50 protein-coding genes (2 of these 50 cut by a window edge) are annotated in these 57,671 nt (G+C 56.5%); 15 read left to right on the top strand and 35 right to left on the bottom strand.

All coding sequences use genetic code 11. The annotated features are described in order from the left end of the window. A protein-coding gene (locus JW885_04710) for an MMPL family transporter (protein MBN1881455.1) crosses the window boundary here: on the top strand, nucleotides 1-2,189 show its 3' portion. It extends 97 nt beyond the left edge of the window; 2,189 of the gene's 2,286 nt are visible here — the last part of the coding sequence; its start codon lies beyond the left edge, outside the window; the stop codon is at nucleotides 2,187-2,189. A 39-nt stretch (nucleotides 2,190-2,228) separates the two neighbouring features. On the opposite strand, the gene JW885_04705 is transcribed toward JW885_04710, so the two are convergent. Then, nucleotides 2,229-2,972, bottom strand: coding sequence for a class I SAM-dependent methyltransferase (locus JW885_04705; GenBank protein ID MBN1881454.1), 744 nt, complete (start codon nucleotides 2,970-2,972; stop codon nucleotides 2,229-2,231). Nucleotides 2,973-3,085: 113 nt separating this feature from the next. On the opposite strand from JW885_04705, the gene JW885_04700 reads away from it, so the two are divergent. Further along, entirely contained in the window at nucleotides 3,086-3,412 is a 327-nt protein-coding gene (locus JW885_04700) for a tRNA-binding protein (protein ID MBN1881453.1), read from the top strand. A gap of 148 nt (nucleotides 3,413-3,560) precedes the next feature. Here the strand turns inward: JW885_04700 and JW885_04695 are convergent, their stop codons facing one another. From JW885_04695 to JW885_04680, 4 genes are all read right to left on the bottom strand, one after another. After that, complete coding sequence (locus tag JW885_04695; GenBank protein MBN1881452.1) at nucleotides 3,561-4,592, bottom strand: (Fe-S)-binding protein; 1,032 nt, start codon at nucleotides 4,590-4,592, stop codon at nucleotides 3,561-3,563. Nucleotides 4,593-4,662: 70 nt separating this feature from the next. Then, nucleotides 4,663-6,024, bottom strand: a complete 1,362-nt coding sequence (locus JW885_04690) for a PqqD family peptide modification chaperone (GenBank protein ID MBN1881451.1) — start codon at nucleotides 6,022-6,024, stop codon at nucleotides 4,663-4,665. A 3-nt stretch (nucleotides 6,025-6,027) separates the two neighbouring features. After that, the gene (locus tag JW885_04685) at nucleotides 6,028-7,719 is read right to left on the bottom strand and encodes a hypothetical protein (GenBank protein MBN1881450.1); all 1,692 of its coding nucleotides are present in this window, start codon (nucleotides 7,717-7,719) and stop codon (nucleotides 6,028-6,030) included. 297 nt (nucleotides 7,720-8,016) lie between these two features. Next, nucleotides 8,017-8,415 (bottom strand): hypothetical protein, encoded by a 399-nt coding sequence (locus JW885_04680; protein MBN1881449.1) that lies wholly within the window; start codon nucleotides 8,413-8,415, stop codon nucleotides 8,017-8,019. A gap of 205 nt (nucleotides 8,416-8,620) precedes the next feature. Between JW885_04680 and JW885_04675 the strand changes: the two genes are divergently transcribed. After that, entirely contained in the window at nucleotides 8,621-9,298 is a 678-nt protein-coding gene (locus tag JW885_04675; protein ID MBN1881448.1) for a TIGR00730 family Rossman fold protein, read from the top strand. Between the two features lie 58 nt (nucleotides 9,299-9,356). Here the strand turns inward: JW885_04675 and JW885_04670 are convergent, their stop codons facing one another. Both JW885_04670 and JW885_04665 read right to left on the bottom strand, forming a co-directional pair. Then, entirely contained in the window at nucleotides 9,357-10,181 is an 825-nt protein-coding gene (locus tag JW885_04670) for a histidinol-phosphatase (GenBank protein MBN1881447.1), read from the bottom strand. A gap of 165 nt (nucleotides 10,182-10,346) precedes the next feature. Next, entirely contained in the window at nucleotides 10,347-12,221 is a 1,875-nt protein-coding gene (locus tag JW885_04665) for an acyl-CoA dehydrogenase (protein ID MBN1881446.1), read from the bottom strand. A 772-nt stretch (nucleotides 12,222-12,993) separates the two neighbouring features. On the opposite strand from JW885_04665, the gene dnaK reads away from it, so the two are divergent. The 4 genes from dnaK to JW885_04645 all read left to right on the top strand — a co-directional run bounded on the left by dnaK (nucleotide 12,994) and on the right by JW885_04645 (nucleotide 17,330). Next, nucleotides 12,994-14,913, top strand: a complete 1,920-nt coding sequence (dnaK, locus tag JW885_04660) for a molecular chaperone DnaK (protein MBN1881445.1) — start codon at nucleotides 12,994-12,996, stop codon at nucleotides 14,911-14,913. A 204-nt stretch (nucleotides 14,914-15,117) separates the two neighbouring features. Further along, nucleotides 15,118-15,783 (top strand): endonuclease III, encoded by a 666-nt coding sequence (nth, locus tag JW885_04655; protein ID MBN1881444.1) that lies wholly within the window; start codon nucleotides 15,118-15,120, stop codon nucleotides 15,781-15,783. A 73-nt stretch (nucleotides 15,784-15,856) separates the two neighbouring features. Continuing rightward, nucleotides 15,857-16,681 carry an amidinotransferase gene (locus JW885_04650; protein ID MBN1881443.1) on the top strand — a complete coding sequence of 275 codons (825 nt, stop codon included), beginning with the start codon at nucleotides 15,857-15,859 and terminating at the stop codon, nucleotides 16,679-16,681. A gap of 379 nt (nucleotides 16,682-17,060) precedes the next feature. Further along, on the top strand, nucleotides 17,061-17,330 hold the full coding sequence (locus tag JW885_04645; GenBank protein ID MBN1881442.1) for a hypothetical protein: 270 nt from the start codon (nucleotides 17,061-17,063) through the stop codon (nucleotides 17,328-17,330). A 170-nt stretch (nucleotides 17,331-17,500) separates the two neighbouring features. Here the strand turns inward: JW885_04645 and JW885_04640 are convergent, their stop codons facing one another. The 12 genes from JW885_04640 to JW885_04585 form a co-directional block, all read right to left on the bottom strand. Beyond that, nucleotides 17,501-18,910: a CoA-binding protein gene (locus tag JW885_04640; protein ID MBN1881441.1), complete on the bottom strand. Its 1,410-nt coding sequence runs from the start codon at nucleotides 18,908-18,910 to the stop codon at nucleotides 17,501-17,503. Between the two features lie 70 nt (nucleotides 18,911-18,980). After that, nucleotides 18,981-20,270 carry a lysine 2,3-aminomutase gene (gene ablA / locus JW885_04635; GenBank protein MBN1881440.1) on the bottom strand — a complete coding sequence of 430 codons (1,290 nt, stop codon included), beginning with the start codon at nucleotides 20,268-20,270 and terminating at the stop codon, nucleotides 18,981-18,983. 31 nt (nucleotides 20,271-20,301) lie between these two features. Then, nucleotides 20,302-21,675, bottom strand: coding sequence for an aspartate aminotransferase family protein (locus JW885_04630; GenBank protein ID MBN1881439.1), 1,374 nt, complete (start codon nucleotides 21,673-21,675; stop codon nucleotides 20,302-20,304). A gap of 34 nt (nucleotides 21,676-21,709) precedes the next feature. Beyond that, nucleotides 21,710-22,114, bottom strand: coding sequence for a 3-aminobutyryl-CoA ammonia lyase (locus tag JW885_04625; protein MBN1881438.1), 405 nt, complete (start codon nucleotides 22,112-22,114; stop codon nucleotides 21,710-21,712). A gap of 48 nt (nucleotides 22,115-22,162) precedes the next feature. Next, nucleotides 22,163-22,930 carry an amino acid ABC transporter ATP-binding protein gene (locus JW885_04620; GenBank protein ID MBN1881437.1) on the bottom strand — a complete coding sequence of 256 codons (768 nt, stop codon included), beginning with the start codon at nucleotides 22,928-22,930 and terminating at the stop codon, nucleotides 22,163-22,165. Between the two features lie 112 nt (nucleotides 22,931-23,042). After that, nucleotides 23,043-23,792, bottom strand: coding sequence for a transporter substrate-binding domain-containing protein (locus tag JW885_04615; GenBank protein MBN1881436.1), 750 nt, complete (start codon nucleotides 23,790-23,792; stop codon nucleotides 23,043-23,045). A gap of 68 nt (nucleotides 23,793-23,860) precedes the next feature. Beyond that, nucleotides 23,861-24,538, bottom strand: a complete 678-nt coding sequence (locus tag JW885_04610; protein MBN1881435.1) for an amino acid ABC transporter permease — start codon at nucleotides 24,536-24,538, stop codon at nucleotides 23,861-23,863. 57 nt (nucleotides 24,539-24,595) lie between these two features. Then, nucleotides 24,596-25,720, bottom strand: coding sequence for an aminotransferase class I/II-fold pyridoxal phosphate-dependent enzyme (locus tag JW885_04605; GenBank protein MBN1881434.1), 1,125 nt, complete (start codon nucleotides 25,718-25,720; stop codon nucleotides 24,596-24,598). Continuing rightward, the gene (locus JW885_04600) at nucleotides 25,717-26,484 is read right to left on the bottom strand and encodes a cobalamin-dependent protein (protein MBN1881433.1); all 768 of its coding nucleotides are present in this window, start codon (nucleotides 26,482-26,484) and stop codon (nucleotides 25,717-25,719) included. Before JW885_04600 ends, JW885_04605 begins: the two co-directional genes overlap by 4 nt. Nucleotides 26,485-26,486: 2 nt before the next feature. Then, nucleotides 26,487-28,037, bottom strand: coding sequence for a lysine 5,6-aminomutase subunit alpha (locus JW885_04595; GenBank protein ID MBN1881432.1), 1,551 nt, complete (start codon nucleotides 28,035-28,037; stop codon nucleotides 26,487-26,489). Then, nucleotides 28,034-29,077: a hypothetical protein gene (locus JW885_04590; GenBank protein ID MBN1881431.1), complete on the bottom strand. Its 1,044-nt coding sequence runs from the start codon at nucleotides 29,075-29,077 to the stop codon at nucleotides 28,034-28,036. Before JW885_04590 ends, JW885_04595 begins: the two co-directional genes overlap by 4 nt. Beyond that, nucleotides 29,070-30,107 (bottom strand): L-erythro-3,5-diaminohexanoate dehydrogenase, encoded by a 1,038-nt coding sequence (locus JW885_04585; protein MBN1881430.1) that lies wholly within the window; start codon nucleotides 30,105-30,107, stop codon nucleotides 29,070-29,072. Before JW885_04585 ends, JW885_04590 begins: the two co-directional genes overlap by 8 nt. Before the next feature lie 262 nt (nucleotides 30,108-30,369). Here JW885_04585 and JW885_04580 point away from each other — a divergent pair, with 262 nt between their 5' ends. Further along, complete coding sequence (locus JW885_04580) at nucleotides 30,370-32,625, top strand: Na-K-Cl cotransporter (GenBank protein MBN1881429.1); 2,256 nt, start codon at nucleotides 30,370-30,372, stop codon at nucleotides 32,623-32,625. 111 nt (nucleotides 32,626-32,736) lie between these two features. Here the strand turns inward: JW885_04580 and JW885_04575 are convergent, their stop codons facing one another. The 4 genes from JW885_04575 to JW885_04560 all read right to left on the bottom strand — a co-directional run bounded on the left by JW885_04575 (nucleotide 32,737) and on the right by JW885_04560 (nucleotide 37,111). Further along, nucleotides 32,737-33,042 (bottom strand): hypothetical protein, encoded by a 306-nt coding sequence (locus JW885_04575; GenBank protein ID MBN1881428.1) that lies wholly within the window; start codon nucleotides 33,040-33,042, stop codon nucleotides 32,737-32,739. A gap of 132 nt (nucleotides 33,043-33,174) precedes the next feature. Further along, on the bottom strand, nucleotides 33,175-35,214 hold the full coding sequence (locus JW885_04570) for an enoyl-CoA hydratase/isomerase family protein (protein ID MBN1881427.1): 2,040 nt from the start codon (nucleotides 35,212-35,214) through the stop codon (nucleotides 33,175-33,177). 37 nt (nucleotides 35,215-35,251) lie between these two features. Beyond that, a complete protein-coding gene (locus tag JW885_04565; protein MBN1881426.1) occupies nucleotides 35,252-36,445 on the bottom strand; it encodes a thiolase family protein in 1,194 nt (397 codons plus the stop codon). 357 nt (nucleotides 36,446-36,802) lie between these two features. After that, a complete protein-coding gene (locus tag JW885_04560) occupies nucleotides 36,803-37,111 on the bottom strand; it encodes a zinc ribbon domain-containing protein (GenBank protein ID MBN1881425.1) in 309 nt (102 codons plus the stop codon). A 423-nt stretch (nucleotides 37,112-37,534) separates the two neighbouring features. Between JW885_04560 and JW885_04555 the strand changes: the two genes are divergently transcribed. Then, nucleotides 37,535-38,002, top strand: coding sequence for a hypothetical protein (locus JW885_04555; GenBank protein MBN1881424.1), 468 nt, complete (start codon nucleotides 37,535-37,537; stop codon nucleotides 38,000-38,002). A gap of 296 nt (nucleotides 38,003-38,298) precedes the next feature. Here JW885_04555 and JW885_04550 read toward each other — a convergent pair whose 3' ends face one another. From JW885_04550 to JW885_04530, 5 genes are all read right to left on the bottom strand, one after another. Next, on the bottom strand, nucleotides 38,299-39,675 hold the full coding sequence (locus JW885_04550; protein MBN1881423.1) for a hypothetical protein: 1,377 nt from the start codon (nucleotides 39,673-39,675) through the stop codon (nucleotides 38,299-38,301). After that, the gene (locus JW885_04545; GenBank protein MBN1881422.1) at nucleotides 39,676-41,115 is read right to left on the bottom strand and encodes an amidophosphoribosyltransferase; all 1,440 of its coding nucleotides are present in this window, start codon (nucleotides 41,113-41,115) and stop codon (nucleotides 39,676-39,678) included. 79 nt (nucleotides 41,116-41,194) lie between these two features. Next, on the bottom strand, nucleotides 41,195-42,496 hold the full coding sequence (locus tag JW885_04540) for an adenylosuccinate lyase (GenBank protein ID MBN1881421.1): 1,302 nt from the start codon (nucleotides 42,494-42,496) through the stop codon (nucleotides 41,195-41,197). 269 nt (nucleotides 42,497-42,765) lie between these two features. Continuing rightward, on the bottom strand, nucleotides 42,766-43,161 hold the full coding sequence (locus JW885_04535) for a hypothetical protein (protein MBN1881420.1): 396 nt from the start codon (nucleotides 43,159-43,161) through the stop codon (nucleotides 42,766-42,768). A gap of 180 nt (nucleotides 43,162-43,341) precedes the next feature. Continuing rightward, on the bottom strand, nucleotides 43,342-43,740 hold the full coding sequence (locus tag JW885_04530) for a hypothetical protein (GenBank protein MBN1881419.1): 399 nt from the start codon (nucleotides 43,738-43,740) through the stop codon (nucleotides 43,342-43,344). A 555-nt stretch (nucleotides 43,741-44,295) separates the two neighbouring features. Here JW885_04530 and tilS point away from each other — a divergent pair. Further along, nucleotides 44,296-45,723 (top strand): tRNA lysidine(34) synthetase TilS, encoded by a 1,428-nt coding sequence (gene tilS / locus JW885_04525; protein MBN1881418.1) that lies wholly within the window; start codon nucleotides 44,296-44,298, stop codon nucleotides 45,721-45,723. Nucleotides 45,724-45,852: 129 nt separating this feature from the next. Here tilS and JW885_04520 read toward each other — a convergent pair whose 3' ends face one another. From JW885_04520 to hisI, 3 genes are all read right to left on the bottom strand, one after another. Continuing rightward, nucleotides 45,853-47,085, bottom strand: coding sequence for a DUF2088 domain-containing protein (locus JW885_04520; GenBank protein ID MBN1881417.1), 1,233 nt, complete (start codon nucleotides 47,083-47,085; stop codon nucleotides 45,853-45,855). A 110-nt stretch (nucleotides 47,086-47,195) separates the two neighbouring features. Further along, the gene (locus JW885_04515) at nucleotides 47,196-47,783 is read right to left on the bottom strand and encodes a 4-vinyl reductase (protein MBN1881416.1); all 588 of its coding nucleotides are present in this window, start codon (nucleotides 47,781-47,783) and stop codon (nucleotides 47,196-47,198) included. Nucleotides 47,784-48,100: 317 nt separating this feature from the next. Beyond that, complete coding sequence (gene hisI, locus JW885_04510; GenBank protein MBN1881415.1) at nucleotides 48,101-48,481, bottom strand: phosphoribosyl-AMP cyclohydrolase; 381 nt, start codon at nucleotides 48,479-48,481, stop codon at nucleotides 48,101-48,103. A 161-nt stretch (nucleotides 48,482-48,642) separates the two neighbouring features. On the opposite strand from hisI, the gene JW885_04505 reads away from it, so the two are divergent. Beyond that, complete coding sequence (locus JW885_04505) at nucleotides 48,643-49,398, top strand: tetratricopeptide repeat protein (GenBank protein MBN1881414.1); 756 nt, start codon at nucleotides 48,643-48,645, stop codon at nucleotides 49,396-49,398. 26 nt (nucleotides 49,399-49,424) lie between these two features. Here the strand turns inward: JW885_04505 and recJ are convergent, their stop codons facing one another. Then, nucleotides 49,425-51,158 (bottom strand): single-stranded-DNA-specific exonuclease RecJ, encoded by a 1,734-nt coding sequence (gene recJ / locus JW885_04500; GenBank protein MBN1881413.1) that lies wholly within the window; start codon nucleotides 51,156-51,158, stop codon nucleotides 49,425-49,427. A 272-nt stretch (nucleotides 51,159-51,430) separates the two neighbouring features. Here recJ and ssb point away from each other — a divergent pair, with 272 nt between their 5' ends. The 4 genes from ssb (at nucleotide 51,431) to JW885_04480 (ending at nucleotide 55,926) form a co-directional block, all read left to right on the top strand. Next, on the top strand, nucleotides 51,431-51,886 hold the full coding sequence (gene ssb, locus JW885_04495; GenBank protein MBN1881412.1) for a single-stranded DNA-binding protein: 456 nt from the start codon (nucleotides 51,431-51,433) through the stop codon (nucleotides 51,884-51,886). Between the two features lie 9 nt (nucleotides 51,887-51,895). Further along, on the top strand, nucleotides 51,896-52,864 hold the full coding sequence (locus JW885_04490; GenBank protein MBN1881411.1) for a polyprenyl synthetase family protein: 969 nt from the start codon (nucleotides 51,896-51,898) through the stop codon (nucleotides 52,862-52,864). 94 nt (nucleotides 52,865-52,958) lie between these two features. Continuing rightward, entirely contained in the window at nucleotides 52,959-54,572 is a 1,614-nt protein-coding gene (locus JW885_04485; GenBank protein MBN1881410.1) for a HEAT repeat domain-containing protein, read from the top strand. Continuing rightward, nucleotides 54,553-55,926 (top strand): HD domain-containing protein, encoded by a 1,374-nt coding sequence (locus JW885_04480; protein MBN1881409.1) that lies wholly within the window; start codon nucleotides 54,553-54,555, stop codon nucleotides 55,924-55,926. The genes JW885_04485 and JW885_04480 overlap by 20 nt, the downstream gene beginning before the upstream one ends. 98 nt (nucleotides 55,927-56,024) lie before the next feature. Here the strand turns inward: JW885_04480 and JW885_04475 are convergent, their stop codons facing one another. The 3 genes in view from JW885_04475 to JW885_04465 are tightly spaced (at most 57 nt apart) and all read right to left on the bottom strand, a layout consistent with a single transcriptional unit that may run on beyond the window. Beyond that, on the bottom strand, nucleotides 56,025-56,591 hold the full coding sequence (locus JW885_04475; GenBank protein MBN1881408.1) for a HEAT repeat domain-containing protein: 567 nt from the start codon (nucleotides 56,589-56,591) through the stop codon (nucleotides 56,025-56,027). A 2-nt stretch (nucleotides 56,592-56,593) separates the two neighbouring features. Continuing rightward, nucleotides 56,594-57,601: a P1 family peptidase gene (locus JW885_04470; protein ID MBN1881407.1), complete on the bottom strand. Its 1,008-nt coding sequence runs from the start codon at nucleotides 57,599-57,601 to the stop codon at nucleotides 56,594-56,596. 57 nt (nucleotides 57,602-57,658) lie between these two features. Then, nucleotides 57,659-57,671: the final stretch of a prepilin peptidase gene (locus tag JW885_04465; GenBank protein MBN1881406.1), read on the bottom strand. Its footprint extends 767 nt past the window's final position; 13 of the gene's 780 nt are visible here — the last part of the coding sequence; its start codon lies beyond the right edge, outside the window — the gene reads right to left on this strand; it ends in the stop codon at nucleotides 57,659-57,661.

The raw sequence follows: 57,671 nt of genomic DNA, 5'->3' as shown, positions 1-57,671 counted from the left end.
TCAAGGTCAACAACTCGATCAGGATATGGTTCGTGGAGGACGACCCGAACCTGGTCGCCTTCGATCAATTTCAGGAGACCTTCGGCGGCGAGGAATTCATCGTTCTGGGGCTGGCCGCGGATGACACGGTATTCACACCGGAACACCTTTCGATCATCAAAGACATCGGCGATGATCTCAACAATATCGACGGTGTCCGCCGGGTGGTCAGCATCACCCATTCGGTGGATGTATGGGGCGCTCCGGGGGAAATCCTCATCTCCCCCCTGATGGAGACCGTCCCCCGGACCGCCGAAGAGATAGAGGCGCTCAGATCGAGAATCTATTCAAACCCGCTGTATGCCGGCACCATCATCTCCGAAGACGGAACCACCGCCCTCATCATCGCGCACCTTGCGGATATGGCCGCCGTCGACACCAAACGGGACGTGATCGTGGCCCGGTCCAGGGAAATCGCCCGAAGGTATGAATCCGCATGGAACGATACCATCCATGTGGCCGGCATCCCGGTCCTCCAGATGGACCTGAACGAGCTCACCTTCAACGACCTGAAAACCTTCATACCGATAACGTCGTTTCTGACGATCTTCACCATATTCCTGACCATGCGCCGTTGGTCGGCGGCGGTTCTCTCGCTTTTGTCGGTGGGGCTGAGCGTCGGCATCGTGATGGGGACCTACAGCCTATTGGGCGTGGAGATAAACATGGTCACCACGATGGTCCCCACACTGGTGATGGTCATCGGGGTGGCCGATTCAATCCACATCATCAACCACTACTTCGAGCGGTGTGAGACAAACGGTGAGCCGAAAAAGTCGAAACGGTCGATACTGACGGAAACCATCACCCACATCGGCGTCCCCTGTCTGATGACCACCGTCACCACCGCCGTGGGGTTTTCCGCCCTGGCCACAAGCCAGATGGTCCCGGTGCGGGAGACGGGGCTCTTCACCGCCCTGGGGATTTTCATCGCCTTTTTGATCACCATTACCGTCATCCCCATCGGGTACAGCCTCCTCCCGATGCCTCGAAGTAAAGGCTCCACCGGGCGGAACGTCGCCATTACCCGACTGCTCGATCTCTCCTGGCGGGCGGCGTCCTCTCGGCCCCGAACGGTCATCGCCCTGGGTATGGGCTTCTTCTGTGTGTCCGTCTTTTTCATCACGAAGATAACGGTGGAAACCCAGAATATCGAATTCATCCGGGAGCGTCACCCCCTCAGACAGGCCTATGACTTCATCGAAGAGCGGGTCGGATATATTTCTCCCTTAGAGGTGGTCATCGAAGGACCTCCCGGGACGGCCCACGACCCGGAAACGATGAAGGCGGTCGAGGATTTCCAGCGATTTCTGGAGAGCCGCCCGAGTCTATCGGCAAGCCTCGCCGCGCCGGATTTGCTCAAGAGGCTCAGCATGGCCTACTTCGAAAACGACCCGGCACACTACACACTCCCGGAGAGCCGGGAAGCCGTCGCTCAGCTTTTGCTCCTCTATGAATCTTCACCGGACGGGGAGCTTGACTATTTCATCAATTTCGACGGCTCGATGCTCAGGGTCAGCGGGAGAGCGGGAATGCTGACATCGAAGGAGTGTCGTGTCCTGATGGACGCCGTCGGCGATTACCTGGCAGAAGAGCTCCCCCCCCATCTCTCCGGCCGGATGACGGGGGTGGTGCCGCTCTTTGTGGACATGGTGGACTACCTGATCAGAAGCCAGATATTTTCCTTTTCCCTGGCGTTCGTGCTGATATTCACTCTGCTGACGCTGCAGCTTCGATCGATCAAGCTGGGGCTCATCTCCATCATCCCCAACTCCATCCCCATCGCAATAACGATGGGGGCCATGGGGCTCTTCCACATCAAGCTGGACACCGCGACGGTCATGATCTCCACCGTCGCCATCGGCATTGCAGTGGACGATACCATCCACTTGCTCAACCGCTACAAGCGGGAATACCACATATCAAACGATCACACCGATGCCGTGAAAACCGCCCTCTTCACCTCCGGGCGGGCCATCGTCTCCACGTCGTTCATTCTTTTTCTGGGATTCTGGACGCTGCTGTTCGGCAGCTTCAGACCGACCAGCTACTTCGGATTTCTCTCGGGGCTGACCATGATCACAGCCCTTCTGGGAGACCTCCTGGTGCTGCCGGCGCTTTTGCTTTTAATCAGGCCGAGGATAGAGTAAACGGGGACACCCCAAAACGGGAGGATGCACGGCGCAGCGTCACCTCTTTTTCGCCACGGCCCAGAAGATGGGAAGAAAGACGAGCCGCTCGCCTTCATCCTGGGCCCGGCGCTCATCGACTATGAGCCCCTCGATGTCGGGCACATGATCGGAAAGCTGAAGCCTCAGATCGTCGAGGTAGGTCTCCCTCCCCTCACCCTCCTCCCCGCCCCACAGGGACGACAACACCCCCACATCGACCACATCGAGGCCCGAGACGGAAATCAAAGACGCCATTTTTCTCCCGAAAAACGGGTCCGCCCCCTGACGGGAGAGGGCGTCGATCCAGGGTTGTTTCACATCGCACTGTTTCGGCCAGTCGATACGCCCGCCGTGGTCAGGCTCCCCGGTGGCCAAAAACAGACCCCCCGACTCCAGCACCCGCCGCACCTCCCTCAAGACCCTGGAGGGATCCGCGATCCACATCAGGGTGAAGCTCGTAATAACGGCGTCGAATTCCCCCTTTTTGAAGGGGAGCCCGCACGCGTCCTCTGCCCTGAGATCCAGTTCCGGGAAGCGGGCCCTCCCCCGAAAAACGGCGTCGGCGTCGATGTCTATGCCGGTAACCGGGCCGTCGGCCTTTCGGGCTATCTCTTCGGTAATGAATCCGTCGGCGCACCCGATATCCAGTACCCGACGCCGCCCTGAGAGGTTGATACGCCGGTACAGGGCGTTTCGATGGGGCCGGGTCCATCCCGCCTGGAGGCGGTAGTAGCGGTCGTCGGGGGTCAGTGTATCATCCATGGCGGCGGTGTGTGGAAAAATATTTAAACATGTTTCGATAGGTGTTGACAGACGCGGCCCGATAGGTTAGATAGAACGATGGGGCGAGACGGGATACACATAAGGAGATCCTCATGATACGCTACGATGATTTCGAAAAAGTCGATATGCGCATCGGCACCATACTGAAGGCCGAACAAAATCCCAGGGCGAAGAAACCGGCCTATTCCTTGACCATAGACTTCGGTCCCCTGGGAAAGAAAACATCCAGCGCACAGATTACCGATCTCTACACACCCGAGGATCTGACGGGGCGGCAGGTGGTTGCCGTAATCAACTTCCCCCCCAAGGTCATCGCAGGGGTCTCTTCCGAGGTGCTCATACTGGGGGTGGATGGAGAGGGCGGTGTGGCGCTTCTGGGTCCCGAGCGGAAGGTAACGAACGGAAAGCGTATCTACTGACCGACCGGGGGAGGAGGGGGCGATCCCCGCCTCTCTCAGGCGCCCCGGGCCGTCGTGCCGCCCTGTCACTCATCGCTTTGTACCGACGTCTATCCGCCGTTCCATGAGATCATTACCCGATCCCCTCCGGCGTCCCGTGCCGCCCGTGTCATACAGGCGCCTGACCCACACCCCCCAGGGGAAGCTCCTCCCCTAGCGCCTTTCGGACGAGGTTCCCGATCATGTAGGATTCCAGCCCCGCCTCGTTGGCGGTATACCGAAGGGCCAGGGCGCACAGGGGGCAAAGATAGATCATCGCCTCGGCCCCGTGATCTTTCGCGTCATCCACGTTCTTGTTCCGCCAGGCGAATACCTCCTCGTCCGACACATTCTCCATCGCCCTCATGGGACCGCTGCAACACAGCGCCCGATCCCGATCGTACTCCCGCTCCACCCGCTCCACCCCGATGTATCCGAACAGCTCGTCCAGGATCGGGTCTTTCTCCATGGAGTAGCGCGACGCGCAGGGCTGCTGGTAGGCGACCTTCATGTTCAGGGGCGTCACATCGTTCAGGTTATCTTTCACATAGTCCCTGAGATACTCGATGAAGTGAATCGGCCTGAAGGGAACGTCTATGCCCATCTCCGGTGCCTTGTTCGCCAGGAGCGCATAGCAGTCGTCGTGATAACAGACGATCTCCGCAGCACCCGTGGCGGCCAGGTTTCGAACCGTCTTTTCCGCGTGTTCCCGGACCATTGAGGGTTTGCCCAGATGAATCCACCCGATGTAACAGAAATAATCCCCGCCTGTGAGGATGGTCAGTCCCTCAAAGAGGCGTCCCTCGATGGCGCCGGGTATCAGCCCCCCAACGCTGCAGAGGCTCAACGTCGGCTTATCTGTATCCCCCTCGATCACCTGGGTGGGCATCATCGGCGCGCCGGACATCATTGCAATGGAACGCTCCCCCACCTTGAAATCGCCGGTTTCCTCCTGTCGGTCGTTGATCAGATCGAAGGGATTCGCCCCCTCGGGGCAAAAGGTGTTGCAGGCCGCACACGTGATACACTCGGCGGTGACCGGCGTCGGCTTTTTGTCGATCAGTTTTTTGATTTCCTCTTTCGCCTTATCCACGGGATATGACAGGGTGGGACATTGGCTCAGGCAGGTTCCGCATTGTACGCATAGATCTGGATGAAACATGGCTCCAATTCGCTCCTTTCGGTGTTCATAGTAACATATAACATACCATACAGTGAAAGAGAGTCTCCCGTTAGGGGCTGCTCATGCTCTCGGCGCAGAGATACGTGTCGTGATCCCGCTCCAGGGGACATCCCCCTCCGCACAGGGAGAAGAGGTCGCAGTCCGCACATTTATCCATCACGAACGAGCGACGTCGCATTCCAACCAGCAGCGGGTGGTTCCAGATATCCTCCCACCGATCCCTGAGAATATTGCCCACCGGCTCGAAGTAGCTCTGACAGGGGAGTGCGTCTCCGTTGGGCTCGATGCACATGTTGAACCTCCCGGCGGTGCACTGTTTCATCCCCAGATCCAGATCCATCGGGTTGAATCGGCAGTACTGGGTGGGGGTGTACCAGATAAATCGGAGATCATGCTCCCGGGCGGCGTCGCTGACGCGAACGAGGATATCATGCAGGTCGTCTTCGGATACGGCCGTCTCGCCCTCCGCCGCCTCGCCGGTGTAGATGATGCCGTTCATAGCGAACGCGTCCACCCCAAGGGATTTGACGAAGGCAACGGTCTCCTCCAGGGTATGGGCGTTGATACTGGTGATGGTGGTGTTGGTGATGGTGTGGATGGGGCTCGCCGCCGCGTTTTTAATGCCGGCCACGGTCTCATCGAAGGCTTCGGCACAGACCATCTCGTTGTGGACCTTTTTATCCGACGACTCCAGGGTGATCTGGAAATAATCGATGCCCTCGTCGATCAGACGCTGGAGATACTTCGCGTCCGACAGCCGCCGTCCGTTGGTCAAGAGCCCCGAAACCATGCCCAAATCTTCGGCGACCCCCACCAGCTCCGGCAGGTCGTCCCTCAGGGTGGACTCCCCGCCGGTAAACGCCACGTGGAAGATGCCGATGTCCCATAGTTTTCTAAGGATATTCCTCCACGCCTCGGTATCCAGCTCATCGGCCTTCCGATCCAGCCCCACATAGCAGTGGCCGCACTTATTGTTGCAGCGATACGTCAACGCCAGGTCCATGCGATAAGGGGCGAGAATCGGCGTGGCGAAGGGCTCAATGCGGTCCACATCCAGGTACGACACCGGGCAGATATCGTCGGTATGCACCAGGGAATCGATGATCTCCAGCAGCCTGTCATAGTCCTTTTCAGCCGTCTTCCCATCGACCCGGTATCTCTTCCTGACGGTTTTTATCGCCTCGTCCCGGGATTTTCCCTCGATGATGAGCTTCGCGTATTCGGTGGCGGTTCGGTTCAGGTGCAGTATCCGGGAGGCGTCGATGGAGAGGATGGAGTTCCCCCCCTCCTCCACCCGCAGGTGAAGCCGGTAATGCCCTCCCTGGTCGAATTCTCCCCGCTGGTGATAGACCCCGGGGGACAGCGGCTTTTCCTTTTTGAAGAAATCGACAAATGATCTCACGATGCTCATGGTCTATCTCCCTCCTCCCGCACAGGCACAGGCGCACCCGGCACAGGCGCAGGCACAGGCGCACCCGCCGCCCCCGCCGCCTCTGTATCCGCCGCCGGAGCTTTTCGGCGCCGGATTTGTCGTTTCGGTGACGGAGCTGACGAAGGTCTCCACGTTGGAGACGAGCTTGCCGGAGAAGCTCTCCACGCCGGTGATGAAGTTATTGGCGAGATCCGCGCCGGAGACCTTCGGCAGCCCGGAGCCGCCGGCCCTGGACGCCGCGCTTCGGGGCGTGGAACTATGAGATCCCCAGTAAGTATCATACCAGCGGGGGATGATGATATCCCTGCCGGTGAATGTCTCCTCCATACGCTCTCCATACTTCTTGTCCATCAGGATCCACTCGAGCTTGTCGCTCCACTCCTCGCCCAACAGCTCCGGGGTTTTAGCGGAGGTCACGTGCCGCCACGCCAGATCGACGATGTTTGCGTAATAATCCTTCGTCTCTCTTCTGGAAAAGCCCTTGATCTTCTTGTTGGTGGCCTTGATCATGGCGATCATCGCCTTTTTCAGCTTGGCCGTATCCAGCGTCCCGTCCTCTTTGAGGCACGCCAGAAATTCCTTCTCATAATCCCTGAGATCCGGTTTCTCAATGTTTTTGATCTCGAAAATCTTCGGCGTCCCGTTCCCCTCGGTCCTGACGTATCCCTTCTTCATCAGGCCGAAGAGCATCATCGTGATCACCTTGTTGAGCGGCTGCTCCAGCACCATCGCCGCCTCCGGGGCGGTCAGGCCCCGCTTGATGCCCACCCCCTCCACGGCCGCCGACGGCGGGAAATATTTCAGTTTCCTCCTCTTGGACTGGATGACGCTGATGATCGGCAGACCGATCATAAAGAACAGGAATAACGTAAAGGGGTTGACGATGAGAAAAAAGACGGCGGCGACAAAGCTCCCGATCACCTTGAGAAAGGCTACCAGTATCGGCTCGTGGTAGGGTTCGTATACGACACCGACGTACTCCAGAGGGAACGAGACCCCGAACATGTACTGCTTGGAGGGCTTCGCCTCGGTATCACGCCAGTTGAAGGCGATGCGTCCCTGATCGTCGTAGTACCAGTTGTCGAACTCCCGGTAGTGATAGATGGTCTCGTCCGGCCCCACCCCCTCGGGAAAGTGGATGCTGACGCTCAGGTCTGTGACCCCGGAGGTGAAGGCGGAGCCGTACCAGGTGGGGGAGAACTCCACCGAGGCGTGGGTGTCCGGCTGGTCGTCGTCGTACCAGACCATCTTGTCGTTCTGTATCTCAAAATAGAGGGTGCCGGTCTGGCCCGGATAGATGGCGGCGGATCCCAGGTGGACCTCGACGCCGATGTCGATGTACTCCGAGGGGTAGATGGACGTGATCTCTCCCGTGTCGGTCCAGGCCCGGGCGGTGGAGATAACGTAGTTCTCGTTAGGAAGCCCGATATCCACGATATCTATGGCGTGAGCGCCCGGTTCGCAATAAAAAGTCAATTGATAGCGGATGGTGACGGAGCCGTCGGTATTGATATAGACGTCCGAATAATTCTGGGGCACCGTGAATGCGTAATCCTGAGCCCGGGCCGTTGTCGCCGCTCCCGGCATGAGGACCGCACCAAATAACACCGCCGACAGGATAAAAAGGGCTTTTCGGGCCGATCTGTACCCTCTCGTGTCGATCCACCTGTGCATCTTGTCTCCCCCCTTTGCAGTCGATATTCGAATATATGTTTTATATCTTGTTATATTATACTTTTTCAGCCCGACGTGTAAATCTGTTTTTCTCAATCTGCGTCACATATCGGCGCACTCCTGTTTTCCATCGATCGTGTGTCGCATTCTATTTTATATTAATTCGTTTTGTTTGACCATCCAAAGCCACGGCCGAACAGCCGTTTGATGCCGATACGGCATTACTGCGGATCTCCGGGGGTCCGCCCGCGGTCTCTGGGATTTCACGTGGATATGTTATGGTCTGAAATGGGATCGCTACCACTTCGGGTCTTCGGTGAGTTGATAGGAGCTGTGGCAATAGGGACAGGAGATGAACACCGCGCCCGCCTGGACCGACACGCTCTTGTCATCCAGGATCGCCCCGCAGCTTTTGCAGGTCAACTCCTTGGCCGCCACGTCGCCGGTGAGATCGATCTTCTGAATGACCTCCATCTTCTCCGGCTTCGCGAAGGCCCGCTTGATGACTGCGAAGATGATGCCTCCGCCGATGGCGAAGCAGATGAGGGCGACGATAATACGCCCCACGGTGTTGGTGGCGCTGGGAGAGGCCAGGGAATAAAGATTGAGAAATCCGAATAACACGAGGAAAATGGCGAATATCATGCCGATAATCGCCAGGGGGGAGAATTTCGTTGCTTGCGGTTCTCCGTACATACTACCATCCTAAAACAGTCGGGGGCGTTTGTCAACAATCAACGGCATACATCCATCAAGCGATTTATTGACAGCCGATCGCCCCTTTTGTTACAATGCCCCGGTTCACGCACATTTTTTAAGCACCGGGGCCGGGACGGACGATCCGCCCCTCGGTTACCGGATAATATCGGTCATTCATTAAAACACACAGGCGAAAACGCTCATGACGAATCACGTGGAAAAACAATATATCATCGATGCCATTACGGCGAAGGACTCCTGGCGGATGTTTCGCATCATGTCGGAGTTCGTCGATGGATTCGAAACTCTCCCTGACGTGATGCCCGCGGTCTCCATTTTCGGCTCCGCCCGGGTGAAGCCGGAGGATCCCCGCTACGAGACGGCCCGGACCATCGCCAGGAAACTGACGGACGCCGGCTTTTCCATCATCACCGGCGGAGGACCGGGCATCATGGAGGCGGCCAACAGGGGCGCCGCCGAGGGCGGGGGGTATTCAGTGGGTTTAAACATCCAGCTTCCCATGGAGCAGGACCCCAACGAATACTCCAACATCAAGCTCGATTTCCGCTATTTCTTCTGCCGCAAGGTCATGTTCATCAAATACTCCATGGCCTATGTGGTGCTCCCCGGAGGATTCGGCACCCTGGACGAGCTCTTCGAGGCAATTACCCTCATCCAGACCCACAAGATCAAGCCCTTCCCGGTCATCCTGGTGGGGAGCGACTACTGGGAGGGACTTGCCCGGTGGATTCACGAGCGGCTCCTGGAATCGGACATGATTATGGAAAGGGATCTGGAGATCATCAAAGTGGAGGACGACCTGGACAACATCGTCCGAATCATCAAGGAATTCCACGAATCCATGCAGGAGTTGGACTGATTGACGGGTATTGGTTCATCGGAATCGGGGATGAGAGGGCCGCATCATCTGGGGGATTCTATCCGGGAAGCGGCACGACGAACGGCTCGCGATCGACGTAATATATCGTCTCACGCACGCCCAGCTCCCGAAGCATCCGATACACCCCATCAAAACCATAGGCGATGTCATCGGTCCGATGGGCGTCGGAGGTAACCGTCAGGGGAATGGCAAGCTCCACCGCCTCCCGGATAAGCTCCGGCGAGGGGGACAGCTCTCCCACGGGTTTTCTGAGGGCGCCGGTGTTTATCTCCACCGTCATATCCAGTTTTTTAATAGAGCGGAGGAGGATCCTGGCCCTTTGTGTGTGATCCCGCTTCGGCGGATGAAAGGGTGAAAACACCTTGACCAGGTCCAGGTGCCCCACGATATCGAAAAGCCGTGTGGCGACCATCTCCTCCATGATGTCATAATAGGTCTCATATATGGCGTCCACATCCTTCCCCTCCCATTCGGACTTGTTATAATCGAACCCCCAGGTGTCTATCATGTGAACGCTGCCGATGAGATAATCGAAGCGATAGGCCGAAAGCTCCGCCTCGATGCGCGGACGCTCGGCAGGGAGGTAGTCCACCTCCGTCCCGAAGAGGAGTGTCATCCTCCCCTCCCAGGCCCTTTTTGCCCGGGCCACCGATGACACGTAATCGAACCACCCAGACGCCAGGGCCTCGTGGTTGAACCCCTCGGTGGGGTAGTCGTAGGATTCGGGGCGGGGAAAATGCTCGGAGCAGCCGAAGACGGTCACGCCCTTATCGAAGGCGGCGGCGGCCATTTCCTCGGGCGTGTCCTTGCCGTCGCCGAAAATTGTGTGGGTATGGATATCGATCATGTCTACACTCTGCATGTATGTCCGGGTAAGTCTGCTGATTGTACCATCATTGCGGTGAGTCCGGGGAGAAAAACGTCGTGAACCCGCTCTCTTTGCACCATCAAAACAGAGGCCCCCTTCCCGGGAAGAGGGCCTCTATTCTCAGCATCGCTTTTCAAGCAAGCGGTGTGCGTCCGGCGGTTATTGGATGGAGGCGAAGGCCGTTTCGGCGATTTCCATGATGCTCGCGTCTTCCTTCTTGATGGCCTTGGCGGTGGCCTCCACGTGGGGCAACACGTAGGCGGCGTAGTACTTCGCCGACGCCACTTTGCCCTGGTAGTATGCCGCGTCCTTGCTGTCCTTGTAGAGCGCCGCAAGGCCGGCCCAGTCATCGTCGGTCACTCCCTTGTCCTTCTTGACTGCCTCGAGCTTCTCCTGGGAGATCCCCGCCTGCCAGAGCAGCAGCCACCCCAGGGTGACGTTGCTCATCAGCTCCAGGAAGGGCATGGCGTTTCCGATAGGCACCAGGAATTTGCCCTCGGCGCCGCACTGGGCGAAGAATCCTCCGATTTCCGCCAGTGTGTTCTTTGCCCTTTCCAACTCAAGGGCGGAGTCTTTCAGGACGGCGATGCCCTTACATTTCTCCACCGTCTCGCCGATGAGGGTGAGGAGATTCATGAAGTTCGCGCCCTTGCTCTGACCCAGTTTCCGGGCCACCAGGTCCATGGCCTGGATGCCGTTGGTTCCTTCATAGATGGACGCAATCTTGCAATCCCGCATGAACTGCTCCACCGGATACTCGTTGATATAGCCGTAGCCGCCGTACACCTGGATGGCGTACTCGGTGACTCGAAAGCCCATATCGCTTCCCCAGGACTTGCAGATGGGGGTCATCAGCTCCACGAAGCCGTGGTACTTCTCTTTTTCCGCCTCATCCTCCGCGGCCTTGGCCATGTCGTCACAGAAGGCGATCCAGTACATTAGCGCCCTGAGGCCTTCCACGTGGCCCTTCATCCACAGGAGCATGCGCCTGACGTCGGGATGATTGATGATCGGGACCCGGGGCGCTTCGGGATTCCTGAAATTGGCGAGGTCCGCGCCCTGGAGCCGCTCCCTGGCGTAGTTAACGGCGTGGATGTAGGCGGCGGTGGCGTGACCCAGCCCCTGGATGCCCACACCCAGCCTGGCCTCGTTCATCATGTTGAACATGACGCGCATACCCTTGTTTTCCTCGCCCAGAAGCTCGCCGATGCAGTCGTCGTTGTCGCCGAAGTTCAGGGTACAGGTGGGGCTCAGCTTGATACCCATCTTGTGCTCGATGTTGCCCACGCTGATGTCGTTCAACTTGCCCAGGCTTCCGTCGTCATTCACGCGATATTTGGGCACCAGGAAGATGGAGATTCCCTTGGTTCCCACGGGAGCCCCCTCGATGCGGGCGAGAACCGGGTGAATGATATTGTCGGTGATATCCTGATCGCCGGCGGAGATGAATATCTTGGTGCCGGTAATCTTGTATGTCCCGTCTCCGATGGGCTTCGCGATGGTGGTGAGCGCCCCCACGTCGGAACCCGCGCCCGGCTCGGTCAGGCACATCGTACCGCCCCATTCGCCGGTGTACATCCGGTCCATGTACTTTCGCTTCTGCTCCTCGGTGCCGTATATTTCAATCAGCTTGGCGGCGCCGTGTCCCAATCCGGGGAACATCATGAACGCAAAGTTCGCCGCGCAGAAGAGCTCCTTGGCGGCGGCGTTGACTATCTCCGGGAAACCCTGACCGCCCACCTCAATGTCGTCGGCAACCGTCAGCCAGCCTCCCTCGGTGTACTTTTTATAGACGGCGTGCACTTCCTTGGGGACCTTGACCACACCGTCAACGAATTCAGACGGGTTCTTGTCTCCCAGTTCGTTTGTGGGAAACACATCGTTGACAGCCATCTTCTCCGCCTCGTTTAAAACCATGTCAAACATATCTTTTGAATAATCGGCGAAGCGGGGATATGTAACAAGTCGTTCAATATCAAGCATCTCATAGAGAGTAAAGGCCTGATCCCTCATATCAACCAGCAGATTGGCCATAGGAACAACCTCCTTTATATATTGGAATTATTATTGGAAACGGATTTTTTGCCGCTTTGAAATGAATGAGCGTTCACTCAAAGTATTAAAATACCACTTCTGAAATGTTTGTCAATAAAAATCGTAACACCGTCCCACGGTGTCCCGACGGCAAAGATGAGGCTCACACCGGGGAGATCTCTCGGGATGTTGTCCTCTCGACAGAGCCGTATGACGACCGCCCTGTTTCCTTGTCGAGGATTTCTATACCAATACGTCGTATAGACTCACGCCGTGATACATCGCCGCCGAAATATTCTTAAACGATCGCGGGCGATCCCGTCAGTAGGTTCGTTCCCGTGATGAGATATCCGAAAGAGATACACCACATCACAGGAGGAAAGGATCGGGGGCGCCTTTTTTTACACGGAGTTATTCACGTTCTGTCCCGACAATCCCTCCTGTAAGCCGCCGATCTTCGGGCGGTGGGATCCACATGAAATTCGGGGGATTCTCTCACCCGCATTCGGTCCCGATGGGTCCACGACGAACCTTTTTTCTCCTTAAAACGCCCTTCCGCACGCTATTTTCCAGAAAAACGGCGCCTATGATCGACCGTCATCCCACTTTTTGACTATTTTCGCCCCCTTTCAGTACGCACCGTTCCACTTTTTTCGTCGACACCCGGAAACGTCTCCCTCCCTTACCCACCTCCCCTCCCCCCTTGATTTTTCCCGATCCATGATTATCTTAAGCTCAGTAAGAAAAAAACAAGAAAGAGAGGTACAAACATATGGCAAAGACAATAGGAATCGATTTGGGCACCACCAATTCAGTAGTGTCCGTCATTGAGGGAGGCGAGCCGAAGGTCATCATCAATGAAGAGGGAAACCGTACGACTCCGTCGGTGGTGGCGTTTACCGACGACAACTCCCAGCTTGTAGGACAGGCCGCCAAACGACAGGCGGTCACGAACCCAGAACGAACCATATATTCCGTCAAGCGGTTTATGGGTCGTCGATTTGATGAGGTGGCCGAGGAAATCTCCATGGTCCCCTATGCCGTTGAAAAGGCCGCAAACGGAGACGTACGCATCGGTGTCAACGACAAGAAGTACGCCCCGCCGGAAATCTCCGCACTCATCCTCAAGAAGCTCAAGAAGGCGGCTGAGGATTATCTGGGCGAGAAGGTGACCGACGCGGTCATCACCGTTCCCGCATATTTCAACGACAGCCAGCGACAGGCCACCAAGGACGCCGGGAAGATCGCGGGCTTGAATGTCGGCCGGATCATCAACGAGCCCACGGCGGCGGCCCTGGCCTACGGCATGGAGAGAAAGAGCGACGAAAAAATCGCCGTGTTCGACTTCGGCGGCGGCACCTTCGACATCTCCATCCTGGAGGTGGGCGATGACGTGGTGGAGGTGCTCTCCACCAACGGCGACACCCACCTGGGCGGCGACAACATCGACCAGGCCCTGATCTCGTACATGACCGCAGAGTTCAAAAAGGACCAAGGCATCGACCTGTCCGGCGACAAGATGGCCCTTCAGCGGCTCCGGGAAGCGGCGGAAAAGGCCAAGATAGAGCTGTCCTCGGCCATGGAGACGGAGATGAACCTCCCCTTCATTACCGCCGACGCATCGGGCCCCAAACACCTGACCATGAAGCTGACCCGGGCCAAGTTCGAGGCCCTGGCGGCTCCCATCATCGAGCGGACGGTCGGGCCGGTAAAGCAGGCCATCAAGGACGCGGGATTGTCGGCTTCCGATATCGACGAGGTGCTCCTGGTGGGCGGCTCCACCCGCATCCCCCGGGTTCAGGAAGAGGTGAAAAGACTCTTCGGCAAGGACCCCCACAAGGGCGTCAACCCGGACGAGGTGGTGGCGTTGGGCGCCGCCATACAGGGGGGCGTGCTCTCGGGAGACGTAAAAGACGTGCTGCTTCTGGACGTGACGCCGCTTTCCTTGGGCATCGAAACCCTGGGAAGCGTCATGACGAAGCTCATCGAGCGAAACACCACCATCCCCACCAAGAAGAGCCAGGTTTTCTCCACCGCCGAGGACAACCAGCCCGCGGTGGACATCCATGTGCTTCAGGGTGAGCGGGAAATGGCAGGGGACAACAGGACCCTGGGCAAATTCCAGCTTTCCGGCATCACTCCGGCACCTCGGGGCATACCGCAGATCGAGGTGACGTTCGATATCGACGCCAACGGCATCGTCAACGTATCGGCGAAGGATATGGCAACCGGCAAATCCCAGGCGATCACCATCACCGCATCTTCAGGTCTCGCGGAAGATGAAGTGAACCGGATGGTCAAAGAGGCCGAATCCCACAGCGAGGAAGACAGAAAGCGGCGCCGGGAGGTGGAGGTCCGAAACGAGGCGGACATGCTGATCTACCAGACCGAGAAGAGTGTCAACGAAAACCGTTCCGCCCTCACCGATGCCGATGTTACCGAGGTGGAGAAGGCGATCGCCGAGGCGAAAGAAGCCCTCAAGGCCCAGGATATTTCAAGAATCGAGGCGGCGGTGGAGGCGTTGAAGGGAGCGGGACACGCCCTGGCCGAGCGGCTCTACCAGAAAAGCTCCCAGGAAGCGTCCTCAAGCGGCGGCCCACAGGGATCTGACCACAACGACTTCGCCACATACGGATCGGACGGTTCATCCGACGACGACGTCATTGACGCGGAATTCTCCGAAGCGGGATAATCCGAGAAACACACACATGAAACAGGCGGAAGGCTTTTTTAAGCCTTCCGCTTTTTCACAGCCCCGTTTTTTTTCCGCCGGGACCGTAACCCCAAAGAATCGCACCACCCTTCCTTCACGGGATGAAAACACGCCCGCTAAATTGTCCGTATAAAACTTGCAAAGCACCATCCAGAGTGCTACAATGACATGGAATTGAACGTCATGTCTGCACAAAATACCGCACAGAATCTCGAAAAGAAAGTCCAGGATATATACGGTTTCCTGGACATTGCTCACCCGGAAGCGGGCTGCGCTCTGAACTTCTCCACCCCCCTGGAGCTGCTCATTGCATCTATCCTTTCGGCACAGTGCACCGATGAACGTGTCAACACGGTGACCGAGAAACTGTTTCAAAAATACACCCTCGCCTCCGACTATGCCCAGGCCGACATTGAGACCCTGGAGGAGGAGGTGCATCCCACCGGTTTTTATCGTAACAAGGCGAAGGCCATCAAGGACTGTACCATTGCCCTGGTCGAGCGGTTCGACGGAAGTATACCGGACACCATGGAGGACCTGGTGAGCCTCCCCGGCATCGGCAGAAAAACCGCAAACCTGGTGCGGTCGTGCGCATTTAAAATGCCGGGGATTATTGTGGATACCCACGTGCTTCGCCTGTCGGGAAGACTGGGGCTTTCCGATAAAAAGAATGCGGATAGGGTAGAGATGGACCTGAGGGCCATCACCCCGGAGGACCGGTGGTCTCAGCTTTCATATCTCCTGATCTTCCACGGGCGAAAGATATGCAAGGCGAAAAAACCGCTGTGTGAGAAGTGCCCCGTGACTGATCTCTGCGTCTACTTCGGAGAGCGAAACGCCCCGGTGTAATGAGCCGGAGGAAATCGATTATCATGTAATCGGCGACATGCGCCGTTTTTTTACGCCTATTTTGGAAAACGACATGAGCGATATGAGACCTTCCAATACAAAATATCACCCCCTTCTCTCATACCACTACACCCGGGCGCTGGTCCGCAGGCCGGGGCCGGAGCTGACCCGGGCTCTCAGCATGAACGACACCGCCGGGGGAATAGATCCGGAAGAGGCCCTCGCCCAGCACGAGGCGTACATATCGGCCCTCTCCTCCCTGGGCGTTGACGTCCACATCCTCCCCCCCGAGCCGGACTATCCGGACGGCGTGTTTATCGAGGACACGGCGGTGGTGCTCCCCGGCGCCGTCGCCATCACCCGCCCCGGGGCCTCCTCACGCCGGGGGGAGACGGACAGCGTCGCCCGGGCGTTTGCGGAGCTCGCCCCGGAGCTTACGATCATTCCCATGCCCGAGGGACCGGGAACGGTGGACGGGGGGGACATACTGCGGCTGGGTGAATGCTACTACATCGGGTTATCCGGCCGAACGAACGAGGCTGGCGGCGAGTGGCTGGCGGCCCGGGCCGAAGAGCGGGGGTGCCGTGCCCGGTTTATTCCTGTGGCCGGCTCGCTTCACCTCACCACCGTCGTCACCCCCGTCTCTTTCGATACCATCATCGGCACGGAAGACATCCTGCCTCACTTTTCCGGAGATTCCGTCAGAACAATCACGGTGCCCCCGGGTGAATCCGCCGCCGGCAACGTCCTGGTCGTCAACGGAACCGTCATTGTTCCCGCCGGGTGCCCCGATACCCTTACGATGCTCGATCGGGCGGGATTCGCCGCCGTAGAGGTGGATGTTTCCCAATACGCCCGAGCCGACGGCGCCCTGACCTGCCTCTCGGTGCTCTGGTAGCACACACACCATACAAATAGACACACCCGCCGGGGAGCAGGCCGTTTCCAAACACGGCCGTGCATACCCCGTCCACTTTTTTCTATCCAGCCGAAAACGGCATGCAAACTGCTTTTGCACCTGCAAGAATCCCGTGCGGCCGAGATTTCCGTATAAGAACGTATCGTGCAACAGTACTCCTTAAATCATTACATAATGAGTACACTATCAACAAGGAATACTCACAAGTGCCAAATCGTAGAATACTCATATGTCTGAATAGTCGTATTTTTCAATAAGATTATGTATATATAAACTGGCACACTGATTGCTAATTAAGCATATAGAAAGAGATTGTAGCCATTGGCACATCACTTTTCTCACTCTGAAAGGAATAGATATGAAGAAGGTAAATTGCTGGGAATTCGAAAAATGTGGCCGGGAGCCGGGAGGTGAACACGCGGGTGATATGGGCGTGTGCCCGGCGGCGACCAATGGCAGCGGCAGTAACGGCGGCCTCCACGCGGGACGATCCTGCTGGATCGTCGCCGGCACCTACTGCAGGGGGAAGGTTCAGGGCAGATTCGCCCAGAAGCTCCCCGAATGCATGCAGTGCGATTTTTATCAACTGGTCAAGAAGGAGGAGGCGGCGGATTTCAGCTTGCGATAACGTATCCTTTTAGGAACCGCCTCCAGGCCGGATGCGTCACATCGACGTATCCTGCTTTTTTTGTTGGCGGGGTATTCCAATAGAATATGCACATTTTGGGTGCATGAAAAATATCTACGGAAAATAACCGAATCCCTTGAGCTTTATCATAATAGCAAAAATCTGCGTTATCACCTCCCGCTCATCCCCTCCCTCATCCGCCAGAGATGTATCAGGTTGGCGGCGGTGCGTCCCGCCTTGTGGGGGGAGTTGAACGTCGGCGCACCGGCGTCGTCCGCCGCCGCCCGCTCGTCCTTGTGCGCATACGGGGCCATCAGGCAGAGCAGCGCCGGCTTCCCGTGCTTTTTCGCGATCCGGGCGTATTCGCCCGCGGGAAAACTGATGCCCATCTCCGACCCGCCGCTGTAGCAGGCAATGGCGCCATGGATATCAGGCTGGGAGAGGGCCATATCCAGGGCCTTCGTGTACATGTCCGTTCGAAACCAGGCCTCGGCGAACATATCCAGGGGATTGGTCGGGACGGTCAGGGGCGGTGCGAAGGTTTTGATGATCTCCTTGTGATCACCGGTGAAATCCGGCAGCACACCCCCCGCCCCCTCGATATGCTGGGCGCAGATTAGGGCGGGTCCGGCGGTGTGGGTGAAGATGGCGAAGCCGGGACCGGCAAGTGAGGGGAGGCTCTCTAACGCCTTGGCGGTGTCCACCAGCTCCTCGTAATCCCCCACGAAGAGGATACCTGCCTGTCGGTAGGCGGCCCGGTAGATATCCTCGGAGGCGCTCATGGAGCCGGTGTGAGACGCCGCCAGCCGCCGGGTGGTCTCAGTGAACCCGGCCTGATAAACCAGCACCGGCTTTTTGGGGGTCACTCTTCTGGCGGCCTCCAGGAATGCCCGACCGTCGTCCATCCCCTCCACGAACAGGCAGATGACGTCGGTATCGTCGTCGTCTCCCAGGTAGGTGACCAGCCGGGGGAAGTCGAGATTGACCCGGTTTCCCACGCTGATGAACTTGGCCACGCCCACGTTGTTGTCCATCATGGCGGTGAGGATGGCCGAACCGGTGCCGCCGCTCTGGCTCGCCACCGAGATGCGCCCCTTCTTTGTCGCCGACAGGGGCGCCGCGAACGTGGCGTTGAGGCCGTGGACGGTGTTGAGGCACCCCACGCAGTTGGGGCCCACAATGACGATCCCGAGGCGGTCGGCCGTCTCCCTGAGCTCGGCCTGGAGTCGGGCTCCGTCATCGCCGATTTCCTTAAAGCCACCGGCGAAGATGACCGCGGCCCTGGCGCCCTTCTTCGCCGCATTGGTGAGGGCGTCGGGGATTTTTTTGTGGGGAATGGAAAAGACGAATACCTGGACGTCCTCGGGAAGGTCAGAGACGGAGCCAAAGCCGGTCACACCCATCACCTCCCGGCCCGCAAGGCTCGGGGAAACGGCGAATACCTTACCCGCAAGCCCACCGGACACCGCCGCCGCCAGGGCGTGGAACCCGAGCTTTCCGGGATTATCCGACGCACCCACCACCGCGACGTTTTGGGGATAAAAGAGAGCGTCGAGGCTCTCGTCATGAGATGATGTCATAGACCGTATCGTGAAAATTTAAACCGATCCGGGGGCGGGTCCGGCCGTCCCCGGTGTATGTCGCTTTGTATTACGCGTGGAACTCCCGCTTCATCCGCTCTTTTCTCTTCTCCCGCACCGAGTCCACCGGCTTGAGGGTGGCGGCCTCTCCGGTGAAGAGCTTTTCGATACCGATGCTCATCGCCCCCTTCTTCTTCATCTCCTCGCAGATTTTGCACGGCTCCTGGACGATGTCCGGCTCCGTATAGGCGCTGACAAATCCCTCGTAGTTTCTCAGGATGATCTTGTGATCGCTCCTGCTGATCATATACTGGGGCATCAGGGGGATCTTTCCTCCGCCGCCGGGGGCGTCCACCACGAAAGTGGGAATGGCCATCCCGCTGGTATGTCCCCGGAGCCGCTCCATGATTTCGATGCCGGCGCCGATGGAGGTGCGAAAATGCTCGATGCCCACCGACAGATCGCACTGGTACAGGTAATAGGGACGCACCCGGATTTTCAACAGCTCATGGAGCAGTTTTTTCATCACGTGGATGCAGTCATTGACGCCCCGAAGCAGCACGGACTGGTTGCCGATGGGGATCCCCCCCCGGCTCAGACGGTCGCAGGCCGCCGAGGATTCCGATGTTACCTCCTTGGGGTGATTGAAGTGGGTGTTGAACCAGATCGGATGATACTTCTCCAGCATGGCCACCAATTCCGGCGTGATACGATGGGGCAGCACCACCGGTGTTCGGGAGCCGATGCGGATGATCTCGACATGGGGGATCTTTCGAAGCTCGGACAGGATCCATTCAAGCTGGTCGTCGGACATGGTCAGGGGATCCCCCCCGGAAAGGAGCACGTCCCGCACCTCCGGTGTCTCGGCGATGTACTTGATATCCGCCGCCAGCTCCTTTTTGGACCGCATCCGGTCGTTGACCCCCACCATCCGCCTCCTGGTGCAGTGACGACAGTACATGGTACACTGGTCGGTCACCTGAAAGAGCACCCGATCGGGATAGCGATGGGTCAGGCCCGCCACCGGGGAATCCTCGTCCTCGCTCAGCGGGTCTTCCATATCCTCGGGCACCTTCACCGTCTCGTGTATATCGGGCACGGCCTGCCTGCGAATCGGGCACTTCGGATCTTCCGCATCCATAAGGGTTGCATAGTAGGGTGAGATCGCCATACGGAAGCGGCTGAGGGTCTTTTCTATTCCCCGCTCTTCCTCTTCGGAAAGAGCTATCACCTTTTTCAAATCGTCGAGGCTTGAAATACGGTTTTTCACCTGCCACCGCCAGTCGTTCCAGTCAGCCTCGCTCACGTTGGAATACAGAGATATATCCCGGTAATCTCTCTGTTCTGAAAAATATTTCATCGCACTACCTCACAGAAAAAATACCGACCCGTCATACATTCATGTCGTTTCGGGCCTGGGCAACCGCCTCGGCCAACACAGAAATCCCCTCCTTGAGCGCCTCTTCCGTGATCATCAGCGGCGGATTCATCTTGACCGTGCCGCCTCCCGGTCCCAGAGGGGCATACATCATCAGGCCCTTTTGCACCGAATGTTCGACGGTCCGAAAGGCCAGCTCGTGAAAAGGCTCCTTCGTGTTCGGCTTCACCATGAGCAGCGCCGCCACCAGGCCCCGGCCATTCACCCTGCCGATTATGTCGGGATGGTCATTTTGCAATCCCCTCAGTTTTTCGTGGAGTATCTCGCCCAGGAGCCGGGAATTTTCCACCAGCCCCTCCTTTTCCAGGATGTCGATGCTGGTGAGCGCCGACCGACAGGTCAGAGGATTGGCGCTGTGGGTGGAGGTCATCTCCCCAGGGCCGTAATAGTCCATGAATCGGGAGCTGCCGATGACCGCGGCGATGGGAAGCCCCCCGCTCATCCCCTTGCCGCAGCAGATGATGTCCGGCACGATTTTGTAATGCTCGATGGAAAAGAACCTGCCGCTGCGCCCGAATCCGGCCTGTACCTCGTCGTCGATCAACAAGGCCCCGGCATCGTCGCACCACGCACGGAGCTTGTGCATGTACTCGTCGGGATAGAACCCGGCGATCCCGCCCTGATACGATTCCATCATCACGCCGCAGACCCGATCCTTTGTAACGCCCTGTTTTTTCAGGGAATCGGTAAAGACCGAAAAATCGGTGTTCTCAAACCGATAGCCGTCGGGAAACGGCACCTGTACGAACGTGGGATCCAGCTTTCCGATCCAGTCCTTGAGCGCCGGAATTCCTCCGGCAAGCTGGGAGCCCAACGTCCTGCCGTGAAAGGCGCCCTCGAAGGTGACAATGATGTTTTTCTCCGGCCCTACGGTCCTCATGCCGTGGGTCCTCACCAGTTTGATGGCGTTTTCGGTGGCTTCGGCCCCGGTGGTCACCAGGAACACCTTGTCAAGCCCCGGAGGAGCGAGCTCCACCAGGCGCCGGACCAGCTTCGCCCTCGGTTCGTTGGGAAAGCAGTAGGAGTGAATCATCCCGCTTTCTATCTGGTCGATGAGGGCCGCCTTCATCTCCGGGCGAAGGTGTCCGCAATTCGCCACCAGGACGCCCGAGGAAAAATCAATCCACTTGTTGCCGTAGGCGTCGGAGACGGTGAATCCCTCCGCCCGATCCCAGACCACCAGGGGCTGGCCACTCATGGAAAGGGGCTCGAAGGCACGAAGGTCCTCAAGGAGCGGCAGGGTTTCCGGCACCGGGATGTCCGTTACAATGGTGCGATGGGCGGTCTCGATTTTATCTGTCTTTTTGGGCGTCAGTTCGAAATTCATGTATGCCATCAGTCTACCTCTTTATATCTCTGAGCTATTTTTTCCTTTGCAGCTCCTCGGGCGTCACACACACACCACGGGCCCGAACCACCGTCACGGGTTCTGTGAGCACATCCGCCGCGGAATCGGCGATATCCCGCCGGGCGGCGACAACTTTTCTGGCCTCGAACTCCATCTTTCGAGACGTCTTCCCCGTCTCAACGACGCGGCCCACCGCCTCGATGTAATCCCCTTCGTATACCGGGGCAAGAAACTCCACCTCGTCATAACGGAGAAACAACCCCTCGTCGCCGTCGGTAATGATCAGAAGCTCCGTCGCCACATCGCCGAACAGGGCCAATATCCGGGCACCGTCCACCAGGCCGCCGCCGTAGTGTGCATCGGCGCCGCTCATACGCAGGCGAATCATGGATTCTGGATATTCATTCACATGTGACATCGAATATGAGCATATATTTTCATCATATAAAACAGGCGTCCCGTTCTTTTACAGGACTTCTCTTAAAAAGTTTTTTGTTCTGCCTTCTCTCGGATTGGCGAGCACGTCTGTCGGAGCGCCTTCCTCAACGATCACGCCCTCATCCATAAATATCAGCCGATCCCCCACTTCCCGGGCAAACCCCATCTCATGGGTCACAACGATCATCGTCATGCCTTCCTCGGCAAGGGACTTCATCACTTTTAGCACGCCGCCGACAAGTTCGGGGTCCAAAGCCGAGGTCACCTCGTCAAACAACATGACTTCCGGCTGCATGGCCAGCGCACGAGCGATGGCCACGCGCTGTTTTTGCCCGCCGGAGAGGGATTCGGGATACACGTCCGCCTTGTCTCCCAACCCCACCCGCTCCAGGAGTTCCTTGCCGACCGCCCTGGCTTTCGCCTTCCCCATCTTGAGGACGCGTACCGGCGCCTCGAGCACGTTGTCAAGGGCCGTCATGTGCGGAAAGAGATTGAACTGCTGGAATACCATTCCCATCCGGGTCCTGACGCTGTTGATGTGTCGCTGAAAATCTTTTTTCGACAATGCGTGATCATTAATCAGCACGCCATCCATATAGATTTCCCCGTCCGTCGGCTCATCCAGCATGTTAATACACCTCAAAAAAGTGCTCTTGCCGGAACCGCTGGGACCGATGATCACCAGCACCTCCCCTTTCCACACTTCCGTGTTGATTCCCCTGAGAACATGCAGATCGCCGAATCGTTTGTGCAGATCAACTACCTTCAATACCGTCTGTGAGCTTTTTTTTGTCATCGAATCGCCACTAAAATTACACATGGATTACATCACATATCCGCAAGCGTGGCAAGAACAAAAAAGGGCGGCACAGGCCGCCCTTGATACAAATGCCGCGGTATGCCAGGCATTAAATTCCAAACCACTTGGAACCCAATTCTTCGAGAGTTCCGTCATTGGTAATTTCTTCAACGGCCGCGTTCAACTTCTCCAGAAGATCGGTGTCTTCCTTGCGTACCGGGATACCCATGGTTTCCTCGTAAATAAGATCGCCGACCAGCTTGAGATCCAGCCCGGATTCCTGGATGGTATACGCGCCGATGTACTTGTCGGTAATGACCGCATCGATATTGCCGTTCACCAGGTCAAGGAGCTGATCCATTTCGGTCTTGTAGGTCATCACTTCCACGCCCTCGACCTCATTCGCCTTCTCCTCATAGGTGGTCCCGAGGGTTACACCGACTTTCTTGCCCACCAGGTCTTCGAGGCTCATGATGGAATCATCATCTGCTCTGACGATCAACTGGGCTCCGGACACATAGTAGGGTATCGAAAAATTCGCCTGTTCCTGCCGTTCTTCGGTAATCGCCATGCTTCCGATGATCATGTCGTATTTCCCCGCCAAAAGACCGGGAAGAATCCCCGCCCATTCGACCATCAATATCTCCGGCTCCATACCGATCCGCTCGGCCACCTCTTTGGCATAGTCGACGTCAAAACCGACCTCATCCCCCGTATCGGCATCAACGAAACTAAAGGGAGGGCTTCCGGCGGTAACGGCGATGACCAATGTCTCTTTCTCTACTTCCTGTGCATTCACGCCGGCGACCATTCCCAGCGTAAGTAATAATACTGTGAGCACAATAAAAATCTTTTTCATACCAAACCTCCTAATCAACTGTTATTATTAAGATTTTGGGCTGTTACCCATGCCCACCTGGCCGGATATTATCCCCTTCTTTGAGAGATTGCAAGCTTTTTCTCGTAGCGGTGGAGGAAAAAATTCAGTACTGAGGTAATGACCGCATAATAGAAAGCCGCTATCAGGTATAGCTCAAATGGTTTCCAGGTGGAACTGATGAGACGCTGGGCCATAAGCGTCACTTCAAGGATGGTTATGGTGGAAAGAAGCGATGTGTCCTTTATCAGGATGATCGATTCGTTGCCGAACGGGGGAACGATGACCTTTATCGCCTGAGGAAGAATGATGCGCCGCATCGATAGGGGATAACTCATCCCGAGGGATCGCGCCGCCTCCATCTGACCATGGTGCACCGACTGGATGCCCGCCCTGATGATTTCCGCATAATACGCGCCCGCATTTATGCTCATGGCGATGACGCCCGCGACGAACGGAGAAAGTCTGATGCCGAACTGCGGCAACCCGAAGTAGATGAGAAATATCTGAACCAACAGCGGCGTGGCCCGAAAGAACCATACATAAAATTTAGAGGGAATGCTTATCAGCTTGTTGTGAGACATTTTCCCCAATGCCGAAAAAAGGCCGATGAGGAACCCGAACATAATGGAAAGCGCCGAGATTTCCACCGTCATCAGTGTCGCCTTCCAAAACAGCGGCATGTACTTAATGAAGATCAACCCGAAACCGTGCAGGGCCACCCCCATTCCGCTCAACAACTCCCACGCGTGATTCATTAATTCGTTCATTTCGTGTCTTCCCCTTTACAATTCCTGAAGATATTCAGCCATACACGCAATCCCTCTCACAAAGACATCTTCCCGTGTGCCCACCCCGACGCGGAAGCGACGCGAATCGCCGAAGACGTCTCCGGGAAGCAACAGCACATCTTTTTTATCTATCAGATCGATGCAGAATCCCCGCACGTCCCGGCCCGGCACATCAAGCCTCACAAAGCCGGTATAACCGCCCCGGGGCGGTATCCATGAGAGCATTCCCCCTACCGCCGTCACCAGATCGTCGAAACGGGAGATATTCTTCTGGGCGATGTCCGTATTTTTTTTAATAATCTCGTCCCGGTGCTCAAGGGCCAGGATAGAGAGATATTCGCTCGGTGCGGAGGCGCACATGGTTGTGTAGTCCTTCATGATCGAGGCGGCATCGAGGATGTCTTGACGACGGGAGGCCAGCCACCCCACCCGGAGTCCGCCCAGGCCGTAGGGCTTGGTCATGTCCCCGATGGTCACCGCGTTCTCGAAGAGATCAGCAGCATGCGGGATACGGTCCGCCGGATCGTAGAAGACCCCCCAGTACACCTCGTCGGACACCAGGAGCGCCCCGTGTTTTTCCGTAAGGGCGCCCAGTTCCATAAGCAGCTGTTTCGTCAGGACCGATCCGGTGGGGCTGTGGGGGTGATTGACGATCACCATCTTCGTCCGTTTTTCCTCAAGCAGCTTTTCCAGCCGGTTTGGGTCCGGGACAAATCCCTCCTCGGCGGCCAGGGGAAGCCTCGCTGTCTCCACCCCCATATCCTCGGCCACCTGGAAGAGCGATTGGTAGATGGGGGTTTCAACAATGATTCGATCACCCGGATTGAGCTGGGTGTGCATCAGAAGATAAATCGCCTCAGATCCGCCTGCCGTCACCTGGATGTCGTCGGCTAAGAGCCGGTCATACTCACGGGAGATGAGATCCCGCAGTCTTTCGTCGCCCCTGTTTTCCCGATAGTCAAGCCCCAGGGAGAGGTAGTGTTCTTTCGCCTCGTCCCCCGCCAGGGCCAGTAAGTCGGCTGTGGTGGTCTCGGCGCCGCAGGAGGCGCTGATGTTCGTGCCCACGTTGAATTCGTAATCGACGTAGAACCGCTCCAGGGAAAACAGCGTCACCTTCATGATATCTTCTCCGACTCCAGGAGTTTGTTGAGGATGAAATACGCCACGTGTCGGGGGAGGGTCTCCTTGCCGAACCCGGCGTCGTACCCCAGTTCCTTGGCAAGCTCCGGGGAAATCCGCGGCCCGCCCACCACCAGGATGAGCCGATCCCGCACGCCTTCCGCCTCCAGAAGCTCCACCAGACGAGTGAGATTTTTAATGTGGACGTTCTTCTGGGTCACCACCTGGGAAATCAACAGGACATCGGCATTCCGCTCCACGGCCCGTCTGACCAGCTCTTCGATGGAAACCTGGGCGCCCAGATTGACGGCATCGATGTTCGTGTAGCGCTCAAGCCCGTAATCCCCGGCGTACCCCTTCATATTCATGATGGCGTCGATGCCGACGGTGTGGGCGTCGCTTTCTATGCACGCCCCAAGCACCACGATGTGCCGCCCCAGCTTCTCTTTGATCATTGCATCGATGATTTTCATCCCCGGCACATCTTCCGGCGTCGCCCTTCTGTCGGCAAGATACTTCTCGATCTCGCCGGCGTCGATCGAGTGTTTCGTCCTGCCGTAGAGCACGATAAAGCTCATGCCGGAGCCGATGTCCTCGCAGGCGCTGACGTACGCGTCGTCGACGCCCATCTTGGCCGCCAGCCGTCGGGCCGCCTCCCTCGCCGTCTCTCCGGTGACCCCCGGCAGGGTAAAGGAGAGCTGCACGGCGCCGTCACCAACGCTGTCTCCATAGGGGGTGATGAATCGATGTTTTTTCCCGGACATGGTCACGATTCCTCCAGGAGCGTCTCGAAGGGATTGAAATAATCCGGGGCCTTCTTGACGACTCCGTCTTTCCCCTTACCGCCGTCGGGAGGCCGTTTGATATCGGCGAACATCCCCCGCTCCAGCGCCGAAAGAAGGCCTATGTCGGCGATTTCCCCAAGCATGTCGTGGGCGTTTTTCAGCACCTCCCGGGCGCGACGCTGGATGATACCATCATCGACAAACTGGATTTCTTGCCCCAGCCTTTTGAGGTTGCTGCGGGCGTACCGGGCGCCCTTGATGCTCAGGTATCGATCCCCGACGAAGGGGGTGTGAATGGCCTCGGTGAGCATCCCCACGAGGTGGATGGTTTGGCCGGTCATCACCGAGCAGACGTTGAAGAGCATGTCCACCAGATGCGTCTGGAAGATGTTCCCGGTGACGTGCTTCGTGGGGGGCATGTATTTGATGGGGGCGTCGGGGAATATCTCCCGGATGAGCAGGGCCTGGGCCATCTCCAGTAAAAAGCCGTCTTCTTTCTCCGGGTCGATCTCGAAGGCGTGGCCGAGGCCCATCTGTCGAGGCATAAGATGCGAGTGAAGGGCGAACTGCTCGTTGATGATATCGCTGGCCAGGACCGTGTGGGCCGCTTCAAACGCATCCGCCGTGGTCAGGTAGTTGTCCTCTCCGGTGTTGATGATGATATCCGCCCGGGCGTTTATCATCCGGGAAAAATGCTGATCGACGAAGGTCCGGTAGGGGTTGATATCCCGAAAGATGATGCCGTACATGGAGTCGTTGAGCAGCATATCAAGCCGCTCGAAGGCGCCCATCACCGAGATTTCCGGCATACACAAACCCGACGCGTAATTGACCAGATAGACGTAGCGCCCGATTTTTTGCGCTGTCTCATCCAGGGCCGCACGCATGATGCGGAAGTTCTCCTGGGTGGCGTAGGTGCCGCCGAATCCCTCCGTCGTCGGGCCGTAGGGAACATAATCCAACAGCGATTGGGCGGTGGAGCGGATTACGGCGATGCAGTCCGCCCCCATTTCCGCGGCGCTCACCGCCTGTACCACGTCCTCGTGGATATTTCCTGTGGCCACAATCACGTAGAGGAGGGGCGCATCACTCAAGGGATGGTCCCGCTTTATCCGCTCCCGGTGCTCCCTGTTCTCCTCGATACGTCCCATCGCGCCGTCTACCAGGGGTTTCAACACCGCCTCCCGCCCGTCGTCATCGGAACGGGGGACCGTATCCGGGGATATTTCCTTTTTCGCCACCGCCCGGGCCGCGTCATCGGGACCGAGCCCGGTAGTAAGCATCACGTCCGCGAGAAACCCCGCCGCGCCGGAGGCGAGACCCCTCCCCCTCGACACCGCCTCCACAAAAACATTTGGATAGGGGGTGCCGGATTTATCCGCCCCATCGATACCCAGAAGACGCACGACGCTCCGCTCCACGCTGTCGGTGGTGTGGGAACGGATGTATCCCATGAGATCATTCGTGATATGTTCCGCCAGGGCGCGGCATTCCCTCACAATACCCCGGTCTATGTTGAGTTTCTGCGTCATGAGTCGCTTCGATGCTCCATCACGTCAAACACCTCCACCCCAACGAGCCTTTCCCGCATGGCCCGGAGAAACTCACGCCCGTCAAACCCCCTCCCCTCCGGATTTTCGGGATTCACCGTTACGGCGATCAGACAAAGGGGAAAAAGGACGGCCAATCGCCCGCCGCCCCCCTCCCACCGCTCCTTCTGTCGCCGAGAGATAAAGAGGCGGGTGGCGTCCCTTACGATCAACTCCGGAAACAACCTCCGCCGAATCAGTTCCTCCAGCGTCTCGTCGGTGACGGCGCCCGTGGTAAAAAGATACCCGCCCCCCCCTTCCAAACGCTGTATCGCCCATGCACGGTCGGACACCAGGGTGCCGCACTTGGTTTCCCACTGGATCCCATTTATGCTTAAGGCGACGATTCTTTTATCCGCCGTATCATCAGGAGGCGTAACGGCCGTCCTTCCCGTTGTCAACAGCCCCACGGCATGGGCGGTCTTTTCCACCACACCTTCCATATCCGGCCCCATAACGGCGCCGACGGCCAGCACCACCCCGTCACTGACGCCCGACCCCGCCGCCGCCAGGCGGTCCATCGAGCCGTCCACCAGCACCAGGGTGCACCGATCCTCGTCCAAAAGCGAGGATATCAGCCGGGCCATCCCGGAGACGGTTGACGGCCCCACGAGCACCACCCGAACGTTCCTGTTCGCCCGGGCGACGATCACGCCGCCCAGGGCCGTCGTGTGCTCGGTGGTCCTGAGCACCTCCACGCCCGCCCTGACCTCCTCGTCCCCGGCCAGGTCTCCCAGAACGCCGGTAAAGACAACGCCCGGCCCGATTTCAATTCTCGGCTTTCTGGTATGAAGCAGGGCGTCGACGGCCTCGCCGTCCCTGCCCGTAGATGTCAGACCCAGCGAGACATTCCGGGGGGCCACATCTCCGATAATCCGGTTGAGCGTCGTGGTCTTTCCGCTGTTTTTCGCAAGTCCCACCACCGAGACGACCCGATAGCCGCCTGTGAGAATCAATTCGGCAATGGAGCCGCCACTACCCATACAACGACACAAATACATCCATGAGGGCCGGGCTCTCCCGGAGAAGATTCAGGGATATCTCCGCGTGATCCTTGGTATATCCGTTTCCTATGAGCATCACCGCGTCCGAACCGATCCCCTCGGCGCCCAAAGCCGCCTTGGTGAAGCTCGAGGCCATGGAGAAGAAGTAGATGAGACCGGTCTCTTTCGTGGCCAAAATCGATCCCATCTCGGTATTGGGGATATTGACGCAGTTGATGGTGATGTCCGCCATCTCTCCCTCGGTCAGTTCACCCACCGCCTTCTCCACCTCCAGGGGATTGGAGGCGTCCACCTGGATCACGTGGTCGCAGAAGCCGAGCTGTGAGATGCGTCTGGTGCTGGCGTCGGAGTGACCGGTGCCGATGACTTTCCCTGTGATGCCCGCCCGTTTTTTCGCCTCGTAGGCGCACAGCATCCCGCTCTTTCCCCCGGCCCCGATAATGAAAACCGTATCCCCGGGTCGTACGAGTTTCGCCGTCTGGGCGGCGGCGCCGGCCACATCCAGCACCGCCAGGGCAACCGACCTCGGCATATCCTCCGGCAGCTTCGCAAAGACGGTTCGCTCGAATAGAATCGCCTGGGCCGACACGTCCACCTGGTCCCGATCGTCCTTGATCTCGAGAATCGCATCGATGGAAAGCGGCGTCAGCGACAGAGATACCAGTGATGCGATGGCGTCCCCCGGTTTCACCCCGGCGGTATTCCGAATGGCCTTGCCCACATCGTTCACGGTACCGATGAACATTCCTCCGGAGCCGGTGACCGGATTGTGCTGCTTGCCCCTGGTCTCGACCGTCTTGAGGATGATGTCCGCTATTTTTTTCTTATCGCCCCCGGCTTCCTGTTTTATCTGGGTGAAGGACGCGGAGTCAATATTAAGGGTCTGGACATCCACCAGAATTTCATTGTCATAGAGCTTCATCGTGTTGTCAATGACATCCGCCGCCTGGGGAAGCACCCCCTTCGGCTTGACGACGCGATGCGCGCCGTATTTATCTCCCATTGCCATAGCGTTTCTCTCCTCATTCGATGTCAGAGCTGTTTTTTTGTAGGTAATCACTATTCTATATCACTTCGCAGATAGCGGTTCAAGTCAATTCGACAGAATTTCAGAGCGTTTCCGAAGCAGCCGGGATGCTTTCACTCAAAAAAAACGAACAGTTAACTCCGAAATTTCACTATCTCTACTTCCGGGTATGGTATGATATGGGCTAAAAAATGGCTTATTAATTACATATCTCTTTACCTGAATACAGGCACACGTATCCCTCATGGCGACGGAACGGACACAGGAACTCAAGCTGGGTACATTTCTCGGCGTATATCTCCCCACGATCCTGACCATCCTTGGCGTCATCATGTACCTCCGCTCAGGCTGGCTGGTGGGACACATGGGCCTTTCCCGGACCCTCGTCATCGTCACCCTGGCCAACGCCATCACCCTTATCACCACGCTGTCGTTTTCATCCATATCCACAAACATCCGGGTGGGGGTGGGCGGAGCCTACTATATCATTTCCCGGAGCCTGGGCCTGGAGATCGGCGGCGCCGTCGGTCTGCCTCTCTTTTTGTCGCAGTCGTTCTCGGTCACCCTCTACTCATACGGCCTTGCCGAATCCCTCGTCATCGTCTGGCCGGATATTCCCATCGAGCCGGCGGCCTTTGTGATCGTTCTCATGGTGGGGTGTCTCTCCATGCTGGGGCCGAAGGTCGCGCTGAGATCCCAGATCCCGGTACTCGCCCTGATCGGCATGTCGCTTCTGGCCCTTATTTTGGGGGTGGTCATCCACGCGTGGAGCCGGCCGGTGCCCACACCGCCCCCCAGTGGAGACGTCCCCTTCTGGGCCGCGTTCGCCATATTCTTCCCGGCGGTCACCGGCGTCATGGCGGGTCTGGGACTCTCCGGCGATCTGAAGAATCCGGTCAGGTCCATACCCCGGGGATCGATCCTCGCGGTGCTCACCGGATTCTCGGTGTACCTTTTCATCCCGGTGCTGCTGCTTTTGGGCGCGGGGAAGGGAGACCTGAGAAACAATCCCCTGGTCTGGACCGATATCGCCGTCCTGGGACCCTGGTTGGTTTTGCCGGGATTATGGGGCGCCATCTTTTCATCGGCGGTCGGCTCCATGCTGGGCGCGCCCCGAACACTCCAGGCCCTGGCCAACGATCGGATGAGCCTGAGGAGACGCACCAGGGATATCAGCGAAAACACAAAGCTGTTTTTAGGCCTCATCCTCTCCATGATTATCGCCCTGGGCGCCGTGTTTCTGGGCAACCTCAACACCGTGGCGGCGGTGGTGACCGTATTTTTTCTGACGACCTACGGCGTGATGAACATCGCTGCGGCCATCGAGACCCTCAGCGGCGATCCATCGTGGCGGCCGAAGTTCCGCATCCCCTGGATCATAAACCTGCTGGGTGGGCTGGGGTGCCTCGGGGTGATCTTCCTCATCAGCCCGGCGGCGGGGGTCATCGCCATCTCCGTGGAGCTTCTCATCTGGATATTTCTCTCCCAGCGGGAACAGCAGGCCGGATGGGGCGACGCCCGGCGGGGATTCTATGAAACCGCCATCCGCTGGGCGTTGATTCTCCTGGCCCGCCGTCCCATGAGCGCCCGAAACTGGCGTCCTCACGTTTTGGTCTTCGTCTCGGACATGATAGAGCATCTGGACCTGGTACGGTTCGGTAACTGGTTCAGCCAGGGACGGGGCGTGGTGTCGGTCTGCGAGCTCATTGAGGGGAAAATATCCGATATAAAAATAGACCTGATGGGAACCCGGGAGGTGATGCAGAAGACCCTGGATAACGAGGGACTGGTGGTCTTTCCGGAGATACACGTAGTCAACGACGTGGTGGACGGCATCGTAAACGTCACCCAGGCCAATGGCCTTGCGGGGCTGCAGAGCAACATGATCCTGCTGGGCTGGCCCTCGGAGAGAAAACGTCTCTCCCAGTTTCTCAAAATCATGCAGCAGCTCGAGATGCTCAACAAGTCCTTCATTATCGGCCGCATCAAGCCGAAGTATCTCTTTCCCCGGGAGGGGACACGGCCCTCGGTGCACGTTTGGTGGGGCGGTCTGGAGCGAAACGGCGATCTGATGCTGCTCCTTGCGTACCTCCTGACCCGGAATCCGGAATGGCGGGGGGCGGAGATCCGCATCATGAGCATCGCGAACAACAAACAGATGAAAGCGGACACCGAGACCTATCTGAACAGACTCATTCCAGAGATCCGCATCGAGGCCGAGCCCCACGTCATCCTCCGCCCCCGAAACAAGAGCGTCACCGACGTCATCCACGAACAGAGCAAGAACGCCGACGTGGTGATGTTCGGCCTGGCCACCCCGGAGCCGGGCACGGAGGGAAGATACGCGAGTCGCCTGGAAACCCTCGCCAGCGACCTGGGCACCGTATTCTTCGTGAAAAACTCGTCCCTCTTCATCGGAGAGCTGGTACAACCCCGGGACGAATACCCGGAGGACAACGAAAGCTTCATCGAACCGCCCTCCCTCAAGACGCCTGAGTGAGCGATTCCAGCCGGCGGAATATCGTGCGGCAGACCAAAAGAAATCCCGGGGGATATCCTCCGGGATTTTTCTTTATGTGACCGCATAGAGGCGGCTTCTTTTGCCTGTTCCCTACGATTCGCCCGTGATCGCACCCCCTCCGTCGGCCATGTCCCGAATGGCCTGAGTCAGCCGATCCCGAGAGTCCTCCGCCTCGTCAGAGAGCTTCCGCCCTCGAAATTTCATCAGCTCATCGAAATTCGATACTCCCAGGAATCTCTCGGCGCCAATGATTACCTCAGGGGAGACGTCCGGGAAATTCCACGCACAGGTCCTGATGTTGTAATAGTAATACTTTCCGATGTCGAGCTCATCGGTCATGATGTGAATCATCGGGTTTTCGACGAGCTGAATATAACAGACCTTGAGGATTTTCATATGTTCAGTATACACCGAAATGAAGTTTGGGGCGATCCATTTCGATACAACCACTGTATCCACACACAATAAAAAACCGGGGAAGGGGGAATGATCCCCCCGCCCCGGTATGGAAACGGTACCCTTTCGCCCCTACGAGGAAGCAAGCGGCTTTCCGGTCACCTTCTTCGAGTATCCCTTTTGATCGAGATACTTGGTGACACCGCCCATGAAGAAGGGCCATCCGGCGCCCATGATCATGCAGGTGTCGATATCCTTGGCGTCGGAGACCACGCCCTCATCGAGGATCATTCGGCATTCCTCGGTCAGAACGGTCAGGAACCGGTCGATCACTTCATCCTTGGCAAACTCCTTGTTGCCCCGGGGCCAACCGGAGGCCACCTCCGGGTCCACGTTGCCCTCCCAGTCGTACACGCCCGGCTTCTTGAGCTCCACCATCTTCTTGAGTCCCTCGGAGATGTAGAACCGGTCTCCGAAAGCATTCTTGAGGGTCTCCGCCACGTGCAGGGCCACCGCCGGGCCCACCAGGGCCAGAAGGCTGAACGGTGTCATGGGGAAACCCAGGCTCACGCAGAAGTCGTCAATCTGTTTGAAGTCGTTCTTGGATTCATCCACGATCTTCATGATCTCCGCCATCCAGCGGGTCAGAAGCCGATTGACCAGGAACGCCGGGGAGTCTTTCATCAGGATGGAGGTCTTCTTTATCTTTTTACCCATGGCGAACGCCGTGGCGATGGTCACATCGTCGGTCTTTTCGCCCTTGACGATCTCAAGGAGCGGCATGACCGCCACCGGGTTGAAGAAGTGAAAGCCCACCACGCGCCCCGGCTTTTTGAGGTCCTCCGCCATTTTTGTGATGGAGAGGGACGAGGTGTTGGTGGCGAGGATGGTGTCTTCGGCGATGAATTCCTCCACCTCACCGAAGACCTTCTTCTTCAGCGGCAGCTCCTCCAGGACCGCTTCGATGACGTAGTTACAGTCCGCGAAGTCCTTGTAGTCCAGGGTCCCCTGCACCAGGGACTTCAACCAGATGCCCTTGCCCTCGCTGATGCGGCCCTTGCTCGCCCACTTGTCGATCTGGCCGTGCACATAGGACAAGCCCTTGTCGACGAACTCCTGCTTGATGTCCTTCATGACGATGGGACATTCATAGCGCTGCAGAAAGAGGCTGGCAATCTGGGCGCCCATCAGACCCGCCCCGATGACGCCGATCTTCTTGATCTTGGCGGGCGGCACTTCGGGCACACCCACCGGCTTCTTGGCCCGGCGCTGCACCAGATCGAAGCTGTACACGCCGGCCCGGCACTGATCGCTGATGATCAGGTCCCCCAGCGCCTTGCTCTCTTCGTCGAATCCCTTGTCCAACTCCCAGTCCTTCGCGCCCTTGATGAGGTCCAGCGCCCGGTAAGGGGCAAGGGCCGCGCCGTGGACCTGGGCGTCGATGGACGCCTTTGTGGCGTCATAGAGTTCATCGAACTTCGACCAGTCCGGTTTTTCCCGCTTGAGCTTCTCTTTCCCGTCGACGATATCGACCAGCTTCTCAAAGGACATGTCGTAGAATCGGCCGTTGGGCAGAATCCAATCGGCGATGCCCAGCTCGTGGGTATCGGTCGCTTTGAGCATCTTGTTGCGGTTCAGGGGATTGGTGATGATGACCTGTATCGCCTTCTCCGGCCCGATGAGCCGGGGGAGCAATTGTGTTCCGCCCCATCCGGGCACCAGCCCCAAAAAGCACTCAGGCAAAGCCACAATCGGCACGGCGTCGGAGATGGTGCGGTAATCACAGTAGAGGGCGATTTCCAACCCACCGCCCATGACCGCCCCGTTTATGGCCGCCAGCGTCGGGACCTTGAGGCCCATCAGCCGTTTCATGGCGTCGTGTCCGGTCTTGCCTATCTGGTATCCCTCGTCAAACGTCGTGATATCCTGGGTGCCGTCCAGGTCCGCGCCCACGGCAAATATAAAGGGTTTCCCCACCAGCATCACGCCTTTCACACCCTTCTCGGCTTCGACGGCGTCCACCGCACTGGAGAGGGCTGCCAGGCCGCCTGTACCAAAAGTATTGGGTTTGGTATAGGGCTCGCCATTATCCATGGTGATGATGGCGATTTTGCCCGCCCGGGAATTATTGAACGTGACGCGAAAATCGGTTACTAATTCTTGGTATGCCATTTTATTCCCTCCTGATAATTCGGCATTGAATGATCCGCTACTTCGCCAGGAGATTCTCCCAGAGAACCGTTCCACCCTGGCCCAGCCCCACGCACATGGTGGTCATGCCGTATTTTACGTCCGGCCGCTCACGGAAGGCGTGCATCAGGTGTATCATCAGCCGAATGCCCGATGTGGCCAGCGGATGGCCGAAGGCGATGGCGCCACCGTAGATATTCAAGCGCGGATCGTCCGGTACCTTCATCCCGAATTCATTCATGAAGGCGATGGCCTGCACGGCGAAGGCCTCGTTGAGCTCGATCAGCCCGAAGTCGTCGAACTTCATCTTGTATTTTTCAAGCGCCCGGTGCGTGGCCGGAATCGGCCCGTATCCCATAATTCTGGGGGGAACGCCCGCAAACGCCCAGCCGATAACCTTCATGGCAGGCGTATACCCGAGCTCCTTGGCCTTGTCCAGCGACATTAAGAGCGCGCCGCTCGCGCCGTCGTTGAGTCCCGAGGAGTTTCCGGCGGTCACCCGGCCGCCCTCCCTGAAGGGGGTCTTGAGTCCGGCGAGACCCTCCATGGTGGTCTCCGGCCTGGGTTGCATATCGTAGTCGGCCACCATCCAACCCTCTTTCGTATAGACGGTCATGGGAACCATCATCTCGGCCATTTTCCCGTTGTCCAGGGCCTTTTTCGCCTTCTGCTGACAAAGCAGGGCGTATTCGTCGCATATCTCCTTTGATATATCAGGGAACATGTCGTGCAGGTTCTCGGCGGTCTTGCCCATGTTGATATCGTCTACGGAGACGATCTTTTCCTGGAAAAGCCGCGGGTTCGGGTCCGCCCCGTCGCCCATGGGGTGATGCCCCATGTGCTCCACGCCGCCCGCCAGAATAATGTCGGCGGCGCCCATGGCAATCTGCCCCGCCGCGTAGGTCATGGCGCTCATGCCGCCGGCGCACATGCGGTCTATCGAGCAGCCCGCCGTTTCGACGGGCAGGTTACTGGTGAGCACGGTGGTCCGGCCCATCGTGATGCCCTGGTCTCCCCACTGGGTAGTGGCGCCCCATATGTTGTCCTCGATAAGGTCCGGGGTTACTTTCGGGTTTCTCACAAGCAACTCGTCGATGACCTTGGTGACCAGGTCGTCGGCCCGGGTATCCCAAAAATATCCCTTTTCGCCGGCGCGACCGAAGGCCGTCCTGATACCGTCAACCATTACCACTTCTCGTGTCTTTTGAGCCATGGTATCCTCCTGATTGGTTGTTATTGAGATGCAATACGGGATCGGTTTTCTACATACAATTTCTTCGGTTGTTTCGCATGTGTCACCATCACACGCATCAACATAACCTACTGGAATAAAAGAAAAAAACCGCTTCCGAAAACCGCTTTAATGAATGAGTGTACATTCATTTTTTTGAAAAAGCAAGCCTTTTTTAGAGAAAGAAAGGGGGAGCAAAAAACAATTAAGGATCAACGATCGTGTATGTTTGTAATAAAAAAACACCGTTTTCAATGACTCTCTCATCGTCGGAACACGGTGCGTGGACTCTCCGGAATGCGAAGAAAGGCAGTGTGTGTGAGGGGAGTATAACGTCGTTTATTCCGATGCGGGGGTGGATTTTTCCGCACTTTTCGTTTTCTCGGTGCCGGTTTCCTTCTTGTCCGAAGAACCGGACAGGTTCGTCTCCGTGCTCCGTTTCCCGCCGGAACCGTTGGCCCCGTTACTTTTTCCGGCGTAGTCGGTGGCGTACCAGCCGGTACCCTTCAGAACGAAACTGGTATTTGAAATCAGACGCTTGATCGGTCCGCCGCATATTTCACACGTGGTGAGGGGATCTTCGGTTATCCGCTGCATTACCTCGGTGACTTCACCGCACTGCTGACACTCATATTCATAGATCGGCACTCAAAACACCTCCAGTCATTTCATGGTGTACAGTACTATCAGTATATCGCTTCACTTCAATACACTTTATAACATAATCATGGGTTTTCTTGATTTCAAGTCATTTCTCGATATATTTGCCTTTAAAACTAGTAATATTACCTCCTTTTTTTCCGATTGTCCAGAATTTTTTCTCCCTTCAACCCCAGCGAACTCCGTGGCACCTCCGAAACACATCAGACTGCACCTCCGGTACACAATCGATGCAGCCGACGATATATCTCTTGCCTTCCATCAGCCTCGTCCGGAAGCGGGACGCCTTCATGAACAAGTATCATTTTCGGCTCCCTCACCCCCGCCGGCTTGCGGCCCGTTCCGACACGTACATACACCCAATGCAGCACGATTGACAATTTCGTCCCGTTTCTGTATGATGTATGTGGAATGAAATCACTATTCAAAAGAAAAAAAACCGACACATCCATCGTCACTCGCACGGCGGTGGACGCCACCGTGCGCACAAGCGAGGAAGACTGGCTGCATAAGGCGCTGAACCACTACAAGGAGAAGGTGCCGTTCATCTTCGTCGACGACGCCGGAATCGGTATCACGCAGCAGGATCTGGAATCTGCGGTGAACCTGATCCGCGCAGCCAAGGGCAAGGCGGGCCTCCCCTGGAAGACCATCGCATCTGTCTTGGTGGGAATAGGGCTTTCCGGTGCAGGCGTGGCCATGGTGGCCGCGGCGATCCTGGACCCCGAGCCGACAAGCAAGCTGGGGCTGCTCATAGCGGGGGGGATACTGCTTGCCTTTACCGGCGGTCTGGGAACCCTCTCAGCCCTGGGAGTAAAATTTACCATCACCGGACGGGGCACCGGCGGCAGGGAGTTCAAGATAGAACCGAGGGATTGATCCCCGCTTTCCCATATACTTAAAATGCACATCGGCCGCCTTTCCGATGGCCGATATCGTGTTGCTCCTGCGGTGTCTTGTGCTCTTCACTCACCCAACATCCGTCCGGGGCCGAGTCGTCCCGATCGTATGGGAATCAGCATCCACCCGCCAACCCACCATCCCCCGTACCTGATATCGACCGGATCGACGACGCCACGAATCACCCCGCCTCCCGAGGGGCGGCGAACATCCTCGGTGCCGATCGGGCGTCGATATTTACCTATATATCCCGGCCCGAGCCGGTCGGAGAACAATCAGCCCTGGCGGGCGATCGATCGTGTATGAACGAGCCTTTCGATCTCGTCGATTTTTTTATCAACGTCCGACCGTCCCACCCGGATTTTGCCGTCATCCATGACACGACGGGCCGAAAACAGATAGGCGAGTGAATCCACGATACGTCCCATCCCCTCCATCGCCATAGATGCTCCCAGAAGACATTCGAGGCTTCCCGGCCGCGTACGGAGCACACGACGAAACAGGGCCGCCGCCTCATGATGGTATCCCATTCCCATGAATCGGCCGGCCAATCGGGCCAGCGAGTTCAGGCCGGTCTCGCCCCTGCCGGAACGGATCTTTATCCACGCCAGGTATTTGATGACCATCAGTGTTTCATACGTCTCCGGAGCACCGGCGGAAACCATCCTGAGGGCCCTCATCGCCCGCCGGATATCACACTTGGCGATAAACTCCCTTGTCATGGTCAGAGCGCGGTTTCTGTCCCGGGCGGTCATCGGATTTTTCGCCTCCCCAGACACCACCCTGGTGACAATGCCCCCTCCCTCGATGCGCATCAGGCTTCTTGCCCTGTTGTGATACTTGTTCGCGAGATGAAGGCTCCCCCTTCTGTCGAACGTATCAGCGAGAATCCTGAAAAACTCGGGCCGTGCGGGATCGATTCGTACGATGTTTCCCGATGAGGAAAACGCAAGACCGTCCCGCCCGGAATCGCAGTCCGTGGATAGCGGGGAACGCCTGTCATCCAGCACCCGCTCGGTCGCGCCAATCCATCGGAAACGCATGTTTTCCACCTCGTACCGACGATATCGGGTGATACCCCTCCCCTCCAGTGCCATATTCACCGCCTCGTGCATGGCACACCAGACGTCACGTCCCCCCGGGATGACACAGCATTTCTCTTTAATATCACATGACCGACGAATGTCTGTACGCCGTGACGGGGGCTGAATCACCACTCCATCGCCGTCGGTACAAAGGAAAAGGATTGGAAAGCTGTTCGTTCTGAGAGTATCCGCGGTCAGGTGCCGCGTGATTTCCTGAAACACCGCTTCGGCGTCATGCCGGGGGATGCCGTCCGCGCCGGACACGAACACCACCAAATCCGCCAGCATCAGGGTCTGCCGGCGTCGATGAACCAACTCCGGTGAACCCGGGGCCGTGTACACGTCGATATTGATCCACCTGTTTCCGGCGCGTCCGTACACAATGCGAAGATGATCAAAATAAAGAGTATCGCCGTCGGGATCGACATAACTGGTGAGGGTGGAGCGAAATCGCTTGTCTGTCTGTTTGTAGAGGCGGCGCAGTATCCCGGTTTTTCCGGCCCTGGGAGGCCCCGCCAGGACGATCTTCAGATCGATGGACGTGTCAAGGAGGTTGACCTCCCTCATTTACAACCCCCCCGTCGCCCGGGGCCGTCTCGGAAACAACACCAGTTGATTGACCTCCTCGGTCGATTCGTCGACGAAGACCGGGTAGTCGCCGGAAAAACATGCGTTGCAAAACGTGAGGCCCGTCCCCTTCGCCCGATGCATCAGCCCCTCCAGGGTGAGATACTTGAGGGTGTCAACGCCGATGAATCTGGCGATCTCGACGCATTCATGACACGAGGCGATCAGTTCCTCCCTGGTGGGGGTGTCTATACCGTAAAAACAGGAGTGAGTGGTGGGGGGAGAGCTGATGCGCATGTGGATTTCCTTTGCGCCGGCGTTTCTGATCATGCCGATGATCTTCTGGGACGTGGTCCCCCGGACGATGGAATCATCGATGACGACGACCCGCTTTCCGGCGAGGACCCCTTTGACCGGATTCAGCTTTATCTTGACGCCGAAGTGACGAATGCCGCTGCTGGGCTCAATGAAGGTTCTGCCCACATAATGGTTCCTGATGAGCCCAAACTCGAAGGGGAGATTCGCCGCCTGGGCGTATCCGATGGCCGCGGGCACGCCTGAGTCCGGCACCGGAATGACCAGATCCGCCTCGATATCGTCCTCCTTTGCGAGCTGTTCCCCGAAGGATTTCCTGATGGTGTAGACATTCTGCCCGAACACCATGCTGTCCGGACGGGCGAAGTAAATATATTCAAAGATGCAGAAGGCGGGCTTTTTCTTCGGGAGGGCCATGTAGGAATGCATACCGTCGTGATCAAAGAGGATGATCTCCCCCGGCGCCACGTCCCGAAGATAGGAGGCGTTAATCAGGTCCAGGGCGCATGTCTCCGAGGCCACCACGAAGTCATCCCCGAGCTTTCCCAACACCAGGGGTCTGAACCCCCGGGGATCCCGGGCGGCCAGAAGCTTCCCCTCGGTGAGCATCACCAGGGAATAGGAGCCGCTGACCTTGCCCAACGCATCGATGAGCCGGTCGACCAACGCGTCCTTCTTGGAGGCGGCCATGAGGTGTACGATCACCTCGGTATCCATGGTGGACTGAAAAATCGACCCGCCCTCTTCAAGATCCCGCCGTATGCGGGAGGCATTGACGAGATTACCGTTGTGGGCCACGGCCAGAGCGCCCCGGTAGCTGTTGACCACAAAGGGCTGGGCGTTTTCCAGGGTTGAGGATCCATACGTAGAGTAACGCACGTGGCCGATCGCCATGTGTCCCGGGAGGGACTCCAGGGTATCCTCGTCGAAAATGTCGTTCACCAGACCCATGCCCTTGTGAACGTAGCAGCTGGAATTATCCATCGTGACGATGCCCGCGCTCTCCTGCCCCCGGTGCTGAAGGGCGTACAGGCTCAGGTAGGCAAGATTGCTGGCCTCGGTCCTGCCGTACACACCGACAACGCCGCATTCCTCGCCGAATTTGTCGGGATTGTGTGTGTTCACATTACATGTCCCTTCTCATTCCTCATACCGCTTTACACGGCAATCATGCAGGGCGTCGGATGACGCCGGATCCGTTGTTTTACTGTGAGTCTCCGAAGACCCGGGAAAAAATCGTATCGGTATGGCGGATGTACCACACCGGATCGAATACCTCCTCCAACTCCTTCGAGGAGAGGTGATCGGCAATGGTATCATCGGTCCGGACCAGGTCCATGAAATTCTTCCCCTCATCCCAGGCGATCGCCGCCAACCGCTGGACCACGGCGTAGGCGTCCTCCCGGATCATCCCCTTGTCTATGAGGGAAAGCAACAGCCTTTGGGAAAAGATCAGCCCTCCGGTCAGCCGGAGGTTTTTCATCATGTTATCAGGACGGACCACAAGCGTGTCGATGACGCCCGTGATGCGTCCCAGCATAAAATCCACGAGGATCGTGGAATCCGGTGCGATAACCCGCTCCACCGATGAATGGCTGATGTCCCGCTCGTGCCACATGGCCACGTTTTCCAGGGCCGCGAGAGCATTGGCCCGCACAATCCTGGCAAGGCCCGTCAGGTTTTCGGTGAGGATCGGGTTTCTCTTGTGGGGCATGGCCGACGATCCCTTCTGCCCCACTGCAAAGTATTCCTGGGCCTCCAGCACCTCGGTGCGCTGAAGATGGCGTATTTCTACTGCGAACTTCTCGATGCTTGATGCGATAATCGCCAGGGTGGTGAAAAACTGCGCGTGCCGATCCCGCTGGACGACCTGGGTGGAGGCGGGAGCGGGCTTCAGTCCCAAAGACGCCATGACCAGCTCCTCCAGTCGGGGGTCTCCCGTGGCGAAGCTCCCCACCACTCCCGAAAGCTTACCGGTGCGCACAGATTCCTTCGCGTCCTCCAGGCGCGCCCGGTTTCTCTTCATCTCGTCGTACCAGATGGCGAGCTTGTGTCCAAAGGATATCGGTTCTGCGTGGATGCCGTGGGATCGGCCTATCGTGATGGTGTCCTTGAATTCGTACGCCCTCCTTTTGAGGACCGCCAGCAGTTCATCGATGTCTTCCAGTATAATGTCAGCGGCTTCGCACAAGAGCAGGGCCAGGGATGTATCAAGGATGTCCGACGACGTCAGACCCATGTGGATGAAGCGTGAGGACGGCCCCACATATCCGGCGACGTTCGTCAAAAAGGCGATGACGTCGTGTTTGGTCGTCTCTTCGATTTCAAGGATTTCCTCGGTGTTAAACTTCGCCTTTTTCTTGATGACGGCAAGATCGTCTGTGGGGATTTTCCCCAATTCCGTCCATGCCTCGCAGGCGGCGATTTCTATGGCGAGCCAGGTGTCGAATTTTCTCTCATCGGTCCAGACGGCTCCCATCTTGGGGCGGGTATAGCGGGGGATCATCGATAACGCCTTGAAAACCGGTTAACATGCATCGCACGGGAAATATGGATTATAACACGTCTTGAACCGTTTTCACAAAAAAAAAGCATCCCACCCTCTCCTTGGAAGGTAATGGACGCTATCGATAAAAAAACGGGGGGCCGATTTCTCGACCCCCCTTCCGCGTGAATATGAAGGTGTGTATGAGCGTGAGTTATATCATGAGGTTCAGGTTCCGCTTCCAAGTGCACAAATCATCGCAGTCACGTTTGTTGCAACAGATACAGGTGTCATTCATCCAGCCACGAGAGGGCTTCCGCCATGCTCTTGAACTGCCGCAAGACTTTTGACAAATCGGATTGAGACGCAACTTCTTCGAGATTCAGCTCAACAAAGGCCGAGCTGACGACCTCCGCGTTCTTTGATATCCCTCTGGCCATAATCCTCTGCTGCACCCTGCCGAACGCTTCCATGACTTCCTTCGGCGGCGTTTTGAACTGGGTGGTGTCCACCAGGTTCGTAAAACCGGGACGTACCTTATCCAACGCTTTATCAATATCCGTCATAAGGTTTGGTACGACATTCACATTCTCCCAGAAACCCATCAGCGTGATGAAGAGTCGATTGATGTCCGGATCAACTTCAAACAGATAATTATCGGTTTTTGCGATCGTCTCTCGTGCCATTGTTTCAGTCCTTTTGAAAAAGTACAAGTAATTTATTCATATATCCCCTTTGTGAGAGATACCCTCCAACCATAAGGCCGGCATGCTACACAACGGAAGCTCTCGACGATTTTCTTGTACAATCAAAAGGGCAGGTTGCATCATTCGCCCAAAGAACAGCCCCATGTACAGTAACCGTGTTTATTTTTCGTCCAGCCATGCGAGGGCTTCCGCCATGCTTTTGAACTGTCGAAGTACCGCAGACATTCCGGAGTGAGACGCGACTTCATCCAGGTTTACCTCAACAAACGCCGAACTGACAACCTCCGCGTTCTTGGACATTCCCCTGGAAATAAATTTTTTCTGTATACTCTCAAAGAGGTCTCTGACATCTTTGGGAGGATTTTTCAGCTGGGTTACGTCCACAAGATTCGTGAAACCGTGGCTGAGCTTGTCGAGAGCCGGATCTACATCCGTCAGATAGTTTGGGACGACTCCCGCATTCTCCCAGAAGCCCTTCATTGTGATGAAAAGCCGGTTGATAGCGGGGTCAACTTCGAACATATAGTAATCGTTCTTTGTTATCATTTCTCGTGCCATTTTTTCTTCCTTTCATTGCCGTCCAGAGATGATACTGTAATGACCTCTACATACTCCATAAGCAATCTGCGTGCCATAATCGTTTTGATCCCGCTTTTTCAATGGCATATATTTCTATTATTTTCAATATGTTACCGTCCATCCTCCGGTCTCCCCACCCGGGTGCGTTTTTTTATGAAAAACAACGTGCTTCCGAATACCCTTTTTCGCTCATTTCCGAATAATACAGCGATTACAAATACTTAGAAATGCAAAATATTATACACAAAACGTAAAATATTTTGCATCTTTATTGTTTTATCATGTTGGTATGAGTAGCATCGCGTGCCGTCAACGTTTTAGAACAGGTGCGACCGCCCTTTTCCCGACCATTCTCGAAACACGGCACATACCGGCGTATGGAAGACCATACCATCCCGGTCGACGATGTGGCTTCTCGACGTAAACGGTGTTGAACGATCGAGAGATTGTTTTTTACACACATCCCGACGTATTTATAGTAAACTCCCGGTCAGTCGGGATGTATTCCCATCTTCATTGTGGTATACTACGGCCATGAAACAGGATGTCATCAACATCGTCAGGGAATCGATAGACAGCCATGGAATGCTTGTACCCGGCGATGTCGTGATCACGGCGATCTCCGGCGGGGCGGACTCCACGGCGCTCTTGACCATCCTCACGCATCTTCAAGAGGAATACGACATCCGTGTGGAGGCGGCCCATGTAAACCACGGCCTGCGCGGCGCTGAATCCAAAAGGGACGAAAAACACGCCGTCGCCTTGGCTCGATTTCTCGGGCTCAACGTTCATGTAACCCACGTCAATGTAAAGGAAATCGCCCGGAGGGACGGGATAAGCATCCAGGAGGCGGGGAGGAACGTCCGGAACGCCTTCTTCAGAAAAACACTCGAATTTTCAGGCGCCTCCAAGATCGCTACCGGCCATACCAGGGACGATAACGTGGAGACTTTTTTGATGCGCCTCGTCACCGGATCCGGACCCCAGGGGCTCTCGGGCATCAGTCCGTACGATCCACCCTATACCCGCCCGCTGATCGACGTGACGCGTTACGAAATAGAAGATTTTCTCCGAAAGCGGGGAATCCCGTGGGTGGAGGATTCGTCCAACATTTCCCCCACATACACCCGAAACCGCATCAGAAGCGAGATCATCCCGGCGCTCCTCAAGATTAATCCCGGTGCGCAGGAGAACATCGCAGGTGCGATCGGCCGGCTTCGAAAGATGTATGAATCGGTGGACGTAAAAGCGGAGGCCAGGGTACGTCCCGGGGTGACGCTATCGATCGGGGAGGTGGACGAGCTGCCGGACGGCATAAAAAAAGAGGTTGTCAAAAAGCTCATCTACAGCGCACAGGGCTATCGGAAGAAGCCGCTTCGCATTGGTGACACCCACATCAACGCCGTCTGCCGTCTGATCTCCGGCCCCTCCCGAGGAGAGCGCTCCATCGATCTTCCAGGCGGACTGAAGGCCGTCAGGACATATAACAATCTTACAATCACATCCGGCGGCCCCGAATGTGATCCAAAAGGAACGGTACAGATCGCTGTTCCCGGCAGGACCGCCCTCGACGGCTGGAAGGCGACGATTACGGCGGAATTTTTGGAGCGAGAGCGGGACACACACGAACGCCAGGAGTCTTCGCCCGACGGGCCCGATTCCCGTATCGCCCGGGGGAGTGATTTCGCCTATCTGGACGCCGACCTGCTCTCCGCCCCCCTCTCCGTCCGCGCCCGACTTCCCGGCGACCGCATCAGCCCGGGGGGCGGCGGCGGCTCAAAAAAAATAAAGGACTACTTCATCGATCGGAAGATAGAACGATCCCAGAGGGATTCCATCCCCATCGTCGCCTGCGGTGAGACTCCCGTATGGGTGGTGGGATTCACGGTGGATCGTCGTTTTCATGTCACCGAGAAGACCGAGCGGATTATCAAACTGACATTTATCTCGACGGACCCGTAGATCGGGCGATCGGCGGGGAAAAAACAGGCGGATGTGCGGTCCCGGCGCATGCACGCATCTGAGAGACTTTGAGGCGTCCACCGTTCGCGTCCCGAGGGAAACAATGGAGGGGACCACGACCTCCCCGGATTATACGCCGGCATCAATATATGAAATGGTGCCGTTGGGAATCACCCCCACCCGGGTGCCGGAACCGTGCGACGCCTCCAGGAGACGCCGCGCCTCCTCCCACGAAGCCACCCTCTTGACCACCTCCCGGTTTTCAATCCAGTCGGTGAAGGTCCTGTCGTAATGGGGCGCCACCAGGATAACATCAAGCCCTTCCCGAATCCGGGCGATGGGGTAATGCCTGCCGCCGTAATTCCGGCCGAAGCTGCGCTGGAAATAGTGGGGAATCTGTCCCTCGGGGGCGTTGGCGACGACCACCACGGTGCCCGGACGACCCCGAAGCGCCTGGTCCCCCAGGGCCACGGCGATGAATAATTCGTTCGCCTTGATAAATGCGTTGGAGATGATGACATCGCGATCTTCCGGCGCGGGATCAAGGGCGTAGAAGCTTTTGGCCTGTTCTACCGCCTTATCATGCTGTGCCAGAACGTCTCCGCAAAAAAAGACCGCCGTCTCTCCCCTGCCGTTGACCAGGACATCCACCTTGAAGTCCAGCCCCGCCAAGCGCGCCGCCTCCCGGATGTCCGCCTCCATGACATTCCCGTCAAACCGGCCCAGGCCGCAGGTCTCGGGAGCGATACCGTGGACCTGGATGTGATAGTGGGCGGCGCTGTCTATATGGGACACACCGGGGAGCATGATCTTTCCTCCCCCGGAAAAGCCGGTGTTGGCGTGGGCCGTCACGCAGCCGATGCCCACGACCAGGTCCGCCTCCGCCACCTCCCGGTTGATGAGTACCTTCGTCCCCCGGGACGTCTCCCCTTTGAGCACACAGTGTTCATAGGCGTTGTGGTTGAAGACGCGAAAGCGCTCCAGAATATCCGGGCTGAGCTTCTTTCTGAATTCGTGGGAGGTATGGGCGCCGTGGTTTCCCAGGGCGCAGACGAAGGTGATCTCCCCCTCATCGATGCCCCCGGCTATCAGCTCCTCGATAACAAGCGGTGCGATCTCCCCCACCCGGGTGGGGCGGGTGATGTCATCGAAGACGATGACGGCGGTCCGCTTTCCCCGGGCCAGATCAAGAAGCCGGGGGGAACCGCACGGCGAGGTCAGCGCCCGCCTCATGTCGTCGGTGGAAAGGGGAGGGGACTCGGCCCCCCGCATGGGATGCAGGGTCACGTCCCAGTCGTCGGGAAGATCGATGGTGAGGGTCCGGTTACCGTACCAAAGCAGTTCGGGCAGGTTCACCTTCATGATCGGCGGCGCTCCATGCTGTATGAAATTCTCCCGTCTGTTATCCCCGCAAGAGACGCACCGTTGTATCCAATACGGCGGGATGTCGGCTGTGAAATCGTGAGACGAGACTATCTCTGTCTCAGTTCAAACAGGCAGGTATCGTCTCCCTTCGCCTTGCACTTGGTTTCGATCACCAGGTATTCTCCCCTGCCGAAGGCTCGATCGGTAAAATACTGGAGCGCGCCGGCATATGGAGAGCAGTACGGCTTTCTGCTGACGACACCACGACACATCGTGCAGTCGTGTACGTTGAATTGCGGGACATCGCCGATCCCGTTTTCCACGTCTCCCCGGTTAATGGCGGTTTTGAGCAATTCAAACCCTTTATACAACAGCTCTTTGGGCGACAGGTCAGTGAATTGATCGAGTATCCGCAGAACCTGGTCGGTCTTTTCGGCGTTTGTGTATCCCATCTGCCGGAGAATCCCCTGGGCTCCCACCACTCCCACCAGATCAACCGTCTTGTAGTACAACATCACCAGTTCGGCGTTTGTATAATTCTTCTCCCAGGTATAATCGGGAACGCTTTCCAGCACACGCCCCATGCCGGCGTTCCTGAATATCATGTCTCGGGCCCGGGGACCCAGGACATCTCCAAGAGAGTCGTAGGTTGCCCTGATTGAGATGTTGGTGACGGTCTTCTCCGATTCACTCATGAGATACTCCACGATAGATATGAATACCCGTCGTGAATTGTGAATGAAAGCCACCTGTTCCCGGCGGCGGTTGTCATCGGTTCTTCCTGCACTTTAATCGATATATACCATACTGTACGGTCTTTCTTCAACCACGTAACATCTTGCATAAAAGACGAAAACTGTTCCCTGAAAGATCCCTCTACCGCTCCATGACCTGTGCGACACGTCGCTTCCCGCCGGTGAAAACAGACATACTCCTTATATCGGCTTTTTTCCTTCACAGAGCCTGCTCTTTATGCGGGCGCTCGAGATCGGGCGCCCGGTGACGACACACATCAGCTCTTCTTGTACACCTCATCGGGATCAAACACGCGCGTGCCCTCTTCAACCATCTCCCCATCGACCACCCTTCGATAAAAACAGGTGCGGTATCCGGTATGGCACGCGGCGCCGCCGACCTGGTCCACGGTAATCAGCAGGGTGTCTTCATCGCAATCGACGAAAATATTTTTTACCTTCTGGACGTTCCCGGAGGTTTCCCCCTTTTTCCACATACCGTCTCTGGAGCGGCTGTAATAAACCACCTCCCCCTCGGCAAGGGTTCGCTCCCAGGCTTCCCGGTTCATAAATCCGACCATGAGAACCTGTCCATCGGCATGATCCTGTATCACCACCGGCACCAGACCATGAAACTTCTCAAAATTCAACTCTATCATTCTATCAATCGCCTATAAAAACCGTTTCTGTTTCTATCATCAAAAGAGACTCAACGCAAGTAAAATGGTTTTCCTTGATGACTCCAAATCCTTTGACACTCGAGCATATACGATATACAATTATCGCTTCATGGGAACGGCACTTTTGCATATATGACGTTATGACCATTTCGAAAATCACCGAACCACCGCACAGCTTTTGCACAACGGACGAGTACGCCCACCGCATGGCGTTTTTTCAGCGCTCATTGGACTATTTCATGAAAATGCTGGAGCATGAGCCTGACAATCCCCCCGCCTGGGGACACGCAGGGTTGCTCCTGTATGAGCTGGGACGCACGAACGAGAGCATAGAATATTTCAACAGGATCATCGCCCGTGATCCTGACAACGCGATCGCCCACGACGCCGTTGGATTCATTGAAATGGAGCGGGGTCGCTTTGCCGAGGCCTCCCGGCACTTCGAAGCCTCGCTTTCCGGGAATCCCGGGCGTATCGACATCGTATTCGATCTGGCGCTGTGCCTGATGAACACGCATCGACTGGAAGAGAGCCTGCGGCACATCGAATCGATACCGGAAGGAAACCGGGACGTCCGGGCGTGGTTCCTGCTGGGGAAAGCCGAAAACGCCAGGGGGCTCAACCCCCTGCCCCTCTACCGCCGAGGGCTGTCCGTATATCAGGCGCCGGACGGTCCCGTTCGGGAGGCGGTGTATGCGGCGAAATGCCAGATGCGGGGAATCATGTATCATGCGCTGGGTGATAGACATCAGGCGATTAATGCGTTTTTAGAGGCGGGAACACGGGCGGCCCGCACCGACCAGAATCGAATGATCCTTTCCGGGGACACCCTTGAATACCTGGTCAGGAACGATTTCATCGACCGGACTCGAGCGCTGGCCAGCGTCGGAGCATAACACAAAAGGCAGACTCCGGCCCCGACCTATTCCACACGAATATCCTTTATATGCAACTCGCAGGAGCCGCTTCGGTTCCATCGGTTTTCGCGAATGGCGAAAACCGCGTCCACGGTATCAATGGGATTATTGAGAAGCCGGCCCTGTCCGAAGGCGATGGCGTCCCAGTTCATCTTGTCATCCTTGAACACCATTCTCAGGTGATTTCTCCCCACGATCCGGGCCTCCTTTACCATGAGGCACCGGGTGAGGAACTGCGGTTCCGGATTTCCCGCGCCGAAGGGCATCATCAGCTTGATTTCGTGCAGTAGGTTTCGTTTGTGGATATCGGAGAGAACGATCTCAGCATCGATCTTCACGGTGGGGATGAAATCCTCGTCACAGGTCATCTCCCGAACAACCGCGTCAAATCTGTCCCGAAATTCCGAGATATTCCCCTTTTCCATGGACAATCCCGCGGCGTATTGATGTCCCCCGAATCCGATGAGGAGCTCTTCCAGCTTCGTCAGCCCCTGATAGAGATGAAACCCGTGAATGCTGCGGGCCGATCCCTTGGCGATTCCGTCGGAGAGAGACATCATGATAATGGGTCGGTAGAATCGATCGACCAGACGGGACGCGACGATCCCCACAACTCCCGGATGCCACTGTTCCGACGCCAGCACGATGGAGCAGTGTCCATCGAGCGTTTCATGGTCTATAGCCTCCAGAGCCTGGCGGAGCACCTGCTCCTCCATTTCCTGGCGCGTTCGGTTATCACGATCCAGATCACGGGCGATGGCGAGGGCTTCGGCCGGGTCTTCGGTTGTCATAAGACGGACGCTCTGGTCGGCGCTGCCGACCCGGCCCGATGCGTTAATCCGGGGCGCAATACGAAAGCTGATTTCCGTGGTCCCCACATCCTTTATCCCCGCGATCTCCTTCAGTGCCACGATTCCGGGCCTGTCGGTCTCATTGAGCTCCATCAACCCGTATTTCACAAAGAGACGGTTTTCCCCTACCAGGGGAACAATATCCGCCACCGTTCCCAGGGCCACCAGGTCAAGATAGCGTTTCAGGTTCGGGAGATCATCAAACGTCCCCTCGTCCCTCATGCGCATCCTCAGGGCGACCAGCAGGTTATATGCGATGCCCACGCCGGCGAGGTTGTCGTGGGGAAATCGGCAATCGGGCCGTTTCGGGTCCAGCACCGCCAGGGCGTCGGGGAGTACATCGGGAACTTCGTGATGATCGGTCACAACGACCGAAATCCCGAGGTTTTTGGCTAGTTCGATTTCCCGGTGATTCGATATGCCGCAGTCGACGGTGATGATGAGTTCGGCCCCCCGACCGGCGATATGCCTGACGGCGTCTTCATTCAAGCCGTATCCCTCGGACACGCGGTCCGGGATGTAATACGAAACGTCGACACCCAGGGAGCGGAAAAAGAGGACAATAATGGACACCGACGTAATGCCGTCCACGTCGTAATCGCCGTATACCCATATGCGTTTTCCGGACACGACGGCATCCATCACTCCGGAAACCGCTCGATCCATATCCACCATCAGAAAGGGATCGGGCATATGGGAGAGATCGGGGTAAAGGAACCGATATACATTATCGGGATCGTTAAATCCTCGGTTCACCAGGAGAGAGGCGGTTATCGGCGAAATGGAAAGGGAGTATATCCGACTCAGGGCGGATACAAGATCAAAAACCGCCGCGTCATTTGTCGTCAGCGTGTCCCAACGGGCATCCGATATTGATGAATTGTTCATTTAAATAATTATAGGCAATGCGGCACTACCTGTCAAGCGTGATGGGCTTTTGTGCGTTTTAAAAACTTGACTTGGATATCGTACATGATACAATAAATTTTACTTATATGGACCGGTTTCGGTGGGAAAAAGAAACGAGCACCGGGCTATACAGCTGTTACATCACCCCACGGGGGTGAGTCAGTTTGTGTCCGATTGTGTATAGGCCGTTGATCGATTTATATAAGACCAATCAATTCATTTTTTTCTGCATACATAGTATTGGATAGACCGTGAGCGGAGTAAACAAAGCCATCCTGGTTGGAAATTTGGGGGCGGACCCAGAGGTGCGATACACGGCCAACGGCACGGCCGTCACGACGTTCAACATCGCCACAAACGAACGATGGACCGATCGCTCCTCCGGCGAAAAGCAGGAACGCACCGAATGGCACCGGGTTGTGGCATGGGGCAAACTGGGAGAAATCTGCGGAGAATACCTTTCCAAGGGCAAGCAGGTTTACATAGAGGGGAGAATACAGACACGGTCGTGGGACGACCGGGACGGCAACAAGCGATATACCACGGAGATCGTCGCCAGGGAGATGGTCATGCTGAGCGGAAGCGGCCCGGGGGCACGGCCGTCGGATGGTTATTCGGACTCAAATGATTATTACAACCAGGACAGAAGAAGCGGACCACCGTCCGGCACTCCGGGTCCACCCGACGACGACGATATCCCCTTCTAACACCCGCTCATGACAGAAACATTTTCAGTTATAGAAGATGATCTGAAGGCCCTGGAGTCGGAACTGGCAGACAATCTCGCATCGGATGTCACGTTGATTCCAAAAATCGGCCGTCATCTCTTCTCCTCCGGCGGGAAGCGCTTTCGCCCGTCGCTGTTGATATTATGCGCGCGCCTCTTTCACGGTGATCGCCACCAGTATCTTCCCCTTGCGGGGGTAATTGAACTGATACACGCGGCCACACTGCTTCATGACGACGTGGTGGATAAAGCCGACATGCGTCGGGGTGTGCAGTCGGTCAACCGACTGTGGGGGAACGAGGCGAGTATTCTTGTGGGCGATTTTCTGATCTCTCAGGCCTTTTCCATCATGGTGGATTCCGGCAGTCTCAGGATTCTTCAGATCGTATCGGAAACCACCAAGAAGATGTCGGAAGGAGAGATGTTCCAGATCAGTCTTGGGGATAGAATAGACATTAGCGAACAAGAGTATCTGAAGGTCATTTATAACAAAACCGCCATATTGATTTCGGCCGCATGTCGTATCGGGACCATCCTCGGCGATGCAACCGAGGAGGACGAAGAAAGAATCGTCCGCTTCGGCGAGGGACTGGGAATGGCGTTTCAGATCGTCGACGACGTTCTCGATTATGTCTCCAGGTCGAGCGATCTTGGGAAACCGGTCGGAATCGATTTTACCGAACGAAAACCGACGCTTCCGTTGATATACGCCCTGAGCAGGATGAACGATGAGGAGCGCGCGTATGTGACCGGGTTGTTTTACGCGAACACCCTTTCAGACGACGAATTCAGGGAAATCGCCCGGTTGGTCCGTAAAAACGGCGGGATTGATTTTTCCCTTAAGAGGGCCGCTCATTACGTGGATGACGCAAAAAAAGAACTTTCGTATCTCATGGATTCGGAAGAGAAACAGGCCCTGATAGGCATAGCCGATTATATCATTGAACGAAGCGCCTGACGGGTACTGATATACGATAAAAAATCGAAGAAAGGCGTTATATAAAAATACCGATCTTATACTTTCCACCTGTTACTCTATACAAGCAGGCCCAATGGTAGTTGATAACACAACTCCTCACAATCCGCATGTTGAAGCGCTACTGGTTGAACTGATGAAGGCGCAGCGCAGCGGTTTTATGTATCCACCCGGACACCCCACCAGAAAAAACATACTGGTGAATACCTACCATGTTTTCCGCTCTTTTTTAGATGAGGAAAACGAATTTCGTCTCACGGTCGGCAAGAAAAACCTGAAATACAACGACATTCCCATAGGCGGAGACGCCGAGATACAAGAAAAGCTCTTTCAAGAGCTCACTCTAAAAAATATCAGTGAATTGACCTTCAAGCACGACCTCACCATCAGTGAGATGGAGATTTTCGTCGATCTCCTCAACATGAACAGCAGGGATTTCAGGAACGAAGGCGGCGCTCAAACTCTCTTCGTAAACAACAACCTGAAGAGTATTGCCGTCAAGGAAGCCGACTACGACACCCTCTTGAAGAACAAGGAAGAGGGAAACGACGATACCCTTGAGGAGGGAGAGCAAGCGCCTGAGCCCGTCCCGGAGGAGGAAGTACAGGAAGAGGAGGAAAAATTACCTGATATCCAGGAAGAGGAAAAAGAGGAACTCCACAAGGAAATCGACCTGTACCTCACCGCCCTCTCGCAGGAAAGAGACCTGAAAAAGTATCGCAAGATACTGCTCAACCTGGTAAAGCTCTCGGAAAAACTGGCGGAAGAGACACGAACAGGCGAACTGCTTACCATACTCATCGGTATAACAAGGGAAGTGCTTCCGAAAAAGAAGCGCCCCCGGGAGTTACAGGTTCTCAGTATCAAGGCGATCAAACGATCCGTCACCACCGATGTCATCAGTTCCGCCATTGATACCTACTGCAACAAAGGTGATGTCAACAAGGCTGAATACAGCGCCCTGATTAAAATTATCGGTGAAGACGCCATTGAGCCGACCATTGAAAAACTCATAGTAAGTGACAGCGCATCAGAGAGACGGAATCTCATACAGATAATCGTCGGCTTCGGTGAACATTCCCGAGGCCCTGTAGAATCCTACCTTTCCGATGATCGCTGGTACGTCGTCAGAAACATGGTCTCGATTCTGGGACACATCGGAAACGAGCGCTCCCTGGGACCACTCATGCGTATCATTAACCACGATGACGTCAGGATTCAGCGTGAGGTGATTCACGCCCTCACGAAAATCGGCGGGAAGCAGGTTATTGTTTTCCTTCTCAAGCTGCTTGAGGACGCCGAACCGCAACAGGCGATCATCATTATCAACGCCCTGGGAGTTCTGGGAGACACAATGGCCACAGCACCGCTGGTGGACATCGCCAAAAAGCGGGATATCCTGTATCGCAATTATGAATTACGAAAAGAAGCCATCAACAACCTGGGGCGCCTGAAGTCCACTGAAGCGATCGACGCTCTGGGAAAAATTCTTCTGAAAGCTGAATTTCTGGGGGGACTCAGAAACGAAGACCTCAGAATCTCCGCGGCAAAGGCGCTGGGGCGAATCGGCGGTGAAGAAGCCGTCGCCTATCTCATCTCTGCGGTACAAAAGAGAGACAGAATCATCAGACGTGCCGCGGAAAGCTGCCTGGCCAGTTTGGGATATAATCATGAGCACATTACAGGATGAGAAACAGCGAAAGCAAAGCTTCATCAGAGCGATGAAGATCCTTAACGCCGCCATCTCCAGCCTGAAGCTTTATTCACCCAATCACCCATCGGTCTCAAAGTCTCTGGATGATCTGTTTAGCATTATCCAAGCACTCATCGATGACAAGGATCGCATCGTCATCGCGGTCACACGAAACATCCCGATTCTGGATGGGATACCGGTATATGAAAGCGATGTCGCCATACAATCCTTCGTCAAAATGATGCAACAGCGGGGGATAGAGCTGATTATCATCAAGTCAAAATTGAAACAGGAAGAGCTCGTTCCCTTTCTGAATATCCTCAGGGGTGACAAACAAACCCTCACCTCCGAAAACCTGACCCTTCTTCTCGAACAAAACCGCGTAAAAAATATCCTTATTAAGGATGTAAACTTCAATCAGCGGGCGAAAGAAGCATATTTCGATGCCATCGGCTCCATTAGCAGGGTGCTCGATGATGTACAACATGACAATGTGGTCAACATCTTTGAGAGCAAGCGATCGGTCAAGGGAATGATCAATTCCATTCTGGTCGATAAAAACATCCTGCTTTCTCTATCGATGATAAAAAACTTCGATGACTATCTGTTCTCCCACTCGGTAAACGTCTGTATCCTGTCGATTTCACTGGCGGAGGAGCTGAACTACGGAGAAGATGAACTCACCGATATCGGAATGGCGGGGCTGCTTCATGATATAGGCAAGATCAAAACCTCCCTGGAAGTCCTGCAGAAACCGGGCAAGCTGAACGAGGAGGAATGGGAATTGATGAGGCAGCACCCACAACTGGGAGCGGACCTCCTCAAGGAACAGGAAGGATTATCGGAAAAAACGATCAGGATAGTGCTGGAGCATCACATGCGGCCCAACGGCAAGGGATACCCTCAATATGATCCGGGCAGGGAACCTTTAACCCAAAGCCAAATCGTCGCCATTGCGGACACCTATGACGCCGCCACGACCATCAGGCCGTATCAGGAACCGCTTTCCTGCACGGGCGCCATTAAGCTGATGCGGCAGATGTCCAGGGAAACAAGTGAATTCGACAGGAACATGCTCGCATCTTTTGAAAAGATGATGGGCGGCTATCCGATCGGCACAACCGTCCGGCTCGACACCAATGAAATCGGCTACGTCACACGGTACGGCTCCAAGAAGGAGGCGCCGATGGTAAAAATCTTCCTCGACAGAGCGGGGCAGATGCTGAACGAGCCAAAGGAAGTGGATCTCAACGAAAAGGATATGGAAACCGGCAAGCCCTTTCGCAATATTATCGACGAAGTGGACCCCATCGCGAGGAACCTTGACCTCAACCGGATACTGGAGTCGTAATGCGAAACATCCGGGGGACCGGGAGTGAAGAAACAAAAAAACGCCGCGGGATATGATCCCGCGGCGTTCTGTATAGACCTACAATCTTGTACCGCCTGTCAGATATCAAGCTCTCCCAACGCCCACGCGGCGGCCCGACGGACGTTCGGAAATTTACTCTCCAGCATCTTAATCAGCAGCGGCTCGGTTGCCTTCAGGCGAAATGTGCCCAGAGCCGTCACGATGGCTTCATCGAGCTCGGCGTTTCGTGAAGGAAGCATCTTGACCAAAAAACCCGCCACGGATTTATCGCCTATCTTCCCCAATGACTCCACCGCCTGAATTTTCGCCACTATGCTGGTATCTTTGAGCATCTGCAGCAGGGCCGGCACTCCCTTGTTCTTTCCCATATCCCCGATCGCCCGTATCGCGCTGACGCGTATTTCCTCATCGGGGTCCCTGAGGGAATACAGGAGGGGCACCAGGGCCTTCTCGTGTTTCATCTTTGAAAGAGAATAGATATAGCGAAGCTTCTCCTGCTTGGACGAGTCCTTGTATGCCTTGAGGACATCGCCCAGCTCGGAGAGCGCCTCAAGCTTCAGCAGGGCGTCTGATGCGCGTTTTCGAACCTCGGCGTCCTCATCCTTCAGTGCGCCGATTAAGGCATTTTTCCTGTCTTCCAGCATAGCTACGTTTGCATATCCTGATATGACGGAACTACTCCCCTGCCGTCCGCATGAACAATCGCCCGCTTTACCGCTCGAAACAGTGCTCGTTCGCCGAGCAGCGCCAGGGTGTTTATTCCCGCTTTGACCGAATCGTCTTTCAATCCGTCCGGGTTCCGCACCGACAGGGCGAATACGACATCCCCATCAAATGTGGAGTGTATGGGGGATATCACCCGGGCCAAAGACGACTGCGCCATTTGCGCAAGCTTAATGACCCCGCTCTTGGGCAGTTCCACATTGGTCGCCACCACGGCAAGGGTGGTGTTCTGGCCGGGGGGCATGGCCCGATCAAATCCGAGGCGAATCTTCTGTGCGGTATCGATCAGGTTTTCGGGATGTTCGGGATCCCGGGTCCCCGCGAGAATCGATCCTGTCTCCCAGTCCAGGATATCACCGAAGGCGTTTACCACCACCAGAACCCCCACGATAACACCGTCGATCGATTCGCTGGCGGTTCCCAGACCTCCCTTCATCGCCCATCCCGTGCCGAACAGCTTCCCGACGGATGCGCCGCACCCAGCACCCACACTCCCCTGAGAAAACCCATCCGCCGACGCGCTCTGTGCCGCCCGGTATCCCATCTCCTCGTCGGGCCTAACCGCCGGATTACCTATCCCCAGGTCAAAAATAATCGCCGACGGCACAACGGGAACGCGGGCATAAAAGACGTCAAGACCCACACCCCGCTCTTCAAGATAGCGAAGCACACCTCCTGATGCGGAGAGCCCGAACGCACTGCCGCCGGATAGGGTAACGGCATGAACGGTATTGGCCACATGCAGTGGAGAGAGGGAGTCCACCTGTCGAGTTCCGGCGGCGGTTCCTCGAATGTCTATCCCCCCCACTGCGCCGGTTTCGGTCATCACCACCGACACGCCGGTCATGGCATCATAGTTCTGGGCGTGTCCGACCAGAATCCCCGGAACATCCGTTATGCCGTCATGAGGTATATCGTCTGAACGATTCATTGTAACTTCTCACGTATGCCCGGTCAAGACATTTTCCCCAACGGTACCAACTGGTTTTCATGGCACAAAC

This window comes from Candidatus Zymogenaceae bacterium, from assembly GCA_016931225.1.
GTDB lineage: Bacteria > Desulfobacterota > Zymogenia > Zymogenales > Zymogenaceae > JAFGFE01.
This window is presented reverse-complemented; position numbering and strand designations above follow the sequence as displayed.

Coding starts and splice junctions, on each gene's coding strand:
- JW885_04625 (MBN1881438.1), bottom strand. CDS start 22,114: ATGTCACATGTGAATGAATATCCAGAATCCATGATTCGCCTGCGTATG.
- dnaK (MBN1881445.1), top strand. CDS start 12,994: ATGGCAAAGACAATAGGAATCGATTTGGGCACCACCAATTCAGTAGTG.
- JW885_04490 (MBN1881411.1), top strand. CDS start 51,896: ATGACAGAAACATTTTCAGTTATAGAAGATGATCTGAAGGCCCTGGAG.
- JW885_04705 (MBN1881454.1), bottom strand. CDS start 2,972: ATGGATGATACACTGACCCCCGACGACCGCTACTACCGCCTCCAGGCG.
- JW885_04645 (MBN1881442.1), top strand. CDS start 17,061: ATGAAGAAGGTAAATTGCTGGGAATTCGAAAAATGTGGCCGGGAGCCG.
- JW885_04475 (MBN1881408.1), bottom strand. CDS start 56,591: ATGCTGGAAGACAGGAAAAATGCCTTAATCGGCGCACTGAAGGATGAG.
- ablA (MBN1881440.1), bottom strand. CDS start 20,270: ATGAAATATTTTTCAGAACAGAGAGATTACCGGGATATATCTCTGTAT.
- JW885_04580 (MBN1881429.1), top strand. CDS start 30,370: ATGGCGACGGAACGGACACAGGAACTCAAGCTGGGTACATTTCTCGGC.
- JW885_04570 (MBN1881427.1), bottom strand. CDS start 35,214: ATGGCATACCAAGAATTAGTAACCGATTTTCGCGTCACGTTCAATAAT.
- JW885_04530 (MBN1881419.1), bottom strand. CDS start 43,740: ATGGCACGAGAAATGATAACAAAGAACGATTACTATATGTTCGAAGTT.
- nth (MBN1881444.1), top strand. CDS start 15,118: ATGTCTGCACAAAATACCGCACAGAATCTCGAAAAGAAAGTCCAGGAT.
- JW885_04480 (MBN1881409.1), top strand. CDS start 54,553: ATGAGCACATTACAGGATGAGAAACAGCGAAAGCAAAGCTTCATCAGA.
- recJ (MBN1881413.1), bottom strand. CDS start 51,158: ATGAACAATTCATCAATATCGGATGCCCGTTGGGACACGCTGACGACA.
- tilS (MBN1881418.1), top strand. CDS start 44,296: ATGAAACAGGATGTCATCAACATCGTCAGGGAATCGATAGACAGCCAT.
- JW885_04555 (MBN1881424.1), top strand. CDS start 37,535: ATGAAATCACTATTCAAAAGAAAAAAAACCGACACATCCATCGTCACT.
- JW885_04485 (MBN1881410.1), top strand. CDS start 52,959: ATGGTAGTTGATAACACAACTCCTCACAATCCGCATGTTGAAGCGCTA.
- JW885_04575 (MBN1881428.1), bottom strand. CDS start 33,042: ATGAAAATCCTCAAGGTCTGTTATATTCAGCTCGTCGAAAACCCGATG.
- JW885_04610 (MBN1881435.1), bottom strand. CDS start 24,538: ATGGGGGTGGCCCTGCACGGTTTCGGGTTGATCTTCATTAAGTACATG.
- JW885_04590 (MBN1881431.1), bottom strand. CDS start 29,077: ATGGGTAGTGGCGGCTCCATTGCCGAATTGATTCTCACAGGCGGCTAT.
- JW885_04680 (MBN1881449.1), bottom strand. CDS start 8,415: ATGTACGGAGAACCGCAAGCAACGAAATTCTCCCCCCTGGCGATTATC.
- JW885_04615 (MBN1881436.1), bottom strand. CDS start 23,792: ATGAAAAAGATTTTTATTGTGCTCACAGTATTATTACTTACGCTGGGA.
- JW885_04700 (MBN1881453.1), top strand. CDS start 3,086: ATGATACGCTACGATGATTTCGAAAAAGTCGATATGCGCATCGGCACC.
- JW885_04690 (MBN1881451.1), bottom strand. CDS start 6,024: ATGAGCATCGTGAGATCATTTGTCGATTTCTTCAAAAAGGAAAAGCCG.
- JW885_04595 (MBN1881432.1), bottom strand. CDS start 28,037: ATGACGCAGAAACTCAACATAGACCGGGGTATTGTGAGGGAATGCCGC.
- hisI (MBN1881415.1), bottom strand. CDS start 48,481: ATGATAGAGTTGAATTTTGAGAAGTTTCATGGTCTGGTGCCGGTGGTG.
- JW885_04520 (MBN1881417.1), bottom strand. CDS start 47,085: ATGAAGGTGAACCTGCCCGAACTGCTTTGGTACGGTAACCGGACCCTC.
- JW885_04515 (MBN1881416.1), bottom strand. CDS start 47,783: ATGAGTGAATCGGAGAAGACCGTCACCAACATCTCAATCAGGGCAACC.
- JW885_04535 (MBN1881420.1), bottom strand. CDS start 43,161: ATGGCACGAGAGACGATCGCAAAAACCGATAATTATCTGTTTGAAGTT.
- JW885_04550 (MBN1881423.1), bottom strand. CDS start 39,675: ATGAGGGAGGTCAACCTCCTTGACACGTCCATCGATCTGAAGATCGTC.
- JW885_04620 (MBN1881437.1), bottom strand. CDS start 22,930: ATGACAAAAAAAAGCTCACAGACGGTATTGAAGGTAGTTGATCTGCAC.
- JW885_04585 (MBN1881430.1), bottom strand. CDS start 30,107: ATGGCAATGGGAGATAAATACGGCGCGCATCGCGTCGTCAAGCCGAAG.
- JW885_04630 (MBN1881439.1), bottom strand. CDS start 21,675: ATGAATTTCGAACTGACGCCCAAAAAGACAGATAAAATCGAGACCGCC.
- JW885_04540 (MBN1881421.1), bottom strand. CDS start 42,496: ATGATCCCCCGCTATACCCGCCCCAAGATGGGAGCCGTCTGGACCGAT.
- JW885_04675 (MBN1881448.1), top strand. CDS start 8,621: ATGACGAATCACGTGGAAAAACAATATATCATCGATGCCATTACGGCG.
- JW885_04640 (MBN1881441.1), bottom strand. CDS start 18,910: ATGACATCATCTCATGACGAGAGCCTCGACGCTCTCTTTTATCCCCAA.
- JW885_04600 (MBN1881433.1), bottom strand. CDS start 26,484: ATGTCCGGGAAAAAACATCGATTCATCACCCCCTATGGAGACAGCGTT.
- JW885_04695 (MBN1881452.1), bottom strand. CDS start 4,592: ATGTTTCATCCAGATCTATGCGTACAATGCGGAACCTGCCTGAGCCAA.
- JW885_04670 (MBN1881447.1), bottom strand. CDS start 10,181: ATGCAGAGTGTAGACATGATCGATATCCATACCCACACAATTTTCGGC.
- JW885_04665 (MBN1881446.1), bottom strand. CDS start 12,221: ATGGCCAATCTGCTGGTTGATATGAGGGATCAGGCCTTTACTCTCTAT.
- JW885_04565 (MBN1881426.1), bottom strand. CDS start 36,445: ATGGCTCAAAAGACACGAGAAGTGGTAATGGTTGACGGTATCAGGACG.
- JW885_04685 (MBN1881450.1), bottom strand. CDS start 7,719: ATGCACAGGTGGATCGACACGAGAGGGTACAGATCGGCCCGAAAAGCC.
- JW885_04650 (MBN1881443.1), top strand. CDS start 15,857: ATGAGCGATATGAGACCTTCCAATACAAAATATCACCCCCTTCTCTCA.
- JW885_04605 (MBN1881434.1), bottom strand. CDS start 25,720: ATGAAGGTGACGCTGTTTTCCCTGGAGCGGTTCTACGTCGATTACGAA.
- JW885_04505 (MBN1881414.1), top strand. CDS start 48,643: ATGACCATTTCGAAAATCACCGAACCACCGCACAGCTTTTGCACAACG.
- JW885_04470 (MBN1881407.1), bottom strand. CDS start 57,601: ATGAATCGTTCAGACGATATACCTCATGACGGCATAACGGATGTTCCG.